Here is a 57,671-nt window from a genome sequence, read left to right on the forward strand (position 1 = left end):
GATCGCTGGCCTATTATTCTGTTCTAAACGAAAAAGGCGCATCAGGGATGATGCGCCTTTTTTGAAACTGACCGAACCACATGAGTGGAAACTTGCCTCAACAGCAATTGTGGCTGCGCCTGGCTATGGTTCGAAGTAGATACCAGGGCTCGCACCCCGACACAGACAATCAGTAACTGGACGCGCTTAGTTCACAGCGTCCTTCAGTGCCTTACCAGCTTTGAAGCCCGGAATCTTGGCGGCGCTGATTTCAATCGGCTTACCAGTTTGCGGGTTACGGCCGGTGCGGGCAGCGCGATCTTTCACAGCGAAGGTACCAAAACCAACCAGAACTACCGAATCACCGGCTTTCAGTGCGTCGGTAATGGACTCGATGACGGCGTCAAGAGCACGGCCGGCAGCAGCTTTAGGAATATCGGCGGAAGCGGCAATGGCATCAATCAATTCAGACTTGTTCACTCTAAGTCCCCTTATTAGTTTCAAATGAGTTGTTAGTCGTTATGTAAGCTTGTGGTCTTAGCAAAGCTGTGGCCAGTCAGCATACCTGCGTAGGTCGAAGCACGCTTTATATCAAGCGGTCAAAAACCGTGTCAAGGAATGCCTGTGGTACCCCCGGTCCGTTCGCGAACAGATCACCCTGTTGGATACCTGTTCGGGAGCGGACCGCTGCTACCTCAGTGGGTACTGATACGCTTCTTTGTATCGGTAGCCTGATTGTCATCCTTTGCAACCATCTCTTCAACCCCTTCTTGCAAGGGCTCCGGCACGTATTGCAGCGCAATCTGCAACACTTCGTCAATCCATTTCACCGGCTTTATCTCAATATCCTCCTTGATGTTGTCGGGGATCTCCTTGAGATCACGAATATTATCGTAGGGAATGATCACTGTCTTGATTCCGCCCCGGTGCGCGGCCAACAGTTTTTCCTTGAGCCCACCGATTTGCAGAACCTGCCCACGCAGGGTGATTTCACCAGTCATGGCAACGTCCGCCCGAACCGGAATCCGGGTCAGAGCCGATACCAGCGCCGTGCACATGCCTACGCCGGCACTCGGGCCGTCCTTGGGCGTAGCACCCTCTGGGACGTGGATGTGAATATCATGCTTTTCATGAAAATCACCTCCCAGCCCCAGACTGTTTGCGCGGCTACGAACCACGGTAAGCGCCGCACTGATGGATTCCTGCATGACATCACCCAGAGAGCCAGTCTTGATCTGGCGGCCCTTACCGGGCACCACAGCGGCTTCCAGGCTGAGAAGCTCGCCACCAACCTGGGTCCACGCCAGACCCGTCACCTGGCCGATCTGGTCGGCCTCCTCGGCTAATCCGTACTTGAACTTGCGGACCCCGAGCAGCTCTTCAAGCAAATCACCGTCGACCACAACCTTGTTCTTGGCCTTGCTACCTACCTGGGTTCTGACTACCTTGCGGCAGAGTTTAGCAATCTGACGTTCGAGGCCGCGCACCCCGGCTTCGCGGGTGTAATAACGAATAATGTCACGCAGGGATTCGCGGGTGAACGTCAGCTCATCTTTCTTCAAGCCGTTGTTCTTGATCTGCTTGGCAACCAGATAACGCTCGGCGATGTTGATCTTTTCGTCCTCGGTATACCCGGGAATACGAATGACCTCCATGCGGTCAAGCAGTGGCGCAGGAATGTTCATCGAGTTGGCAGTACAGATGAACATCACGTCCGACAGATCATAATCGACCTCAAGATAGTGGTCGTTGAAGTTGTGATTCTGTTCCGGATCGAGCACCTCAAGCAGCGCCGAGGAAGGATCACCGCGCATATCGGTGCCCATTTTATCGATCTCATCGAGCAGAAACAGGGGGTTCTTGACGCCCGCCTTGGACATTTTCTGAATAACTTTACCCGGCAGCGAGCCTATGTAGGTACGACGATGGCCACGAATTTCGGCTTCATCGCGCACACCACCCAGTGCCATGCGGACGAACTTGCGGTTGGTTGCCCTTGCCAGGGACTCACCCAAGGATGTCTTGCCCACGCCCGGAGGGCCCACCAGACAGAGCACAGGGCCTTTCAACTTGCGTACACGCTTCTGTACAGCCAGATACTCGAGAATCCGCTCCTTGACCTCCTCAAGGCCGTAGTGGTCAGCATCCAGCACTGCCTCGGCTCGCTCGGGATCATTACGGACCTTACTGGCTTTTTTCCAGGGTACATTGGCCAGCCACTCAATGTAGGAACGCACGACCGTCGCCTCGGCGGACATGGGCGACATCATCTTCAACTTGTTCAGCTCCGTTGTCGCCTTGGCGAGCGCTTCCTTGCTCATGCCAGCAGCATCCACCTTTGCCTTGAGTTCATCGAATTCGTTGTTGCCATCCTCGCCGCTGCCCATCTCCTTCTGAATAGCCTTCATCTGCTCGTTCAGATAGTACTCACGCTGGCTGCGTTCCATCTGTTTCTTGACACGACCGCGAATACGTTTTTCCACCTGGAGTAGATCGATCTCGCTATCCAGTACACCCAGTACGTGCTCTACGCGATCGCGCAGGGGCAAGATCTCGAGTATTTCCTGCTTCTGATCCAGCTTGAGGGTCAGATGCGCGGCCATGGTGTCTACCAGCCGTCCGGGTTCTTCAATACTGGACAGGGATGAGAGAACTTCAGCAGGGACCTTCTTGCCCAACTGGACAAACTGCTCGAACTGACTCATCAAACTGCGAATCAGCACTTCGGCCTCACGGGCATCCAGCTCGCTTTCATTCAGGGGAACCGCGTGGGCGACCTGATAGGTGCCCAACTCGTCCACCTGCTCGATTCGAGCACGTTGCTCGCCCTCGACCAGAACCTTGACGGTGCCGTCGGGCAGCTTGAGGAGTTGCAGGATGGTCGCAACGGTGCCAAGGCTATAGATGCCGTCCTGACCCGGATCATCCTCGCTAGGATCGCGCTGAGCTACCAGCAAAACCTGTTTGTCGCCGGCCATCGCTGCTTCAAGCGCTTCAATGGATTTGTCGCGTCCCACGAAAAGCGGGATGACCATGTGGGGGTACACCACTACATCGCGTAGGGGCAGGAGCGGAAATTCGCTAGGTGTCGTCATGGCTGAGACTCGCTTGCTGGGGGGCGCAATAATCGACCGCACCCGTAATAAAAGTGTCCATGAATTCAAAGATGGGGGCAGTGCACGAAAAAAACAAGCCGCTGAACATACTGCGATACAAGAGAGCATCACTCACAGGCTTGCAAAAAAAACGCCCGGCTCCTTTTCAGGAACCGGGCGTCATAGGCCAAGGGACATTATTCGTCCGGCATGGCCTTGGGCGGATTTTCGCTGGAATCGTAGATCAGCAGCGGCTTGGCATCGCCACCAATCACGTTTTCATCGATTACTACCTTGCTGACATGCTCCGCTGAGGGAATATCATACATGGTGTCGAGCAGCACATTTTCCAGAATCGAACGAAGACCGCGGGCACCGGTTTTACGCTCCAGAGCCTTGTTCGCGATAGCTTTGAGGGCATCAGTACGGAACTCTAGATCAACACCTTCCATCTCGAACAAACGCGCGTACTGCTTGGTCAACGCATTTTTCGGTTCGGTAAGGATCTGGATCAGAGCGGCCTCATCGAGTTCGTCGAGGGTTGCGATAACAGGCAAGCGACCGACAAACTCGGGAATCAGACCGAAGCGAACCAGATCTTCGGGCTCAACACCCTTGAGAGTCTGACCAACTTTCTTGCCGACGTCCTGGCTTCGTACCTTGGCACTGAAACCAATCCCGCTCTTCTCAGAGCGATCACGAATCACCTTTTCCAGACCCGAGAAGGCGCCGCCGCAGATAAACAGAATATTACGCGTGTCTACCTGCAGGAACTCCTGCTGGGGGTGCTTGCGCCCACCCTGGGGAGGCACGGAAGCCACAGTACCTTCGATCAGCTTGAGCAGTGCCTGCTGGACGCCTTCACCTGATACGTCGCGGGTGATGGAGGGATTGTCAGACTTGCGGGAAATCTTGTCGATTTCGTCGATGTAGACAATACCCATCTGGGCTTTTTCGACGTCGTAGTCACACTTCTGCAACAGCTTCTGGATGATGTTCTCGACATCCTCGCCCACATAGCCTGCTTCAGTCAGCGTGGTCGCATCAGCAATGGTAAAGGGTACATTCAACAACCGAGCCAGTGTTTCGGCCAGGAGTGTCTTGCCCGAGCCGGTCGGCCCGATCATCAGAATGTTACTCTTGCCGAGCTCGACGTCATCCTTGCCCTCGCGCTGATTAAGACGCTTGTAGTGGTTGTACACCGCTACGGAAAGCACCTTCTTCGCGCGCTCCTGACCGATCACGTACTGATCGAGGATGCCACAGATCTCCTTCGGCGAAGGCAGCTTGGCGCCAGCGCTTTCAGCCTGACTTTCCTGTACTTCCTCACGGATTATGTCGTTACACAGATCCACGCACTCATCACAGATGAATACGGAGGGGCCGGCAATCAGCTTGCGCACTTCATGCTGGCTTTTGCCGCAGAAGGAGCAATACAGCAGCTTGCCGTTGTCGTCACCCTTCCCAGTCATATCGGTCATCTAAAACCCCTGCTTACGTTCACTCTTGTCCACAAAGATGGGGGCATTGCCACCACTTTGCAAGTGCAACTCTGTCAAAACGGACCCGCACCGGCTATGGAATAACAGTTCAGACGACCCTCTTGTCCCTACGCTGAAGACAAATGAGCCGCCATTAACGCCCGTGTTATTCAGCCATTTCGCGACGATCCATGACCTTGTCGATCAGGCCATAGGTAGCGGCTTCTTCGCCACTCATGAAACGGTCACGGTCGGTATCACGCTCGATCACATCCAGCGGCTGGCCGGTGTGGTGCGACAATATACTGTTCAACTTGTCGCGGATTTTGAGGATCTCCTTGGCATGGATTTCAAAATCCGATGCCTGCCCCTGAAAACCGCCCAGTGGCTGGTGGATCATCATCCGCGAATTGGGTAGCGCAAAACGCTTGCCTGGTTCGCCGCCAGCCAGCAGAAAGGCGCCCATGCTGGCCGCCTGACCGATGCACAGGGTGCTCACGTTGGGCTTGATGAACTGCATGGTGTCATAGATCGCCATACCGGCTGTTACAGAGCCGCCGGGCGAATTGATGTACAGATGGATATCCTTGTCGGGATTCTCTGACTCCAGGAACAGCAACTGCGCCACGACCAGGTTGGCCATGTAATCCTCTACCTGCCCCACCAGAAAAATCACCCGCTCCTTCAGAAGACGAGAATAGATGTCGTAGGAGCGCTCGCCCCGTGCTGACTGTTCGACAACCATGGGCACCAGACCGCCCGCTGCCTGAATATCCGGTGGAAACTGATTGAAGCTGTTATGCGTCATGGATTGAAATTACTCCGGTTTGGACCTGTCGCGAAAAAACGAAAGCCAGCCCTAAGGCTGGCTCGCGCATTGCTTGAGTTGTTGACGATTTTACTCGTCGGCGCCGGCTTCGGCCTCGTCAGCTTCAAGGTCCTTGGCTGACTGGGCTGGCTTCACGGCATCTTCGTAGGGGACCTGCTTAGTGGCCACCTGAGCCTTCTGCAAAACAGTATCCACCACTTGCTCTTCGAGCACAACCGACTGAATCTCTGCTAATTGTTGCTCGTTCTGGTAGTACCAGTTCACCACTTGTTCGGGTTCCTGGTAGGCAGACGCCAGCTCTTCGACCATGGCACGTACACGATCGTTTTCTGGCTTGATGTCGTTCTGCTTGACCACTTCAGACACCACCAGACCTAACGAAACGCGACGCTTGGCCTGCTCTTCGAACAGCTCTGCGGGCAACTGCTCGGGGCTGATGTTGGCGCCGCCAAACTGCTGCACGGCCTGCTGGCGCAAACGGTCAATCTCGCTGCTGACCAGTGCCTTGGGAACATCAACACTATTGGTGGCGAGCAAGCCGTCCATAACCTGAGTCTTGACCTTGGTCTTGATGGCCTGGCGCAGCTCACGATCCATATTCTTGCGAACTTCGGAGCGGAAGGCATCGATGCCGCCCTCTTCAACGCCAAACTTGGCGAAGAACTCATCGTTCAGCTCCGGCAGAGCCGGCGCTGCAACTGCATGCACAACCACGTCGAATTCAGCAGGCTTGCCGGCCAACTCGAGGTTCTGGTACTCCTCGGGGAAAGTCACCTCGAGGGTAACGGTATCACCAGCCTTTGCACCTACAAGACCATCCTCAAAACCGGGGATCATACGGCCGGAGCCCAGTACGATTTCGGTGTTGTTGGCTGTACCACCCTGGAAGGGCTCGCCATCGACACGGCCGACAAAGTCGACCTTGAGTTGGTCGCCATTTTCAGCAGCGCGCTCGACCGTTTCAAACTGTGTATTCTGCTTGCGCAAAATCTCGAGCATGTTTTCCAGGTCTTCGTCACGCACTTCGGATTCGATGCGTTCAACCTTGATATCGCCAAAATCGCCCAGGGTGATCTCCGGGTAAACTTCAAATGTAGCGACGTACTCAAAATCCTTGCCTTCGTCCAGCTCTTTGGGCTCGACACTTGGTGCGCCTGCGGGATTGAGCTTTTCCTGCATGATTGCTTCGTAAAAAGAAGACTGGATGACTTCACCCATGACTTCCTGGCGAGCAGAGCCGCCAAAACGTTTGCGAATGACGCTCATCGGCACCTTGCCAGGACGAAACCCATCGACTTTGGCGCGGCTGGCTGTCTGCTGCAGACGCTTGTTGACCTCGGATTCGATGCGGTCAGCCGGAATGCCGACAGTCATGCGGCGCTCAAGGCCGGAGGTGGTTTCAACCGAAACTTGCATGGAGAGTCCTCGTGAACGAACAGATTAATTGGTGATTTCGTAAAAGCCGAACAGTCTAATCGCTAACGCACCGGAAGTCATCATCAGGCGCCACGGCCATCACAAATAGGGCCCCCTGACTGAGAAGTGACCATGCAGCTAGCTGTCAACAGTATTCATACCGGCTTGGTCAGTTAATAGCTGGGCAAAGTCGGCCAAGGGCATCGGACGATAAAAATAATACCCTTGGTAGACTTCGCAGCCTTTTTCGAAGAGCCAGTCCAACTCCGCCCGGGTTTCGACCCCCTCGGCAATACATTTGAGACCCAACTGCCTGGAAAGCTGCAGAATCACTTCAACGATTGCCGCATCCCGGGAAGAGCGGGTGATATCACGGACGAAGCTCTGGTCAATCTTGAGCTTGTCGATTGGCATGCTCTTCAGGTACGCGAGTGAACAGTATCCGGTGCCAAAATCGTCAATTGCCAGGCGAACGCCGAAGGTGCCAAGATCATTAAGAACCTGCCTCGCATGCTCCAGGTTGTCGATCAAGGCTCCCTCTGTAATCTCCAACTCGATACGGTCAGGTGACAGGCTGAAACGGTCAAGAGTCCCCTTGATCAGTTCCAGAAATCCTGGATTCTGGAACTGGGCGCCAGAAATATTTACCGCCAGGCGTACCGGCTCTATTCCCGCATCAAGCCACTGCCGAATCTGCCGACACGTCGCCTCAAGAACCCAGGCATCAATGTCCGCTATAAGCAACGACTCCTCAGCTATCGGAATGAAGACTCCCGGAGGGACAAAACCACGCTCAGGATGATTCCAGCGCAGAAGCACTTCTGCACTTTGAACCTGATCCGAACCGCGGTTTATCTGAGGCTGGAAGTAAAGGAGGAACTGGTTGTTTTCCAAGGCTCGACGTATGTCACTTTCAAGCCCCATCCGATGCTGGGCAACCGCTTGCATCTCGTGCGCGTAGAAGCGAAAGCTGTCTCCACCATTGCGTTTGGCCTGATACATCGCGGTATCCGCCTGCTTCATAAGCTCATCGGTCGTTTGACCATCATCGGGAAAGACCGATGCACCTATACTCAGGGTACTGCGCAGCTCATGCAACCCCACATGCACCGGCTTTGGAATAGCCTCCAGAAGACGAGTCACAACCGTCATGACCTCGATTGCAAAATCTGCATCTGCCGGAATATCAGTGATGACCACGGTGAACTCATCGCCACCCAGACGCGAAACCGCATCCTCGCTACGAATGCAGCCCCGAATACGCTCTGCAACAACCTGCAAGTAAAGATCGCCTGCAGCATGACCAATTGAATCATTGATGAGCTTGAATCGGTCCAGATCGATAAACAGTAGTGCCAGTCGAGTTCCATGCCGGCGGGAATGCTCAATGGCTTGACTCAGAGTGGCTTTGAAAGCGGAACGGTTAGGCAGGCCGGTAAGATCGTCAAAATTGGCTCGGCGATAAAGATCGGTTTGCCAGCGCACACGTGTCAGCGCAATGGACAACCGGCCGACCACCTGCAGTGCCCACCCGGCATCGGCACTAGCTGCATTGAGCGAATGTCGCGTCCCCAGCAAAACGAAACCACTCAACACACCTGACACACGCAGGGGGTAAAGTAACCACGCGGTGCACACTCCCGTCCCCGACAGGTCCGGAAGCCAGCCTGGCAACTGGCTTAAGATGACAGCTTCTTCATCGCTTCCAAGCTCCGATAGCGTTTGCGCATATTGCTTTCGAGCCGATATCTGATGGTCCTCTATACGATTTGACCCATTGCCCGCGGCTTTGAGTCTGACCCCGTGCTCGTCCTGCACGACAAAGAGCAGGTACTCACATTCCGGAAAGGCCTGCGCCTGAACCAGGACTTCATTTACAACATTACCTGAATCCTCACTGGAAAGAATGAGGCGGTCAATGTCCATAAGTGCCTCGCGCTGATCAAACTGCATCGCTAGCTTTTCGGTCATGCTGTTGAAAGACCGCGCAAGTTCCTCGAACTCGTCACCGCTAGCCAAGATCACTTGTTTGTTCAGATCACCTTCTGCCACCTGCCGGGTTGCCGTACGCAAGGCCTGAAGCGGCTGGAGCACCCTGCGCAGGTGTCCAATACTGAACATCAGTGCCATCATAATGGATGCCAGAACAATCAAAATCAGTGTGGCCTGGAATTGTCTGGTGGTAGCGAAAAGCTCCTGCTCCGGCTGGCTGAGTACTACAGTCCAGTTCCTGTCCATGCCAATCCCGTGCAAAAATATTTCCCAGTACACCGCTCGCATAGTTGCTCCACCTTCCTGCCATTCAAAGGCGCCGACGGCAGATTCTGCACGCGCCAAGGCAAAGGCTTTCACAAGCTGGACGGGGGGATCGACACTACAAAAAATCACTGTATCGGTCCCAGCGAGAACACATGAAAGTTTGTCGTGGGATAACTGTTCAGGGTCCCAGAAGAACTCCGGTTGCAACCTGGCTGCCAGATAGTTGCCTGGTGCCATCCTGAGACTGACGAATAGAGTAGAGGGCTCTGACTCGAACTGATGAATACGCATAGCACGGTCCTCCGCCTCAAAGTCCAGACCAGCTAGCTGCGTATACAGACTTGCGTAAAGCGCTGGATCAGCGTAACCCGGGTGTAACCAGACAGGATCTCCGGGGCGGATACCTCTGACCAGGCCTAGTGAGATACCAGTCTCCGTCGGGGCGGCCGAATCAATTCTGAGGGACTGCGGGGAGCGGGTTGCTGCGACACGCGGCAGCTCAGTCCCGACGCGCTGCAGTCGCTCAAACAGATTCATACCTATGTATTTGGCGTCACTCTGCAGCTCCTTGCGGTGCTGTTCAGCCATATAATCGGATAACTGAAAAAACGTGATTAAGGTCAGAACAAGTACTGGAAGAGTGACCGCAAGAAAGAAAAAGAGGAATAACCGCCGGGCTATTGGGCTACTGAAGGTGCGGAGGTCAATGGCCATGGGTTGCTATGTCAGTAGTCAGCTGCCAGACCGACAAACCCACCGTCGTTCGCGCGCACTACATCATCCCTTGAAGGTTTGGCGGTAAAGGGACCTACGGATCGCCCGTCCTTTCCCATACTGTAGAGGTCATAGTCCGTATTGACCGGCACCAGGTTCTTGTCCTTGCGCATCTGGCCCTGACCATTCAACCCTTCAAAACTCAGGTACTGATAAGGATTCTCCCAGGGGTCCAGCGCAGGTACGCCTTGCAATTGCGCCAGGCTGGCTGGCAAGTCGCCATTGTTGGCCGTGCGAAAGCGCTCGATCTTTACACCCATGTCAATTATGTCAGTGACCGCTGTGGTTATTTTCATGCGTTCGACGTACTTGCTGTAACTTGGAAAGGCAACGGCAGACAGAATACCTACGACCGCGACCGCGAGCAGCAGTTCCGCAAGGGTAAAACCCTTTTTTCGCTTGAGCAGCTTTTTGAAATGAACCATGTTGGACGCCATCACTGAACACCACAGACCTGTAGTAGCATGCTGCCACCGTCACCTGACAATAGCTAACAATTCCACTCCAACCGAACGCGGCGAGCGTCAAGCGGTCCCATTAATCGATGGGCGGTCGCAATTAAAGCGGGTTTTATAACAACCAAAGCCGAGCCCAGATAATAAAACAGCCAGGCTGGAATACAACAAGACTTGATTAAAGATGGTGCGGGCGGGGAGACTCGAACTCCCACACCTTGCGGCGCCAGAACCTAAATCTGGTGTGTCTACCAATTCCACCACGCCCGCTAAACAGGGGTATCAAACAACAACGCCAGGCTGAAGCCTGGCGCTTGGAAAATGGGGTGGACGATGGGTTTCGAACCCACGACACCAGGAGTCACAATCCTGTGCTCTACCAACTGAGCTACGCCCACCATTACTGCTTACTGCTCGCTTCACCATTCAGGCCGCATTGCGATGGTGCACCCGGCAGGACTCGAACCTGCGACCATCCGCTTAGAAGGCGGATGCTCTATCCAACTGAGCTACGGGCGCCTTGCGCACTGCCAGAATCCCTAGGGTATCCTGTAATGCCCGCCATGACAGCTCTGGACTGTAAAAGCGGTGGAGCCAGATCGCCTTCCAAACCGGTCATGCGGTGTTTGTGAAGCGGGGCGAATAATACTCAGCCACCTTTGCCACGTCAACGCTTGTGTCCCGATTTTTTTAATTATTTGAGTGAGTTAAAGAAGCTTCGACAGTTTAGCAAGCGATACCCCGCATCAGCCTTTTGCCCGTCGCCCTACCGTGCGACAATTACCGCCTTCTATTGTTCGTGCCGGGAACTCAATGAACGCCAAACTTATCGACGGCAAGCAAATTGCCGCCAATATTCGTCAGGACATCGCCACAAAGGTCACAGCACGCCGCGAACGGGGGCTGCGCGCTCCCGGCCTTGCGGTCATTCTTGTTGGGCTTGATCCGGCCTCTCAAGTATACGTAAGCCACAAGCGCAAGGACTGTGAGGAAGTGGGGTTTGTGTCCCGCTCCCATGATTTGCCGGCCGAAACCTCACAGGAGGAGCTGCTCGCTCTGGTCGATAGTCTGAACGTGGACCCCGAGGTAGACGGGATTCTGGTGCAACTACCCTTGCCCGCTCATCTGGATGCTTCGCAACTGCTGGAGCGGATTCGTCCCGACAAGGATGTAGATGGCTTTCACCCGTTCAATATCGGACGGCTCGCTCAACGCATGCCGATGCTGCGTCCCTGCACGCCCTTTGGCATCATTCGCCTTCTGCAAAGCACAGGTGTGGATCTATATGGCCTCAACGCCGTCGTTGTTGGCGCCTCCAATATAGTCGGTCGCCCCATGGCACTGGAATTATTGCTGGCGGGCTGCACAACAACGGTTACCCATCGATTTACCAAGGATCTTGCCGAACACGTAGGTCGCGCCGATCTACTGGTGGTGGCTGTTGGCAAGCCAGGAATCGTCAAGGGAGAGTGGGTGAAACCAGGAGCGATCGTAATCGACGTTGGCATCAACCGCACCGATGATGGTCGGCTGACAGGTGACGTGGAGTTTGAAATCGCGGCGCAGCGTGCCAGCTGGATTACCCCTGTGCCAGGCGGAGTTGGCCCCATGACCCGGGCCTGCCTGCTGGAAAACACCCTGCACGCGGCAGAACACCTGCACCCCTGAAACCTGACTTGTGTCCGCTGCCCGGCGCACCTCGCGCCGGGTTAACGGATCTGCGCCGGTTCTAGAGGCTGGCCGTACTGCCCCCATCAACGGGCAAGTTGACGCCGTTGATAAAAGCCGCAGCAGGAGAGGCCAGAAAGCCGACTGCATTGGCAAACTCTTCAGGGTCACCAAAGCGCCTGACCGGAATCCCCGCGCGCATTGTCTCGGACACTTGCTCTGTGGTTCGCCCACTGGACTGCGCCACATGACCGATCAGACTATCAAGGCGTGCAGTCTGAGTCAGACCAGGCAGCACATTGTTGACGGTAATACCGTCACAACCAAGCTCCCCGGCCAGGGTCTTGGCCCAATTCGCCATCGCAGCGCGGATACTGTTGGACACACCCAGATTTGGAATGGGTGTTTTCACCGACGTTGAAAGCACGTTGAGAATACGCCCGTACCCGTCGGCGCGCATACCCGGCAGAAGCAGCTGTAATAGCGTCTGGGCACTTATCAGGTGCTGACCAAAAGCCGCGGCATAGGCCGCAGGATCCGCCTGATGGGCTGGCCCGGGAGCAGGCCCCCCGGTATTGTTGACCCATATGTGCAGCGGCCCTTTATGCAGCTCCGCAGCGACAGCAGCCGACAGCGCCGCAGTATCGCCCGCATCCACTGCGATATAGCCGTGGGTCTGTCCCGGCTTTATGGCGAGGCTGCTACATACCGCTTCCAGTTTTGTCTGCGTCCTGGCCAGCACCACGACATCCGCGCCCTGCTCCGCCAACTGCCGTGCACAGGCTTCACCCAAACCCTGACTCGCACCACACACCAGAGCGCGTTTTCCCGATAGATCCAGATTCATAAAGCGCCTCCTGGTACCCGCACCCAACCTTCCATCAATATCCTCGCACTGCGACTCATGATGGCCTTCTTTACCGTCCACTCGCCATTTATCTGCGCAGCCTCGGCGCCCACGCGCAGCGTGCCTGACGGGTGACCAAAGACAACCGCAGTGCGTTCACCGCCCCCAGCAGCCAGATTAACCAGGGTTCCGGGAATCGCAGCGGCAGTACCTATGGCTACCGCTGCCGTGCCCATCATTGCATGGTGCATCTTGCCCATGGACAGCGCTCGCACCAGTAGATCTACATCACTTGCGGCAATCTGCTTGCCACTGGATGCCACGTAGTCTGCCGGCGCCGCAACAAAGGCGACCTTAGGCGTATGCTGGCGATCGGCGGCTTCGTCGACATGCTTGATCAATCCCATGCGCACCGCACCATGGGCGCGGATTTTCTCGAACATGACCAGCGCATCGGGGTTGCCGTTGATAGCGTCCTGCAATTCCGTACCGTTATAGCCAATGTCAGCGGCATTGATAAAAATAGTGGGAATACCGGCATCAATCATGGTGGCCTTGAGCTTGCCAACACCGGGTACATCAAGCTCATCCACCAGGTTACCAGTAGGGAACATCGAGCCGCCCCCGCCCTCCTCATCCGCTGCAGGATCCATGAACTCGATCTGCACCTCGGCCGCAGGAAAAGTCACACCATCCAGCTCAAAGCCCCCGGTCTCCTGCACCTCTCCATCGGTGATGGGTATGTGGGCAATAATTGTTTTACTGATATTGGCCTGCCAGATCCGCACCACAGCCGTCCCGTTGTTGGGGATGCGTGAGGCGTCAACCAGACCGGAGCTGATCGCAAAGGCTCCGACGGCAGCCGACAGATTCCCGCAGTTACCGCTCCAGTCAACGAACGCTTTATCAATTGAGACCTGGCCAAACATGTAATCGACGTCATGCTCGGGCTGGGTACTGGGTGACAGAATCACTGTCTTGCTGGTACTCGACGTTGCACCGCCCATACCATCGGTCTGTTTGCCATAGGGATCGGGGCTGCCGATCACTCGCAACAACAGGTTGTCCCGAGCCTTACCGGGGACCTGGGCCGCTTCGGGTAAATCCTGCAAACGGAAGAAAACGCCTTTACTGGTACCGCCACGCATATAGATGGCGGGGATTTTGATCTGGGGCTTGTGAGCCATTCAACTGCTCCTTCAACATGAGCGGATAAACAAAAATCTCTGAATCACTGATTGACGCACTCGATCATCAGCGGCGTTGCCAACACGGTGGGCCGGACCGTCGATGCCCAGGGACGGGCATCGTCGAGCTTACAGGGACGTATTTACAGCGTGTCCGGCCCGCCGTGTTGGCAACATAGCTCACACTAATCCATCACAATCAGTGCCTCGCAAATGCTGCCGATAACGCATAACGATTTGCGCATTCTGGGAGCGCTTAAACTCAAACTGCCCCTTCGGCCTCCAGAAAATCCTGCGCAAAACGTTGCAGCACGCCGCCGGCATCAAAGATCGACACCTCTTCCTGGGTGTCCAGACGGCAGGTCACCGGTACTTCTACCCGCTCGCCATTCTTGCGGTTGATGACCAGAGTCATGGTGCTGCGCGGCTTGATTTCGCCGGTCACATCAAAGGTCTCGGTGCCGTCGATCGCCAGGGTTGTGCGCGTAGTGCCTGCCTCAAATTCCAGAGGTAATACGCCCATACCCAGCAGGTTGGTACGGTGGATACGCTCGAAGCCTTCAGCAGCAATCGCCTCAACACCTGCAAGACGCACGCCCTTGGCCGCCCAGTCACGGGACGAGCCCTGACCGTAATCAGCGCCGGCAATGATAATCAGGGGCTGCTTGCGCTCCATGTAGGTCTCGATCGCCTCCCACATGCGCGTTACCGTGCCTTCCGGCTCCAGACGCGCCAATGAGCCCTGCTTCACCTTGCCGTTTTCCTGAACCATTTCATTCAGCAGCTTGGGGTTGGCAAAGGTCGCGCGCTGGGCGGTCAGGTGATCGCCCCTATGTGTCGCGTAGGAGTTGAAGTCAACTTCCGGCACGCCCATCTTGTGCAGGTAGGCACCGGCGGCGCTATCGAGCATGATCGCATTGGATGGCGACAGGTGATCGGTGGTGATGTTATCGCCCAGCACGGCGAGAGGACGCATGCCAGTGAGCGAACGCTCTCCGGCCAGCGCACCTTCCCAATAGGGCGGACGACGGATATAGGTGCTCATTGGGCGCCAGTCATACAGCGGATTGACGTTCTGAGCCTCGCGCGTGATATCAAACATCGGAATGTAGACATCACGATACTGCTGGGGCTTCACGCTCTGCTTGACGATAGCGTCGATTTCCTCATCGCTTGGCCAGATGTCCTTGAGCGTGACCTCGTTACCGTCCTTGTCGATCCCCAGCACATCCTTTTCAATATCGAAGCGGATGGTGCCAGCGATCGCATAAGCCACCACCAGCGGTGGAGAAGCCAGAAAAGCCTGCTTGGCAAACGGATGGATACGGCCATCGAAATTACGGTTACCCGACAAAACTGCGGTGGCATAAAGGTCGCGCTCGATCACTTCCTTCTGAATAACCGGATCGAGAGCACCACTCATGCCGTTGCAGGTGGTGCAGGCAAAAGCCACTACGCCAAAGCCCAACTGCTCCAGCTCACCTAACAGGTCAGCTTCTTCCAGATACATCTTGACCGTCTTGGAACCCGGAGCCAGGGAGGTTTTCACCCAGGGCTTGCGCAATAACCCGAGCTTGTTGGCATTACGTGCGATCAGGCCTGCTGCGATCATATTGCGCGGGTTGCTGGTATTGGTACAGCTGGTAATTGCAGCAATGATGACTGCGCCATCGGGCATCTTGCCCTCTTCGTTCTCAACCACACCGCTGATACCGCGGGAGGCCAGCTCGGAGGTAGGTAGCAGGGCATGGGGGTTGGACGGGCCCGCCATGGTACGAGCGACGCTGGACAGATCAAAGGTCAGCACGCGCTCGTATTCGGCCGCCTTCAGGCTGTCGGCCCACAGGCCTGTTTCCTTCGCGTACTGCTCGACCAGCTTAACCTGATCGTCTTCACGTCCGGTCAGCTTTAAATAGTCGATGGTCTGCTCATCTATATAGAACATCGCCGCGGTAGCGCCGTACTCGGGGGTCATGTTCGAGATGGTCGCGCGATCTCCAATGGTCAGGCGGCTTGCACCTTCACCGAAGAACTCAAGATAGGCGCCCACTACCCGCTCCTTACGCAGGAACGAGGTCAGGGCCAGCACCAGGTCCGTACTGGTAATGCCGGGCTTTAGCTTGCCGGTCAACTCCACACCGATGATATCGGGCAGACGCATCCAGGAGGCGCGGCCAAGCATCACGCTTTCAGCTTCAAGACCGCCGACACCAACAGATATAACACCCAACGCATCGACCATCGGCGTGTGACTGTCGGTACCCACGCAGGTATCGGGGAAAGCTACACCGTCAGCTACCTGAACCACCGGAGACATCTTCTCAAGATTGATCTGGTGCATGATGCCGTTGCCGGGCGGGATCACGTCCACGTTCTTGAACGCGGTCTTGGTCCAGTTGATAAAGTGAAAACGGTCATCATTGCGACGATCTTCGATGGCACGGTTCTTCTCGAAGGCGTCTTCTTCGAAGCCGGCATGCTCTACCGCCAGGGAATGGTCGACAATCAACTGCGTGGGCACCACCGGATTGACCTTGGCCGGGTCACCCCCCTTCTCGGCTATCGCATCGCGCAAGCCGGCCAGATCCACCAGCGCAGTCTGGCCGAGAATGTCGTGGCAGACCACACGGGCCGGAAACCAGGGAAAATCCAGATCACTCCGACGCTCAATAAACTGCTTCAGCGATTCGGTGAGCATGGCAGGATCACAACGGCGCACCAGGTTTTCAGCATGGATGCGCGAGGTATAGGGCAATTTGGCATATGCACCGGGCTGGATAGCATCGACCGCTTCGCGGGTATCGAAGTAATCCAGGTCGGTGCCGGGTAGAGACTTGCGGTATTCGGTATTCATGGCATCAGGACTCATCAGGAATCTTGGGTAGAGCACGTTGGCGGTATATCGCCCCGCTCCCTTGAACGTTTGAATGCTGCAGACTGCACAAGACTAATTGCGAAATTGACGACCGCCTGTTCTGGACCGTCGATGCCCAGGGATGGGCATCGTCGAGCGTACAGGGATGTATTTACAGCGTGTCCAGAACAGGCGGTCGTCAATGCAGCCGCCACACAATCTCAAACAATCGCTTTTCAGCGTTTATCTATAGCTTTCACGGTACGCGGCTCGACGCCAACATAATCGGCACTCGGCCGAATAATACGGTTATCTGCACGTTGCTCCATCACGTGGGCAGCCCAGCCGGTAAGGCGGCTCATCACGAATATCGGCGTAAACAGCTTGGTCGGGATACCCATGAAATGATAGGCCGAAGCGTGGAAGAAGTCGGCGTTGCAGAACAGCTTCTTCTCGCGCCACATAACCTCTTCACAGCGCACGGATACCGGATAAAGCACGGTATCGCCCACATCCTTGGACAACTTCTCGGACCACTGCTTGATGATTTCGTTACGCGGATCGGACGTGCTGTAAATCGCGTGACCAAAGCCCATGATCTTTTCCTTGCGCTCGAGCATGCCAAGCATTTCTTTCTCGGCGTTATCGGCACTGGTGAAGCCCTCGATCATCTCCATAGCGGCTTCGTTGGCACCGCCATGCAGTGGGCCACGCAGCGAGCCGATCGCGGCGGTCACGCAGCTGTGCATGTCCGACAGCGTCGAGGCGCAAACGCGAGCGGTAAAGGTAGATGCATTGAACTCGTGCTCTGCGTAGAGAATCAGCGACACGTTCATGGTCTGCTCGTGCAACGCATTGGGCTTTTCACCGCGCAGCATGTGCAGGAAGTGTGCGCCTACCGAGTCGTCATCGGTATTCTCGTCGATGCGCACGCCGTCATGAGTGAAGCGATACCAGTAGCAGATGATTGACGGGAATGCGGCCAGCAGACGGTCGGTCACGTCCTGTTGCTGGTTGAAGTCAGCCTCGCCTTCAAGATTACCCAACATCGAACAGCCGGTACGCATCACATCCATAGGATGCGCGTCCTTGGGGATACGCTCGAGCACTTCCTTCAGCGCCTGGGGCAAGCCGCGCATACCCTTCAACCTGGATTTATATGCATCCAGCTCTGCCTGATTGGGCAGCTCACCCTTGAGGATCAGGTGCGCCACTTCCTCGAACTCGCAGTTGGCTGCCAGATCCTTCACATCATAACCACGATAGGTCAGACCCGAGCCTGTTTGTCCGACCGTGGACAAAGCTGTCTTGCCCGCTACCTGGCCACGCAGGCCTGCACCACTGAGTTTCTTTGCTTCAGCCATATTAGTTCTCCTTCTTGTCTTTTTGCCCTGCCTGCAGTGCAGACGGTTCAGGATTTTTTCTGTGCGAAGAGCGCGTCGAGTTTCTGCTCGAAGTCGTGGTAGTTGATTCGCTCGTACAGCTCCATACGGGTCTGCATGGTGTCGATGACATTTTGCTGCGTACCGTCATTACGGATCGCGTTGTAGACATTTTCCGCGGCCTTGTTCATCGCACGGAAGGCCGACAGTGGGTAGAGCACCAGCGACACATCAGCGCCGGCCAGCTCGTCAGTAGTGAACAGCGGTGTAGCGCCAAACTCGGTGATGTTGGCCAGAATCGGTGCATTTACCTTCGAGGCAAACAGCTTGTACATATCCAGCTCGGTAATGGCCTCCGGGAATACCATATCCGCACCGGCTTCAACGCAGGCTGCAGCGCGATCCAGTGCGGACTCAAGGCCTTCAACTGCAAGGGCATCGGTACGCGCCATGATCACAAAGCTGTCGTCGGTACGCGCATCTACTGCCGCCTTGATGCGATCGACCATCTCCTGCTGAGTGACAATTTCCTTGTTCGGACGGTGGCCACAACGCTTGGCACCGACCTGATCCTCAATATGAATAGCCGCAGCGCCAAACTTGATCATCGACTTGACGGTACGAGCAACGTTGAACGCGCTTGAACCAAAACCGGTATCCACATCCACCAGTAACGGCAAATCGCATACGTCGGTGATGCGCCGCACGTCAGTGAGCACATCATCCAGGCCGGTAATGCCCAGATCCGGCAGACCCAGCGAGCCTGCGGCTACACCACCGCCAGAGAGGTAGATGGCCTTGAAGCCGGCGCGCTTGGCCAGCAATGCATGATTGGCGTTGATCGCACCAACCACCTGCAATGGATGTTCTTCAGCAACCGCATCGCGAAAACGTTGACCTGGGGTTTTGGACATCAGACTGATTCTCCTGGGGAAGTGACGACGCTGCCCTGCTCGTGCATGCGGCGCTCGATATTGCGGCGTGAGGCGCTGATATGACGGCGCATCAGCATTTCCGCGAGTTCACCATCGCGATCGGCAATGGCTTCAATGATTCGGTGGTGTTCGGCGAACGCCTGCTGTGGTCGCTTGGGCGTTGAGGAATAGCGATACCGGTACATGCGCACCAAGTGATAAAGGTCGCCCAGAAGCATGTCGCTCAAGGCCTTGTTCTTACTGCCCCGGATAATCACGTAATGAAGATCCAGATCCCCTTCCTGCTGGTAATAGGACTGGTTGGCCTGCAAGCCACTGTGCTTTTCATGGGTCGCAAGCACATCACGCAGGCTAGCTATTTCGTCGTCGCTCATATGCTCGGCGGCCAATCTGCAAGCCATGCCCTCAAGGGCTTCGCGCACATGATAAAGCTCGATGAGCTCCTCGTAGCTCAGAGACACCACACGAACGCCAGCATGGGGAATCCGGACCACCAGCCGGCGGCCCTCCAGCCGACGAATAGCCTCGCGGAGTGGCCCTCTGCCTATACCGAAAGTGGTTGATAGATACTGTTCGCTAATGCGCGTGCCCGGAGGGATCTCACCCTTCACTATCGCTGTCTGAATTCGCTGAAAGGCGCCATCGGACAGCGTTAATGTAGGCGACTCAGTCTCTATATCCGTCATAACAGCAACCTTGTAGACAATAGCCTGTTTTACAGGCCGCTTTAGGGTAAATTGTGCGCCTCGATAGATGGTATTGTCAACAATCCCCACCGTAGACCTTAGTCGTCAACTCAAAACTGATTCAAAGCCACGCCTGGTAGCAACACAATGCCCACTACGAGCTGACTGAGGGTCATGGTAAGATGCCGATCGTCGGTTGCGTCCTGCCAGGAAAAAGCGCGCCGCGCTCCAATCTTGCTGCTGAGAACACTATGCAATCGATCAATACGCACTTAAAAATTCTGATCGCCATCCTGGTCAGCCTGGGTATTGCCATTACCGGCTATCAGATCTACGTCATGGAAATCCCTCTCACCGAAGACGAGACAGACTCCATCTGGAGTCTGGACGCGAAGCTCGAATTCGAGGCTATCAAGGGTTTGCCGGTCAAGGCGCAGATGTTTATCCCTCCGCTGGCTCAGGATTACGTGAGTCTCAATGAAAGTTTCATATCCAATAATTACGGCGTCAGCATCAACCAGCAAAACGGTAACCGCCTAGTTACCTGGTCGGCACGTCGTGCTACCGGAACCCAGGCTCTCTATTACCGCCTGGTGTTGACCCAGCGCTACAGCAGCGAGCCTCCGGCCGCATCTACACCTCCTCTACGCGATCCAATAGTGCTCGAAGGCGCCGAACAGGTAGCCGTCAACGCGCTGATCAATCCGATCAGGCAGCACTCTGCCGACATCGAGACCTTCATCAGCGAAGCAATCAGCCGCGTAAACGACATCACCGACGATAACGTCAAGCTGCTATTGGGCGGCGATACGTCCCCCATCGCCAAGGCCCGCGTCATCGACATACTCCTGGCGCAGGCACGAATCCCCCTGGAGCTGGTGCATACGATACGCCTTGAAAATCTGCCAAATCAGCAGCCCGAGCTCTGGCTGAGAAGTCACAACGGCGAGCGCTGGTTGTATTTTCATCCGGAAACAGCCCAGCAAGGTATTCCCGACAATCGGCTGGTCTGGTGGACGGGTACCGAGCCCCTGTTCGATCTCGATGGTGGCCGCCGGGGACAGTTGACCGTTACCGTCACTAACAGCGAAATGAACGCATTGCGCCTGGCTGAAATGACCAGCAACAGCGGTTCATCGCAGTTGCTCGAATATTCCCTGTACGGCTTGCCCTTGCACGCCCAGCAGGTTTACCGCGTAATGATCATGATTCCGATCGGTGTTCTGGTTATTCTGCTGCTGCGCAACATCATCGGCATCCAGACACTGGGCACCTTTACCCCCGTGCTGATATCCCTCGCGTTTCGGGAAACCCAGGTCGGCTGGGGCATCGTGCTCTTCACCCTTATCACCGCACTTGGTCTGTCCCTGCGCTCCTACCTGGAGCATCTGAAGCTTCAGATGCTGCCTCGCCTGTCGATCGTGCTGACCTTCGTCGTCATCATCATTGCCATCATCAGTTTGTTCAGTCACAAGCTGGGCATAGAGCGCGCGCTCGCCGTATCGTTGTTCCCGATGGTGATTCTGACGATGACCATCGAACGTCTTTCGATCAATTGGGAAGAACGCGGTGGCGGGCATTCCTTCAAGGTCGCGCTTGGCACCCTCGTGGCCGCTACTCTTGCGCATTTGTTGATGACTATTCCAGAGCTGGCGTATTTCTTCTTCACCTTCCCGGCCACACTGTTGATTCTGGTTGCATTCATGCTTGCCATGGGACGCTACCGCGGATACAGGCTGACCGAACTGATGCGCTTCAAGGCGCTGACCAAACAGGGCTGAGGAAAAACCATGTTCTTCTGGAAAACCTGGAAAACACTGCAAGCCAATGGCGTCATGGGCATCAATCGGCGTAACGCGGATTACGTGCTCAAGTACAACAAGCGGCACCTCTACCCGGTCGTGGATGACAAGATCCTGACCAAGGAGCGGGCGATCGCCGTTGGCATCAATGTGCCTAAAATGTATGGCGTTATCGAGACCGAGAAGGATATTGACCGGTTCGATGAGATCATCAAGGACTATCGGGATTTCGTTATCAAGCCTGCCCAGGGCGCCGGTGGCGATGGCATTATCGTGATCGCAGACCGGTTTGAGGGGATGTTCAAAACGGTCTCCGGGAAAATCATCAGTCGTGATGATATTGGTCACCATATCTCCAGTATTCTTTCCGGTCTCTACTCGCTGGGCGGCCACCGCGACCGAGTGCTGATCGAATATCGCGTCAGCCCCGATCCGCTCTTCAAAAGCATCAGTTATGAAGGGGTTCCGGACATCCGTATCATTTTGCTGATGGGCTATCCGGTCATGGGTATGGTTCGCCTGCCCACTCGCCAGTCGGGCGGCAAAGCCAATCTCCATCAGGGGGCAATCGGTGTCGGTGTCGATCTCGCGTCGGGCATGACTCTGAAAGGCACCTGGCTGAATAACAAGATCAGTAAACATCCGGATACCACCAATCCCGTGGATGGCGTCCAGCTGCCTGACTGGGACGGATTCATGAATCTGGCAGCCTCCTGTTACGAGCTTTCCGGGCTGGGCTATATCGGCGTTGACCTGGTGCTGGATGAGGAAAAAGGACCACTGATTCTTGAGCTTAACGCACGGCCGGGGCTGAATATCCAGATCGCCAACGATGCGGGACTTACCCACCGCTGCCACATGGTCGAGCGGCATCTGGCTGCTCTGAAGAAAACTGGCCGCACCGAAACCGTTAGCGACCGTGTTGCCTATGCTCAGCGGCATTTCGGCCCACCCGCCTCCATTGCTGCCACCTCCGACAAGGAGACTGGCACTCCGGCATGACAGTTCAAAAGCCGAACTGCTATTTGCTGACGGAACTGCCGTATCAGGATGATCCGATACCTCGGCTGAATGCGCTGCGGGTATTGGGTCAGCCCGTACTCTTGGATTCAGCGGCCGGCATCGAGCGGTTTGCCCGCTACAGTATTCTCTCAGCCGGTCCCCAACGGATTATCTCTCCCTCCCCCGGCGAGACTGGCAAATCTACCCTCGCCCGTTTGCGCGAGGCGCTCGCTGAGCTTCCGCCGGCCAGCTGGCCGGAAGACGTCAACCTGCCTTTCGGAGCTGGAGCGCTGGGGTTTATAAGCTACGATTTCGGTCGTTTGCTGGAAGTCCTGCCCACCCGGGCATCTGCCGATATTCACCTGCCGCTTCTGGAAATGGGCATCTATTGCTGGAGCGTGATCAGCGATCACTCAACCCGACGTTGCTGGCTCGTCTGTCACCCCGACTTGCCCGACGCAGAGCGCATGCGCGCGCTGAATCTGCTTGAAACAACGCCGGCAGATCCAGGCCCGTTCCGCCTGCACGCCCCCTTCCAGCCAGAGCAGAGCAGCGAGGCATACCAGCATTCTTTCAGACGCATAAAGGATTACATTCACTCAGGCGACTGCTACCAGATAAACCTGGCTCAGCGGTTTCGCGCCGATTGCAGTGGTGACGCCCTGCAGGCCTATAGACGCCTGCGCATGGCATGCCCGGTTCCCTTCGCGGCCTACATTGAAAGCGCGGAACATACCCTGCTGTGCCTGTCACCCGAGCGTTTTCTCAGCGTCCATGATGGCGCAGTGGAAACCCGCCCGATCAAGGGCACGCGGGGTCGCGGACAGACACCAGAAGAGGACTTGGTCCTCGCCCTTGATCTTCAGGGGTGCCTGAAGGATCGGGCCGAGAACCTTATGATTGTTGACCTTTTGCGCAATGATTTGAGCCGGACCTGCGCTCTGGGCAGTGTTCGAGTCCCCGAACTATTCAAGCTGGAAAGCTACCCCAATGTGCACCACCTGGTAAGCAGCGTGACCGGTACACTGGATGCGGATCAAGACGCTATCGATTTGCTGGCCGCCTCGTTTCCCGGCGGTTCGATAACCGGCGCTCCCAAGATCCGCGCGATGCAGATCATCGAGGAACTCGAACCGGTCAGGCGCAGCCTGTACTGCGGCAGCATTGGCTACATCGGCTGTGAAGGTCAGATGGACTTGAACATCGCGATTCGCAGCCTGGTTCATCAGGATGACCGGCTGTATTGCTGGGGCGGTGGCGGAATCGTTGCGGACTCGGAGGGCGAGGCCGAGTATCAGGAAACCCTGACCAAGGTCCGGGTGCTGATGAAGGCGCTGGAATAGAAACGATCTTGTCTTGTGGGTGCGCACCAACTCGGCCCCAAACGCTAAACGTTGTAATGCCTAGCTCGAAGCATCTGAGCTCCCAGCCTGGCGGGATTACGAAAGACGCCGTGAATCCATCCCTGGAGGCTTGACGATAACATCCCTGTTATCGACACTTTCTCCACCCCGCCAGGCTATGCGCTCAGCCGGCAACACGGTGTTGCAGGGTTTGCTGTCCAAGGTCAAAAGCAAAAGATGTGCGTCCCAACCTCCTGCTATTCCGGCAGCTCAAATCTCGTCATTCCAGCGACGGCAGGAATCCATTTTGACTTTCGCATAGGCCAGAGCAAACCAGCCAATCAGAGGCTGAGAGGCCGGTTCGATGCCTTGATGAACTCTTTCTTCAGCTCTTCGAAAGTGTGAACCGCCGGGAATTGCGGGAACTCGGCGATAACGTTATCCGGTGCGTGAAACAGGATGCCGGCATGAGCCTCTGACAGCATGGTAGTGTCGTTGTAGGAATCACCTGCAGCAATCACCCGGTAGTACAGACTTTTGAATGCCAATACCGACTGACGCTTGGGATCTTTCTGACGTAGCTGATAATCCACGACGCGGTCGTTTTCGTCGGTTATCAAGCGGTGACACAGTAGCGTTGGAAAACCAAGCTGACGCATCAGTGGCTGGGAAAACTCGTAGAAGGTATCGGACAGAATCACCACCTGGAAGCGTTCGCGTAGCCAGTCGACAAACTCCGGTGCACCATCCAGCGGCTTCAGGGTTCCGATTACCTCCTGAATGTCGCCCAACTTGAGACCATGTTCATCGAGAATACGCAGACGTTGCTTCATCAACACGTCGTAATCAGGAATATCCCGGGTTGTTGCGCGCAGTTCGGCAATACCGGTTTTTTCAGCGAAAGCGATCCAGATTTCTGGAACCAGAACACCTTCGAGATCTAAGCAGGCAATTTCCACAGGTTACTCCGTGTCGGCAAGAAGAAAATGAGCAGTCGAGTTGGCGCAACAATCTACCTTTTGTCCCACCCGCGCGCAATGGCGACTGACCAGAAGGCCCATTCTTCATAGCTATAAAGCATAAAACTATAACTAAATAAAAGAGGATGGACTAAGGCGGCTTTGTTAGACTTCATCCCATAACGGCCGCCAGCAAAGACCGGCGCCCTGCCCCGGAGAGCCCGATGTCCCAAGAACACTTCAATGTTGAACAATTGGCCGCAGATTACGACGGCAAATCCCCCCAGCAAATACTGCAGCTAGCCCTCGAGCATTTTGACGACCTCTGGCTGTCATTCAGCGGCGCCGACGATATCGTCGTGCTGGATATGGCCTGGAAGATCAACCCGGATATTCGCGTCTTTACCCTGGATACCGGACGGCTGCACCCGGAGACTTACCGCTTCCTCGAACAGGTACGTAAGCACTACGGCATACAGATCGAAGTACTCTCCCCTGACAACCAGGCTCTGGAAGCCTATGTCACGAAAAAAGGCCTGTTCGATTTCTATGAAAATGGACATGGTGAGTGCTGTGGAATCCGCAAGATCGCACCGCTGCGTCGCAAGCTGTCAGGCGTCGACGCCTGGATCACCGGCCAGCGCAAGGATCAGAGCCCAACGCGAACCAATGTCCCTGTCATTGAATTGGATAGCGCATTTAGCACGCCGGAACGCTCGCTGATCAAATTCAATCCCCTGGCCAACTTCACCAGCGAGGATGTGTGGAATTACATCCGCATGCTGGAGATCCCCTACAACAGCCTGCATGAACGCGGCTTTATCAGTATTGGCTGCGAACCGTGCACCCGCCCGGTATTACCCAATCAGCACGAGCGCGAAGGCCGCTGGTGGTGGGAAGAAGCCACGCAGAAAGAATGTGGGTTGCACGGCGGGAATCTCATAGCCAAATCATAACGGCAACGATCTAGCTACAAGCCGCAGGCTTCAATGCTCCGGCAACTCCACATCGGCAAACAGATCATCAAGTTCCTGCTTGCCGTGGCACAGCAGCGCCTGATCCACCCGTTCACGGGTCAGATGAGGTGCGAAAGCTTCAACAAAGGAGTACATGAAGCCGCGTAGAAAGGTACCGCGGCGAAAGCCAATCTTGGTCACACTGGCCTCGAACAGATGGCTGGCGTCGAGGACGACCAGATCCTCGTCTACCTGGGAGTCAACCGCCATCTTGGCGACAATTCCCACGCCTAATCCCAGGCGAACGTAGGTTTTGAGAACGTCTGCATCTGCTGCAGTGAATACCACCTTGGGGCTCAGGCCGCGGTTGCTGAAGGCTTCATCAAGCTTTGAGCGGCCAGTGAACCCAAACACATAGGTCACCAGCGGAAACTCCGCCAGTGCTTCGAGCGTCAGGGGGCCCACCCTGGTCAGCGGATGCCCCTTGGGCACAATTACGCAGCGGTTCCAGCGGTAGCACGGCATCATCACCATGTCCGAAAACAGCTCCAGCGCCTCAGTCGCGATGGCAAAATCGGCCGTGCCGTTGACCGTCATCTCGCAGATCTGAATCGGCGTGCCCTGATGCATGTGCAGTGAGACGTCGGGATAACTCTTGATGAATCGACTGATAATGGGCGGCAGCGCATAACGGGCCTGGGTGTGGGTAGTGGCAATCGTCAGGTTGCCGCGTCGCTCGTTGCTGAATTCCTGGGCTATCTGCTTGATGCTGTCGACCTTGCGCAGAATCTCGCCCGCAGTCTGGATAATACGTTCGCCGGCCGGTGTTATACGCGTCAGGTGTTTACCACTCCGGGAAAAAACCTCAACACCCAGCTCGTCCTCCAGAAGCCTGATCTGCTTGCTGATACCTGGCTGTGATGTGTAGAGACTTTGCGCTGTGGCGGATACGTTGAGGTCGTGATGGGCCACTTCCCAGATATAGCGAAGTTGCTGCAGCTTCATTGGTGCCTTCCCCTGTCGAATCCGCCTGTTCTGTAAAACACCGGCTTTTTATAAATAACAACCGCTCATATAACCATAATAGCTTGTTGTTAGCTCAGGTTAGACCATTCAATGCGAAAAAGGCGGCACGGTTTGCAAAAAAATACTCGCCTTGAGTCAGGCACCGGGCTTGGGTGTACGATTGCTCACACCGTGGGGTACGTGCCCTGTAGGCACCACGCCAACCGCACTCAGGCAATGACCTTCCTGATCATCAAAAAACAGATCCGCTCCAAAGGCGCGCAGAAACTCGGATTTATCCAGACCACCGAGAAAGAGTGACTCGTCCAGCCGGACATCCCACTCCCGCAGGGTACGAATAACGCGTTCATGGGCTGGTGCACTGCGAGCGGTAAACAAAGCCGTACGAATGGGACAATCGCTGTTGGAAAACTCGCGCTGAATACGACTCAACGCAGCGAGAAATCCCTTGAAAGGACCACCTCCAAGCGCCTCTTTTGCAGCAGCCTGCTCACTGGCCTGAAAAGCCTCGAGACCATCGCGCTGGAAGATCTGCTCCGATTCATCCGAGAAGAGCACCGCATCCCCATCGAAGGCAATTCGCAGCTCATCTCTCTCCGCGCGGCGGTGCTTGGAAGGCAAGATGGTAGCCGCTGCGAATCCTGCCTCGAGCGTACTACGAACATCCTCGGCATGGGTCGATAAAAACAGCTGGCTACCGAAAGCGGGAATGTAGGCAAACGGACTGCGTCCGCCAGCAAAGGCCGCGCGGGTAATGCTCAGCCCGTAATGCTGGATCGAATTGAACACACGCAGCCCTGTATCAGCACTGTTGCGCGACAAGAGGACGACCTCCACGCGACTCTCGCCCTCAAGCAGATTATTGATGTGCAGAAGCTTCTGTACCAGTACGAAAGCCTCCCCCTGCTCGAGGGGAATGTCTTCGCGTTCGATCTGGTATTGCCGGTAGGCTTCAAGCCCCTCTTGCTCATACACCTGGTGACTGTCATCCAGGTCAAACAGAGCCCTTGAAGAAATGGCTATCACCAGCTTTTCGCCCAGTTTGACCGGCATGCCCTGCCCCTATTCGGTTTGCATGTAGCTATCCTGCACGAACTGCAGCATGTTCAACAAGGCCGAGATTCTGGGCATGCTGAATCCTGCCGCAGTGCCAAGCCTCAAGGCTTCTCCGTAGAGGCTGTCGAGCTCCATCGGACGCTTGTGCAACCAGTCGTGATACATGCTCGGATAGTAATCGGGCATATGCCGGGTAACCTTGAGGAGCTTGGCTGCATAGTCTTCGGGCATGGTGTGGCCGCATGCCTCGGCCGCGCCTACCACCTCTTCCATCAGATCACCGATCAACTGGCGGCTGGCCGGGTTTTTCAGCAGCGCATCAGTACCTGCATCCAGCAGCACCGAAACGCCATTGAACGACGCATTCCAAACCAGTTTCTGCCAGCGGGCCAGGTCGATGTTAGCCATCTCTCGGGCTTCGATACCCGAAGTGCGAAACATTTCTGCGGCCTGCGCAATAATGCCGGCGGCTTCTTCCTCGTTTGCAGATCCGGAGTGATAGCCCAGATCGATCAAGCCGTTGGCCTGATGTTTGACCAGGCCGGGGCCCTCGCGGAATAGACAGACATAGCAAAGCCCACCGATCAGATGAATATGCTCTGGCAAAAGTGGCCGAAGGTGCTCCTCATTATTCAAACCGTTCTGGAAAAGAATAACCTTGGCGCCCTTGGCCGCGGCAGCTGCAATGATCGGAGCCAGATCCGCGTTGCCGGTGGCCTTGGTACCCACCAGGAGCCAGTCGCACGGAGGCATATCGGCTACATCCTGATAGGCCTGGACCGGATTGAGCGTCAGATTGCCGTGAACCATGCTATCGACCGTTATGCCGCGTTCACTGACCGCCGCATATTCACTGCGCAGCAGAAAATGAACATCGTGCCCGGCCCTGGCCAGCATCAAACCATAAAAGCCTCCGATAGCTCCTGTACCAATAACCCCGATGCGTGGTTGTGCATCTTGCATGGCGACCTCTCTTGTTCGACTTATTGAATTCTAGCCCGTCATGGTAATAGCCCCGCAACTATAAAGACAGTCAGCTATGCGACAAACACCCATTAGCTGGCTCAATCGGGGCAATATGCATTGATGGGGTAGCCTGTTCCGCTCTTGTTGATTAAGCTGTCGGCCTACTGATAAAGGCGGCCCGACCGGCAGCCTATATGACCGCTGGAATAGATATGGCCGACTTACCAATTGATGACCTTAACGTTGCCTCCAACGAGGTATTGATCACCCCTGCCCAGCTCAAGGCGAAGATTCCGATGGCGGCCGCATCCGAAGCCACCGTGACCAGCAGCCGGCAGGTAATTCGCGATATTCTCGACGGCAAGGATCACCGGATTTTCATCGTGATCGGCCCCTGCTCGATCCACGACCTGGAAGCAGCCAAGGATTATGCAGAACGCCTCAAGCAACTGGCGGAAGAAGTTGGCGACACCCTGTATCTGGTCATGCGTGTGTATTTTGAAAAGCCCCGTACCACTGTGGGCTGGAAGGGTCTGATCAACGATCCCTACCTCGACGATTCCTTCAAGATCGAGGATGGCTTGCACATTGGGCGACAGCTGTTAAGCGATCTGACGGCCATGGGCTTGCCAACGGCAACCGAAGCACTTGATCCAATATCGCCCCAGTACCTGCAGGACCTGATTTCCTGGTCGGCAATCGGCGCGCGGACGACCGAGTCCCAGACCCACCGCGAAATGTCTTCAGGCCTGTCATCGGCTGTGGGCTTCAAGAACGGCACCGATGGCAGCCTGACGGTGGCCATCAATGCGCTGCAGTCCGTCTCCAGCCCGCACCGCTTCCTGGGCATCAATCAGGACGGTCAGGTGTCGATCGTGACCACCAAGGGCAACCAGTACGGCCACGTCGTATTGCGCGGCGGCAATGGTAAGCCCAACTATGACTCGGTCAGCGTGTCACTGTGCGAGAAGGAGCTTGAAAAAGCAGGAATCGTACCGAACATCATGGTCGACTGCAGTCACGCCAACTCCAACAAGGATCCAGGCCTGCAGCCACTGGTGATGGATAACGTTGCCAATCAGATCCTGGAGGGCAATACCTCCATTATCGGGCTGATGGTCGAGAGCCATATTGGCTGGGGTAACCAATCCATTCCAAAGGATCTCAAGGACCTGCAATACGGTGTTTCCGTCACCGACGCCTGCATTGACTGGGATACCACGGTAGAAAGCGTTCGCAGCATGCATGCCAAGCTGAAAAACATTCTGCCAGGTCGTCAGCGCGGCGCAGAGTAATTATCTGGCTGGATCAGCGAGGCTCGGATGTGCCGCATGGCACTCCGGGCTTAGTTTAAAGCTCGGCCGAGAACAGTCATTGCCAACGTGCCAGACAGGTACACGGGGGCGCGGTATGATTGCCTCTAGACCTTTCAGCCCTGGCGGCTACTAATCTTTTCCTGGCGCTGCATATAACGCTCGACATAGGAGCAGGAGGGAATCACCTGATAGCCTTCTTCCTTGGCAAATTGTAGAGCACGCTCGGTGAGCATGGCGGCAAGACCTTTACCGCGAAGTGCATTGGGTACGTAGGTGCGATAAATATCCAGCGTCTTTCTGCCCAGATCCATATAGGCGAGATAGGCTCGACTACCGTCGATAGTTATGTAGAACTGCTTGTCGCCCTGATCGTGCTGGATCGTTATTTCCTGGTCCATTGTTGTTCTCCCCGGCAGTAAAATAACTGCAAACCTTATTGACCCGCGGCAGCGTTATAAATTCACTGCCGTGGTCAATTCGTTTCACGCGGGTGGCGTTACTCCCACCCCGAGCGCCATCAGCAACGCGATGGACGCCAGACAGGCTATCACTGGTATTGCTACCGTGACCATGAACATATCCTTGTACGCCTCACGGTGCGTCAGACCCATGATCATGAAGGTTGCGATAACCGCACCACAGTGTGGCAGTGAATCCAGACCGCCCGATGCAATCGCGGCAATACGGTGAAGGATTTCCGGTTCAATACCCATTTCCAGGTACTGCGGCGCCAGAGTTTGCATGAATATCTGCAAACCACCGGAAGACGATCCAACAATGGCCGATACTACACTCGCCGAAGCAAATACCGATAACAGCGGTGGCAGGTCGGCGTTGAGGATCCATTGGGCAAATTGGCTGAAGCCGGCTGTCTGGGTAACCACACCACCAAAGCCAATCACGGCAGCAGTATTGATCAGCGGCATGATGGAGTCCTCTGCACCCTGACCAAACACCTCAACCATCTTGCGGCGCATGGAGGGAAAAAGGACCACGCAGGTGAGAGAGCCAAGAATCAGCGCCATACTTGGCCAGATGATCGGCTGAGCCTGACTGAAGACCAGCAGGGACGCCAGAGCACTGTCACTTTGCGACCAGTCGGCCAGGGAAATAATCAGACGTGGCAGCATGATTGTGCCGAGCACTACCGCCATCGGCACCAAAGACATTTTCCATGAAGGAACGTTATCCAGATCGCCAGCCAACTGCTCCATCCGGCGGTCCTGAGCATTCTCGACAAACCCTTCGCCATTGGCACGGGCCAGGCGCCAGCCGCGTTCTACATACCACATGCCCAGACCACCCATGATCAATGCAGCAAACAGACCGATCCAGCCCCCTGCGAACAGGTCAGTGCCCAACGAGCTGGCAGAGATGACGTTGTGAATGGAAGGCGTACCCGGTAACGCAGTCATGGTAAAGGTACCAGCACCAACAGACGTTGCCGCGGCCCAAAGACGTTTTGGCAAGTTGGCTTCACGCATCAAGGTGATGCCCAGCGGATACATGGTAAAGACCACGACAAAAACCACCACGCCACCATATGTCAGCAGAGCGCAGACAATCATGCCCACCAGAAGAGTGTGTTTAACACCAAGGCTTCGGGTTATGGCCAAGGAGATACTCTTGGCCGCCTGGCTGGTTGCCATGGCCTTACCGAAGATTGCTCCACAAAGAAACAGCAGGAAAAAACGCCCGGCAAAGCTGAACGCACCCAATGAGCCAGACGGATAGTATTCAAGCAAGGTACGGGGTATCAGCAAACCATTGGTAACTGCCACCACCAGTGCGCAGACCAAAGACGCGATAAAGATATTGATTCCACGCATGGCCATGTAAATCAGTAGCGCAAGGCCGGCCAGCAGTCCCAGATTTCCCAGCATAGGAAGCGTTCCTTTGTAGTTATAGATTGGCTCGCGACACAATACCGTAGCTACCGGACATTACAACTGTGCGCATGCACTCTTCCATGCGCTGAATAACAGACCTGTCAGGTGGTTTATGGCGCTGGAGTTTCGTTTTCCATGGTTGCTGCTAGACTCAAAACCGCCACAAGGCAGAATTTTTTACCGGTCTAGATTACCAAGGGGATATTTATGAAAAACATATTGAAAGTATCAGCCATTTCACTAGCTGCATTGCTGGCAGTCGGTTGCAGCACCAACGAACATCAGCACCAGCAAATGGAATCACGGGTTGCAGCCGCTGAGTCGTCGGTTGCACGCGCCCAGGCACGCGCTAACGAGGCTTATAGCATGGCAGAAGAAGCCATGGCTGCAGCACAGCGCGCTGATCGCAAGGCCGAAGAAGCCAACGAGCGCGCCCGCCGCATGCTCGAACGCGCCAGCCGCAAGTAAGCCCGTTCTGTCCAATCCAGGTATTCCGGCGCTCGGTCGCCGGAATGCTTTGATTCACGCCATCGCAACGCACGCCGACTAGTAATTCCTGCTGTTTCACTGGGTGGTAATCACCAGTAACTTTGAACCTGATCGACCTCTGGCTGATACTGCATCGCTGTTCCAATCAGAACGGGGATACCCGCCTCCGCGAATACTGCATCCCTGATCGCCTGCCAGTCCAGACGCACCCCTGCAGTAACATCGCTTCGCTGCGCGAGCAATTGCTGTATCGCTGCCTGGCGATCCAGAGTTGAGGGCAACCCGTGCTCATCCAGGGGCGTATGAGCTTCAAGATACAGATCACCCCTGCCGTCGAGTCCCAGCTTGAACGGCTGATTGACGATGCGCACGGACGTATTCAGCGGGATCTGCGGAAACAGCTGGGTAATGTCCTCATTGCGCATGCGAAAACAGCCATGGCTTACCCGCATGCCGATACCGAACTTTCTGTTGGTGCCGTGAATGACATATCCGCTCATGGCCAGATTCATCTTGAAGGGCCCCATCGGATTATCCGGACCCGGCGGCACTACCGCAGGAAGTATGTCGCCCTCGGCGGCATGCTCATCCCGGATGGACTGAGGTGGGTACCACGACGGATTGGCCTCCTTGCGCAAAACCCGAGTTTCGCCAATGGGTGAGGACCAACCCTCCCGGCCTATACCAACAGGAAAAGTCAGGACCTTACCGCCCTCGGGAGGGAAATAGTACAGCCGGTACTCCGGCAGGTTGATCACAATACCGGTGCGCGGTACGACAGGGAGTACGTGCAAGCCGGGCATCCGTATTTCTGCCCCTTCACCCGGCAGCCAGGGGTCGAGTGAAGGATTTGCCGCGATCATTTCAAGATAACCAAAGCCATGCTCGCCACCCAGACTCGCAAAGGTGTCCTCATAACTGGCTGTGACGGTGTAAACCTCGCCTACCAATTCCTGACTCTCACCTTGCAGGGGGTATTCAAAGGCCGCCAGGGGCCCTGCGCTACAGGCGAGCGACGCCAATACACCGCAGCTTACCTGCCTGATACGGGAAAACAGAGCGCTACGCATGTCAGTCTCCCTGGACAACGTTCAGATCTATTTGACGAAACTGGTCAGCAGTGTCGCCCGATCCGGGGTTTGCTGCTCGCCCGGAGCCTGCTCTAGCAATACGCTGCGAGCGAGCATGGGCAAGGCATTCGGGGCACAGTTGCGGCACAAGAGCGCGCACCAACTCGGAAAAAACCGGTCTAGCGGGCAGCAAGTCCCCGCAAAGAGTTCGTTCTATCGGAATATCCAGACGTAGATTGATATCCACCAGGTGGGTATGCCAGGGATCGCCAATGAACAGATCATGTTGTTCCTCGCGTTCGACTACGCACCATCTTCTGGCCATCCAGCTTGCTGTCAAAACCTGTCTCCTGCAGTACTAAATGGCTTCGGTGCCGCCGCTTGGCGACAGCGTAATTAACGTGCATCCAACCAGGCTTCGATCGGGGGCCATGCATTATCCAGAATACGCTCCTGCGCCTTAGCCGTTGGATGGATCCCATCAGCCTGCATCAATGTCCTGTCAGGTTCACCAGCAATCCCGACGAGCAAAAAAGGAACCAGTGGGACATCGTGCTTCTCACTCACATCGACGAAGACCTGCGCGAACGCCTGGGTAAAGCGCAAACCGTAGTTCGGCGGCAATTGCATGCCCAACAGGAGGACATCCGCACCGGAGGTCTGAGCCTGTTCGACCATCACCGAAAGATTCTGTTGCATATTGGCCGGCCGCATTCCGCGGAGCCCATCGTTGCCACCCAATTCTATCACTACCAGATCAGGCTCATGGCGCTCCAACAGGCGTGGCAGGCGGGCCAGCCCCCCTGCTGTAGTATCACCACTCACGGACGCATTTATCACCGGGAGAGACTCTCCCCTGGCCTCCATACGCTGTTCAAGCAGAGATACCCAGCCATCGCTGATTTCCAGACCGAAAGCGGCGCTGATACTATCCCCGACTATCAATATCCCCTCAGCACTCACAGGCCAAGCCAGAGAGCTCAAAAGCACGATTGCCAGGTATTTTCTAATGACCCTAATCAAAAGGCAGATCCCATGTCAGACAGCGTGATCGTTGCTAGCCACCTTAGCAAAGTCGTCAGTAGTCAGGAAGCGACATTGACCATCCTCGACAATGTAAGCCTGGCAATTGCCAAGGGCAGCAGCGTAGCCATTGTGGGTGCTTCAGGGTCCGGCAAGTCCACCTTGTTGAGTCTTCTTGCAGGGTTGGACCTACCCAGCAGTGGCGAGGTGCATCTGGCAGGCAAGAACCTGAGTGAACTCGACGAAGACCAGCGGGCAGAACTGCGCGCGGACCACGTCGGCTTTGTGTTTCAGTCGTTCCAGTTGCTCGATAGCCTGACCGCCCTTGAGAACGTCATGCTGCCCCTGGAGCTGCATGGTCGCCGCGATGCCCGCCAGCGCGCTGCCGACTTACTCGAACGCGTAGGGCTTGGCGCACGACTGACACACTATCCGCGTCAGCTCTCCGGTGGCGAACAGCAACGGGTAGCCATCGCCAGAGCCTTTGCCAGCGAACCGGACATCCTGTTTGCCGACGAACCGACCGGCAACCTGGACGCCGTGACTGGTCAACATATCACCGACCTGCTGTTCGACCTCAACCGCGAGCAGCACACCACACTGGTCATGGTTACCCATGATCAGCGTCTCGCTGAGCGCTGCCAGAGCGCATTGCAACTGGAAGCCGGACGCTTGCTGGAGCCCACGCAATGAAAAACGGCACCTGGTCCCTGGCCACGCGCCTGCTGGCCCGTGAATGGCGCGCAGGGGAGCTGCGCGTGCTGGTCATGGCGTTGATTATTGCCGTACTGGTGAGCACCGCGATCAGCTTCTTCACTGACCGATTGCAACGGGGCATGGTCAGCCGGGCCGCCGAATTTCTGGGCGCCGATATGGTGGTGTCCTCCCGTGCACCGCTACCCGAAGCCTTTTTGCAAAGGGCTCTGGATGATGGCCTGTCCCATGTGGACGTGGTCGAATTCAACAGCATGATGAGCGGTGCGGTGGAGATCCAGCTCTCCAGCGTCAAGGCTGTAGGCACAGGCTATCCATTGAAGGGCCAGGTACGGGTAGCTGATGAAATGTTCGGTGCCGAACGCGTCGTCAATACCATTCCAGCTCCCGGCGAAGTCTGGATCGAACCCCGGCTTGCCGCCCAGCTCGCCCTCAAGACCGGCGACAGGCTGGATGTGGGTATGGCCAGCATGAGCATCAGTGCGATGCTGACCTACGAGCCCGACAGGGCCGGAGATTTCTACAGCCTGACGCCGCGTGTGCTGATGAATCTGGCTGATCTTGAGGAAACCGCCGTAGTCCAGCCGGGTAGTCGCGTGCGTTACCGCCTGCTCCTGAGCGGTCCCGAGGGAGCACTGCAAGGCTACGCCGACTGGTTGCGGCCGCAGCTTGAAGACAACCAACAACTGACCACTGTGGCTGATGATAACCAGCAGATCGGCAGCGCCCTGGATCGGGCTGCGCAGTTTCTGGGTCTGGCAAGCATTGCTGCCGTTGTACTGTCCGGTGTTGCTGTAGCCCTGTCTGCCAGTCGATTCGCCACGCGCCATTTCGATACCAGTGCGTTGCTGCGTTGCCTGGGCGCGAGCCGACGCCGGGTGATGTCGATCTTTCTGATACAGCTGGCCTGCCTTGGCCTGGTTGCCACGCTCATCGGGCTCGCTCTGGGCTGGGTCATGCAATGGGGACTGGTGCAGCTATTGCGCGAACTACTACCGCCGGATCTACCGGGCGTGGGCCTGAAACCTCTACTGGTCGGCGGCGCTACCGGTCTGATCGCACTGGCTGGCTTTGCCCTGCCCCCTCTTATACGACTGGGCCAGGTAGCACCGCTGCGGGTGCTGCGTCGCGATCTGGCGCCACTTCCGAGCAGTGGCTGGCTGATCTACGGCCTGGCACTAGGCGGATTGAGCCTGCTGATGTGGCAGTTCACCGGGAATCTGCGCATAACCCTCGCGGTAGTCTTCGGCGGCGCTCTTGCCGCGCTATTGCTGGGTCTGGTGGCCTGGGCGCTGCTGCGCGTATCCGGCAACCGGCTGCGTAATGCCGGCCTTGCCTGGCGCCTGGGCAGTGGCCAGCTTCTCAAGCAGCCTATTGCTGCCGCCGGCCAGATACTTGCGTTCGGTCTTATATTGATGTCGATGGTGGTGGTTCTGATCCTGCGCACTGAATTGCTCGATACCTGGCAACAGCAACTACCCGAGGACACCCCCAACCACTTCGCGCTGAATATCATGCCAGCCGAGCAGGCCGAATTCACCGCGGCTCTGGAACGTATCGGTGCGATTAGCGCCCCGCTATACCCGGTAACTCCGGGGCGTTTGACCGAAATCAATGGTCAGCCAGTTCGTGAGCTGGTGACCAAGGAAAGCCAGGGCGAGCGTGCTATCAGCCGGGACCTGAGCCTAACCTGGTCAGCCACCATGGCCGCAGACAACAACCTTCTGGCCGGCGAATGGTGGCCGGAGCCGCTGCCCGAGGATGAGTCGTTGATCTCAATTGAATCGGGTCTGGCCGACAGCCTTGGCGTAGAAGTGGGTGATGTGCTGAGCTTCGTGATTGCGGGTCAGGTGCTGGATGCCCGCGTGCGGAATATTCGGGAAGTAAACTGGGACAACTTTACCCCCAACTTCTACGTTATCTTCTCACCCGGCAGCCTGGACTCTATGCCAGCAACCTTGCTCACCAGCTTCAGTCTGCCAACGGAAAAACGCGCAGAGCTGCGCGATCTGGCAAGGGCCTTCCCGGCCATGACCTTGCTGGAAGTCGAGGCGCTGCTCAAACAGATTCGCGATATTCTCGCCCAGGTCACGCTGGCGGTGGAGTACGTCATGGTATTTGTCCTGCTGGCAGGCTTTACGGTGTTGTTCGCCGCGCTTCAATCGACCCTGGATAGTCGTCTTTATGAGGGAGCTCTGCTACGCACGCTGGGGGCACGCAAGGGGCTGCTGCGACAGGCCAACCGCCTGGAGTTCGCCCTGCTGGGTTCCCTGGCCGGCATTATGGCGATTGTCGCTGCGGAGCTGATTACCTGGCTACTATATCGCTTCGCGCTGAATCTGGACTGGTCACCGCATTATCTGTTCTGGGTGTTGGTGCCCTTGAGCGGTGCAGTTCTTATCGGTGTCGCAGGTGCACTGGGAACCCGGGCTGTGGTGCGGGAAAGTCCGATGCGCCTGATCAACCGCGGGAGCTAGGCGGTGTAGTCGATCGCATTGATAACCCAACCCATCTCGCCCTCGGGGGTGACCACCACCACTTCATCCCCGACCGACTTGCCCAGTAAGGCGCGCGCCATGGGCGAGTCGATCGAGATGTAATCCTTGCGGCCGAAGATTTCATCGTAGCCCACTACGCGAAAGCGCCTCGCATCCCCATCATCGCTTTCAACCTCCACCCAGGCACCGAAGAAAACCCGTCCGTCCTGCTCGGCCCTGTGCTCGACAACCTTCAGGTCCTCGATACGCTTGCGTAAATAACGCACCCGTCGGTCGATTTCGCGGAGCAACTTCTTGTTGTACTGGTAATCCGCATTTTCACTGCGATCACCGAGCGAAGCTGCCCAGGTTACCTTGCGTGTGGTGTCCGGCCTCTTCTCTCGCCAAAGGTAATCCAGCTCTTCCTTCAAGCGCGCATAGCCTTCAACCGTTATCAGACGTGTTGTCAATGGGTCCGCCTCTGTTCTGCCGGTGATCCGCAACCGCGATCGCACCAAAAAAGGGAATTGCTTCGCCCTGCGCACCTTGATGGACCAGGCATCCGCTTCATCCAACCAGTCACAGCCCTGCACTCATATCCATTGTCCGGAGCGACCGCGCAGTCGCTTGATTCTCCCGGAGGCCTGCTATGCCTCGCCCTGAGAGATGTACAGGACAGAGTCGTCATTCGCGATTGCCGACAGAAAAGTCAAATGGCACACAACTTGCTCGTGATGAGATATTCCTGGCCGACTATCCGGCCAGACTCACCCGGCGGTCAATGGCGGCCTTCACCGGGATGGTGAACCTGGCAGCGTAGTCAGACCCTCACTCACTGTAAACAACCCATGAATATCAGGCAAAGGCGCCTGGAGCTGATCAGCAGCTTCAGGCGCTTTTTTTTGTTTTGGGCCTTTGCCAACGGCAACGGCTCCGACGGAGGAAAAGCTATGAGCTCCAGCAAACAGTCAGCCAGCAAGGAGACCCTGGTCATCATCGGCAACGGCATGGTCGGTCACCACTGTGTCGAGCAGTTGATCGAGCGCGGCGCTCTCGACCGCTACGAACTGCACGTGTTTGGCGAGGAACATCATCGTGCCTACGACCGGGTCCATCTGTCCGAGTATTTTGGTGGACGTGACGCCGAATCCCTGGCCCTGTGTGACTCCAAACTCTATGCAACCCATGGTGTGGAGCTGCACCTTGGCGTTCAGGTGGTGGATATCGACCGCGAGCACAAGGAAGTGATCACTGGTAATGGACGTCAGACCTATGATCGTTTGATCCTCGCAACCGGCTCCTACCCCTTCGTCCCCCCCATTACTGGCGCCGAGGGCAACTCTCGTCTGGTATATCGCACTCTGGAAGACCTCGACGGGATCCGCGCAGCCGCTGCCGGTGCGCGTCGGGGTGTTGTGGTCGGAGGCGGCTTACTGGGTCTTGAGGCGGGTAATGCGCTCAAGTCCCTTGGGCTGGAAGCCCATGTGGTCGAGTTTGCGCCACGTCTGATGCCGGTGCAGCTGGATGACCAGGGAGGCGCTGCACTCCGGGCGCAGATCGAATCCCTGGGCGTCGGTGTTCACCTGGGCTGCGCTACTGAAGAAATCGTCAATGGCGATGAGTACCGTTACCGTATGAACTTCAAGGGTGGCGAGTTTCTGGAAACCGACCTGATCGTTTTCTCCGCGGGCATTCGCCCACAGGACACGCTGGGGCGCAACGCCGGCCTTGAGCTTGGTCCGCGTGGCGGCATTGCAATCGACAACGATTACCGCACCAGTGATCATGCGATATTTGCCATCGGCGAATGCGCGGCCTGGAACGGCACCTGTTTCGGCCTGGTCGCGCCAGGCTACAGCATGGCGCGCAATCTTGCCCTGCAACTGACAGATGAGCCCCATGAATCCTTTGCCGGCGCAGACATGTCAACCAAGCTCAAGTTGCTAGGCGTTGATGTCGGCTCGATTGGCGATGCCCACGCGGCTACAGAAGGCGCAAAGAGCTACCGCTTCATCGACGAAGCCAACTCAAGCTACCGTCGACTGGTGGTTTCCGCAGATGGCAAGAAGGTGTTGGGCGCCGTGCTGGTCGGTGACAATAGCTACTACGACACCCTGCTGCAGTACTGTCAGAACGGCATAGATCTACCCAAGGACCCAGCCAGCCTGATTCTGCCGCAAGGCGATGGTGCACCCACATTGGGTGCCGACGCGCTGCCCGACACCGCAACCATCTGCTCCTGCCACAACGTCAGCAAGGGTGCAATCTGCTGCTCGATAGATGCCGGCTGCACCGATCTCGGTGAACTGAAGGCAACCACCAAGGCCGGCACCGGTTGCGGCGGTTGCAGCGCCCTGCTCAAGCAGGTGTTTGAACATGAACTCAGTGCCCGTGGTGTCGAGGTGGACAAAAGCCTGTGCGAGCATTTTGCCCATACACGACAGGAGCTTTACGGGATTGTCCGAGTCGAGGGCATTACTCGCTTCGATGATCTCCTTACCAGGTACGGTCGCGGCCACACTGGATGCGATATCTGCAAGCCGGCTGTGGCATCCATACTCGCCTCCTGCTGGAACGAACCGATCACCGACCCATTGCTGATACCCCTGCAGGATACCAACGACACTTTCATGGCCAACATGCAGAAGAACGGCACCTATTCTGTAGTCCCCCGTGTGGCTGGTGGTGAGATTACCCCCGACAAGTTGATTGCCCTCGGCGCGGTAGCGAAGAAATACGACCTCTATACCAAAATCACCGGTGGCCAACGCATCGACCTGTTCGGCGCACAATTACACGAGCTGCCGGAGATCTGGTCCGAGCTGATCGATGCCGGATTCGAAACCGGCCATGCCTACGGCAAGTCACTGCGCACGGTAAAATCCTGCGTCGGCAGCACCTGGTGCCGCTACGGTGTGCAGGACAGCGTCGGCATGGCTATTGTTCTGGAGGACCGCTACAAGGGGCTGCGTTCCCCGCACAAGATCAAGTTCGGCGTGTCCGGCTGTACCCGCGAATGCGCCGAGGCACAGAGCAAGGATATTGGCGTTATCGCCACGGAAAACGGCTGGAACCTTTATGTGTCGGGCAACGGCGGCATGCGTCCGCGCCACGCGGAGTTGTTCGCCACCGATCTGGATGACGCGACCCTGATTCGCTATATCGATCGCTACCTGATGTTCTACGCGCGTACCGCCGACCGCCTGCAACGCACCTCCGTGTGGCGCGAAAGTCTGGAGGGCGGGCTCGACTATCTCAAGGATGTGATCATTGAAGACAGCCTGGGCCTGGCCACAGAGCTCGAGACGCAGATGCAACTGGTGATCGACCGCTATGAATGCGAATGGGCCAACGCCCTGAAAGATCCAGAGAAGCTCAAGCGCTTTCGTACCTTCGTCAACGATGAGCGCGGCGATCCAGATATCCACTTCGTCAAGGAACGCGGTCAGAACAGACCAGCCATGGCCTCCGAACTGCACCTGATACCCGTCACCGAGGAGGTTATCTGATGACACAAACCAGCAGCATTAAAACAGCATCTTACGCAGGCCAATGGCTGGCCGTGTGCAGCCGAACCGATCTGGTCGCCAACTCGGGGGTCGTCGCCTGGCTGGACGGTAACCAGATCGCCCTTTTTTATCTGCCGCGCACCGATCAGGGTGAGCAGGTATTTGCGCTGGAAAATTGTGACCCCAAGTCAGGCGCCAATGTGATTGGCCGGGGTATCGTCGGCCATCTCAATGGCGCGCTGGTAATCGCCTCCCCCCTGTACAAGCAGCATTTTCGTCTGGAAGACGGCGCTTGCCTGGAGTATCCGGAACAGCAACTAAGAGTGTGGCCGGCTCGAATCAGCAGTGACACCGTCGAGATTCAGATCACGCCCTGACAGGCCCTCCCTCAGCTGGATCCCCAAGCGCTCAAGCGCTATCGAGAAGAACTCGAGCTCGCCTACGACCTGGGCCAACCTGCCCAGGCGTTCTTCGCTGCCCTGCAACCAATTTTCCGGCCCCTGCGTATCGCCAACCACCCTCCAATAATTCACCGAAGCGGAACCGTCGCACATATGTTGAAGGCGGTGGTTATCATTTGCCCAGAAAAGGATTAGCATCGCCTGACTTGCTGTCGAGACACATACGTCATCGACCATGCAAAAAAAAAACAATAAGAATGGGACACATCAATGGACATTGCCCCACCTGACAGTGGCCCCGACCACACCCCCGGCAAAGATGCCTCAGGCGCCGGCACCCGTGCTGATCAGACTCTGCGTAAACGCCGACTGGGTATGTCATTCACCACATACCTGGCTACATTCCTCGTGGTTCTGCTGTTTGCCTACCAGGGTCTGGTTCCGTTAGAGATCGCCATTCACTTTCTGCTGTTCAGTCTGGTGGTCAACGGCCTGATCTGGATCGTCATTCATCTGAATCTCAATCTGAAACTTCGTGATCCGAGCATGACCATGTTGCAGATCACCCTCAGCCAATGGCCTGCGCTCTGGCTGATGTTCTTCCTGGAAGCCGGTCAGGCCCGGGCGATTTTCCTGCTTATCACGGTAGTCCCGTTGCTCTACGGAATTCTGGCTCTCAAGGTCAGGGATTTTGTCTGGGTGAGTGTTATTTTCTTTGTCCAGTATTGCTTTCTGCATCTGGCCTTGTGGCAGTGGCGACCCCAGGTCCTGGAGCCCAGTCTGGAGCTGGTACAGATATTCGTCTTTGTTATGGTGCTAGCCGAGGTAGCTCTGATCGGCGGCTTCATCAGCGGCCTGCGCGACAAGGTAAGACAGCGTAACCATGAACTCAAAGAGGCCATGGAGCGTATTCAGCAACTGGTCAATATTGACGAGCTGACCGGTGTCTACAATCGTCGGCGTATCGTTCAGGCGCTCTCGGACGAGTCCAACCGATGTCGTCGCAGCCCTGCAGCCTTCAGCCTGGGCATCATGGACGTTGATCACTTTAAGGAGGTCAACGACACCTACGGACACCAGGCCGGTGACGAAATCCTCCGTGAGCTAGCCAAAGCAGTCGTCGGCGAGCTGCGAGCCATCGACAGTTTCGGGCGCTATGGCGGAGAGGAGTTTCTGCTGGTTCTGCCACAAACCGCCCTGACCGGAGCACGCATAAAGTCGGAGAGACTCTGCCAAGCAATTAAAGAGTTACGTTTCAAAGGGCTACCCAGCGACTTCAGCATAAGCGTATCTATCGGCGTGGCGGAGGCATTCCCCGAGGAAAGTACCGACGAAACGCTGGCGCGGGCGGACCGCGCTCTTTATGCAGCCAAGGGAAACGGCAGGAACCAGGTGGTCTGCTGCAGCGCTATCAATCCAGCAGATATGGCAAGTCCGCCTAATCTTGAGGACTGAGTACAGCTGCCCATGAACTGCGCTAGTATTGTTTCATCAATACAGCAAGGTACCCGCCATGAGCACCAGCAAGACGTCACCTGCCACTGCCCGTCTGGACAAAATACTGGCCGATGCAAAGCAGAGTCGCGAAAGTGGTTATCGTGAAAAAGCGCTGAAGATGTATCCCTGGATATGTGGTCGCTGCGCCCGTGAGTTCAGTGGTAAACGGGTCAGCGAGCTGACCGTACACCACCGTGATCACAATCACGACAACAACCCTCAGGATGGTTCCAACTGGGAACTGTTATGTCTTTATTGTCACGACAATGAGCATGCGCGCTACACCGACCAGCAGTACTTCAGCGAAGGCTCCACCGCCAGCCAGCAAGGCCCCCAGTCAAGTCACAAGGCATTTGCCGGCCTGGCAGATCTGCTCAAGAACAAATCCTGACATCTGTTCAGTTGCGACCGTGGGGGAGCGTCAGATCCAGGCCATCGCCAATCGGTACGATGCGCGTGGGGTTGATAGTGTCGTGACTGTAATAGTAATGCTGCTTGATCTGTTCGATGTCTACGGTTTCGGCTACACCCGGGACCTGATATAGCTCACGCAGGTATCCGGTAATGCTCGGATAATCCTCAATACGCCGAATATTGCACTTGAAGTGGCCGTGATACACAGGATCGAAGCGCACCAGCGTGGTAAACAACCGCCAATCAGCTTCGGTGATTCGATCTCCCGCCAGATAGCGGTGCTTACCGAGCACAGCTTCAACCCAGTCGAGCGCGCCGAACAGGGTCACACATTCGTCTTCGTAAACGGACTGACTGGTGGCAAAACCTGTCTTGTAGACCCCATTATTGATCTGGTCATAGACCCGACCGTTGACGCTGTCGATCTCTTCGCGCAGGTTCCGGGGATAAAAATCCTCGGTATTGCCGGTCAGGTCGTCGAAGGCACTGTTGAAGATCCGGATGATATCCGACGACTCGTTATTCACGATCGTTTCTTCCCGCGTGTCCCACAAAACCGGGACCGTTACTCTTCCTGTGAAGTCGGGTCGCGCCCGGGTATACAGCTGGTGGTGGCACTCGTAACCGTAAAGCGGCTCCGGCGGATCATAGGTCCAGCCCTTTTCGAGCATGTGGGGGTGCACCACGCTGACGGGTATATGTTCCTCCAGCTCCTTGAGCTTGCGCATGATCAGCGCCCGGTGTGCCCAAGGGCAAGCCATCGACACATACAGATGATAGCGACCGGACTCCGGCGCGAACCGCCCTTGCGGTTCGATCCAGTCACGAAAGCCCGCATCTTCGCGCACAAACTTGCCGCCGGTACTCTCGGTGTCATACCACTCGTCGTGCCAGATACCCTCAACCAACCTGCCCATACCAGGAACTCCCGTAATTATTGATGCGCAGAGCTTGGCAGCACTATCGACTCCTGACCAGTTACCGAAAAACCTTGCGGCAATTATTCAGGGAAGCGCGTATACTACTCGATCTATTTATTCCCCAAGGTTCACTTCAAGTATGTCCGATACCGCTCCGGCGGCACCTCAGTTCGCCGACTTAGGCCTGCCTGCACCACTCCTCGAGGCGATTACCAGCCTCGGATACGAAACACCCTCCGCCATTCAGGCCGAGGCAATCCCCACACTACTGGCTGGCGAGGACCTGCTCGGCCTGGCACAGACCGGTACTGGCAAGACCGCCGCCTTCGCGCTGCCGGTCCTGGCAGGCATCGACGTCAGCGTGCGCGCTACCCAGGCTCTGATCCTGACGCCCACGCGTGAGCTGGCCCTGCAGGTTGCAGAAGCATTCCAGCGCTATGCCCAGAACATGCGCGGCTTTTCCGTGCTTGCTCTGTACGGCGGCTCGGCCTTTGCACCCCAGTTCAAAGCGCTTGAGCGCGGCGCCCATGTTGTCGTAGCAACACCAGGCCGCCTTACCGACCATATGCGTCGTGGCAGCATCAAGTTCGAGAACATGCGATTCCTGGTGCTCGATGAAGCGGACGAAATGCTCAAGATGGGCTTCGCCGACGATCTCGACGCAGTATTTGAGAAGGTGCCAGAGAAGACCCAGAAGGCGCTCTTTTCAGCGACAATGCCAGCAGGCGTGCGTACCGTTGCCCGCAAGCACATGCGCGAGCCGAAGGAAATCCGCCTGCACAGTGGCGTTAGCAGCAGCCTGGACACTATTACCCAGATCGTCTGGGAAGTATCCAATCATCACAAACTGGATGCGATGACGCGCCTGCTCGAAGTAGAACCTGTAGAAGCAATGATCGTTTTTGTGCGCACCAAGACCGCCAGCATGGAAATTGCCGAGCGTCTTGAAGCCAGGGGTTTTGCCGCTGCCGCATTGAATGGCGACCTCAGCCAGCAACTGCGTGAGCAGGTGGTTGATCGTCTCAAGCGTGGTCTGCTGGACATCGTGGTAGCCACCGATGTGGCCGCACGAGGTCTCGACGTTGAGCGTATTTCCCACGTACTCAACTACGACGTACCCCACGACAGCGAATCCTACGTTCACCGCATCGGCCGTACCGGCCGCGCTGGACGCTCGGGTACCGCCATCCTGTTTGCCACGCCCCGTGAGCGTCGCTTGCTGCACCTGCTGGAAAAGGCCACCGGTCAGAAAATCCAGAGCCAGGCATTGCCCAGCGCCGACGCCGTACGCAGCGGTCGCCTGACCAAGCTCGCTACGCGCATCAATACCGCGCGCGAACAGACCGGCGCGCTGCATGAGAAACTGGTAGCAGACCTGCTCGAGCTGACCAACCTGGAACCGGAAGAGTTGGCAGCGACCCTGCTGGCCATCATGCCCAGTGCCAAAACACTGGTCGAACCCGTCAAGGACCTGCCAACCTCGGCACCTGCCAGCCAGAACGACGGCTACGCCGACCGCGACAGCGGACTGGTGCGCTACAAGGTAAAAGGCGGCCGCTCCAATGGCCTCATGCCCAAACCTCTGGTTGATGCTCTTTGGCGTCACGGCGGGCTGCAGCGCCAGCAGATTGGTCATATCAAGCTGTTCAACGAGCACAGTGGTGTGTATCTGCCTGAACTCAGCGAAGCCACACTGGCTAAATTGACTTCAGTCGAGATCAATGGGGTTGCCCTGCAGATCCGTGCCTGGCCCTTGCCGCCTGGCGAATCCGAGCCGCCGACGCGCCCGCGTCCACGCAAGGATTTCGCTGGCAAGCCACGCAGTGCAAAACCCCGCCCGACCAAGTAAGCGTCGTGCAGGACTGGATTGACATCGGCGTCAACCTGACCGACTCCGCCTTCGATAATGATCGTGAGGCGGTCCTCGATCGGGCCTGGCAGGCCGGTGTCAGCCAGATGGTCCTGACCGCCACATCGCTGGCGGTCAGTCACCAGGTACAAGCCCTCTGTAATAAAGACCCCCTGCGTCTATTCTGTACAGCCGGTGTGCACCCACATCAAGCCAGTCAGTGGAATGTCGAGCTGGCTGCAGAGATCCGCACGCTGGCCGCATCCGATTGCGTGCGCGCTATCGGTGAATGTGGGCTCGATTACAACCGGGATTTCTCTCCCCGCACACAGCAAATCAAAGCCCTGGAAGCCCAACTGGAGCTTGCCGCAGACCTTCAGTTGCCAGTGTTTCTGCACGAGCGCGACGCCAGCACGGTTCTAATCGATATGCTCCGGGATTATCGAGACAGAATTCCCGCAGCCGTGGTGCACTGCTTTACCGCAGATCGCGAGGCGCTTTACCCTTATCTTGATCTGGATTTGCATATCGGCATTACCGGCTGGATTTGCGATGAAAGGCGCGGTAGTCATCTTCATTCACTGGTAGGCAGCATTCCCGCGGGCAGATTGATGATCGAGACTGATGCGCCCTGGCTAGTGCCACGCACCCTGCGTCCCAAGCCGAAAAAGGGTCGCAACGAGCCAGCTTTCATTACCGAAGTAGCCATCACTCTGGCGAACTGTCGTAATGAATCCATCGAGCATCTTTCAGCGCATACCACCGCTACTGCAAGACACTTCTTCGGCTTGCCCACCCCTGGAAATAATCCACCCACCGGGATTTGATACATTCCATCGGCTGTTTGTGGATATTCAAGCATGCCCCTTGGCGGCTGCGCGCTAATGAGCCATGATGACTGAAGACATAACAAAGCCAGACGCGGCCCTCGTTCACCGAATGTGCCCGCCGACCTCGGAGTACTCAGCAGATCATGCGTTTTTTCCTTCGCCAGCTTCTTGTTTCTACCACTGCCGTGCTCACCGTAGCCACAGCCGCCTGGGCGGCCGACTCAGGCACATTGCCCTCCACAGTCAAGCAATCCCTTACCGCCGCCAACCTGCCTGCCGACGCCATGTCGATGGCAGCCATACCCCTGGAAGGTCAGGGCATGGCTCAGTTCGTCAACGCCGACAAGATCGTCAATCCAGCTTCGACCATGAAGCTGGTTACTACTTATGCTGCCCTTGAATTACTCGGCCCTACGTACAGCTGGCGCAGCGAGTTACTTGGAACGGGGCCTATCAATAATGGCGTGCTAGAGGGCGATCTGATCTTCCGCGCCAGCGGTGACCCGAAAATGACTATCGAGCGTATGTGGACCCTCTTGCGGGATCTGCGCGCGGCGGGTGTCCGTGAAATTGCTGGTGACCTGGTACTGCAACCCGCTGATATAAGGCTGCCAGCGGATGCAACACCTTTCCCGGATGATGGCAACGACCCGAGCAAGCCTTTTCTGGTTGAACCTGATCCCTTACTGACCAACCTGAAGCTTCTGGTGCTGAGCAGTTATGGCGAGAGCAATGGCGTACGCATCCATATGGAGCCCGCCCTGCCCGAGGTAACGATCAGTAACCAGCTGAGGCTACTGCCGCCTGTCAACTCATGCCCATGGCCCAACGTGACCTACGGTATTGAGGATAACGGTACGAACGCGACCATCACGCTGGTCGGCGCACTGCACGAAGGCTGCTCCGTTCAGCGCTATATGTCCGCATTGAATGCACCTACCTACACCGGCAGCATGTTGCGCAGCCTGTGGCGGGATATGGGTGGAGCTGTCCGTGGGACGACCCGGGTCGGTCAGGCTCCCAGCAATGCACGCCAGCTGTCCTTCAGCGACTCACCCGATCTGGTGACTGTGATCAGGGACATCAATAAATTCAGCAATAACACCATGGCCCGCCAGCTTTTTCTGGCCATTGGCCGTGAAATGCGCCTGCCAGGGGATCTGGATGATCAACGCTCAGCTGTGCGCAGCATCAACCAATGGCTGGGCAGCAAGGGGATTCAGCCAACAGCGCTGGTTATGGAGAACGGCTCTGGTCTGTCGAGAATCGAGCGTCTGACAGCAAGGGATATGGCCATGCTGCTGCAAGAGGCCTGGAAAAGCCCCTACTCAGCCGAATTCATTGCCTCTCTACCGCTGGCTGCAATGGATGGCACAATGCGTCGGCGTCTGCGTAATACGTCGGTAGCCGGACAGGCCCATATCAAGACTGGCTCACTGCGAAGCGTTCGTGCGATTGCCGGGATTACCCGTGACGCCAATGGTCAGAGCTGGGCCGTTGCAGCCATCGTCAACCATCCTGCAGCCGGTGCCAGCCGCGAAGCACTGGACCGGGTTCTGACGGATGTATATCGGCGCGCGCCTACCAACATTGCTACCAACCGGTAAGCCGCCTCAGGCGCGGCGCGCTATACACCAGGTACGGTGAATCCGCGTATTGCGCTGGAAATCCTTGTCCAGCGTTTGCGCGGAAATGTCACTGACCTGATATTTCTCCTCAAGCTCCCGATCGAACCGGAACCGTCGGAAATTGTTGGAAAAATACGCGGTGCCACCCGGGGCCAGCCGCGCCATGGCCAACTCGATCAGACGCACATGATCACGCTGCACATCAAAGACATCTTCCAGCCGCTTGGAGTTAGAGAAAGTCGGCGGATCGATAAAGATCAGATCGTATTCGCCCCGGTCATCTTCCAGCCACTGCATTACATCAGCGTGCACCAATTGGTGCAGATCCGACAAGCCGTTCAGAGACAGATTGCGCCGCGCCCAGTCCAGATAGGTTTTTGATAGATCCACACTGGTCGTGCTACGGGCGCCGCCCACAGCCGCATGAACCGTAGCACTGGCGGTATAGCAAAACAGGTTAAGAAAGCGCTTGCCCCGGGCTTCAGCAGCCAGTTTGAGGCGCAGGGGTCTGTGGTCGAGGAAGACCCCGGTGTCCAGGTAATCGGTCAGATTGACCAGCAGTTTGACCTGCCCCTCACGCACGGTGAGAAACTCACCCTTGCGATCCATCCGCTGATATTGCTTGCTACCACTCTGACGCAGGCGCTGCTTGAGTACCACATGGCTGGCAGGAATACCCAATACATCGGGCAAGGCGACCAGCACATCCTGCAAACGACTGCGCGCCTTGTCTTCGCTGATACTTTCTGGCGCCTGGTATTCCTGCACATGGGCCCAATCGTCGTAGAGGTCAATTGCCACGGCGAATTCAGGCATGTCGGCATCGTAGACCCGATAACAGGTAATGCCCTGCTGACGTGCCCACTTACCCAGATTCTTCAGGTTTTTCTTCAGACGGTTGGCAAACATCTGGGCCGACTCGCTTAAACGAGCGGCACTGGGCTGCTCGGTCACCGTCGGATTGCTCGTCTCATGGGACTGTACGCGGGCTGCCTGCTCAACACCTGCCTCCGGCCGCTTGGTCGCGCCAGCTCCGGTGACATAGCGCTCGGGTTGCAGCTCCATCATCAGCAACTTGCAAGGCAAGGCGCCATTGAACAGCGAGTACTGCTTGTGGCTGCGGATGCCCATCCGCTTGCCCAGATCCGGATTACCAGTGAAGATCGCCGCCTGCCAGCCGATACACTGCTCTCGCAGCACCTCTCCGAGTTTCTGGTAAAGGTAGACCAGGCTGGCCTCCTCCCCCAGACGCTCACCGTAGGGCGGATTGCACACGATCAGACCCGTCTGCCCCCTGTCGGGGTGTGGCTCGAAAGTGGCCAGCTCACCCTGGTAAACCTTGACCCAGCCGGTCAGACCCGCGCGCTGTATATTGTTTCGCACCGGCTGCAGCAGACGTGGATCCGCTTCGTAACCGCGAATCCACAGAGGCTCGCCAGCCAGGCCAACCTCAGCCCGCTGATGCGCCTGGGCAATCAGTGATTCCCAAATGTGCGGTTGATGCTGCAGCCAGCGACTGAAACCGAATTGTTCACGTTGCAGGTTGGGCGCCATATCGGTAGCCATCATCGCTGCCTCGACCAGGAAGGTCCCGGAACCACACATGGGATCGGCTAGTGCGCTGCCTGAGGCCGCCAGCTGCGGCCAACCCGCGCGAATCAATATCGCCGCTGCGAGGTTCTCCTTGAGCGGCGCAGCGCCCTGCTGCAGGCGATAGCCACGCTGGTGCAAGCTGTGACCAGACAAGTCGATGGCCAACTGGGCCTCACCACTGCGGCAGTGCACATTGATGCGCAAGTCCGGATTCTGACGATCCACACCCGGACGCGTCCCGTCCGGCTGACGCAGCCGATCAACAATTGCGTCCTTGACCTTCAGCGCACCGAAATGGGTGTTATCAACACCCGGCAAGATGCCGACAAAATCCACGCTCAGGGTTGCTTCAACCTGCATGTGCGCCGCCCAGTCCACCGCAGCGACGCCGTCATACAGGGCCTGGGCATCGCTCACACTGAATCGATTGAGTACCAGCAATACGCGGTTGGCCAGTCGTGACCACAAACAGATGCGATAGCCCAGCTCCAGGTTACCGCTGATGCTTACACCCGCAACCGTTTCCCGGGCATTTTCCGCACCCAGGGCATTCAGTTCGTCGAGCAGCAATCCTTCAAGGCCTTTCGGGCATGTGACAAAAAATTCAAGGCTATCGTGCATCTGTTTGATTTCCACTGCTTTGTGATTTTTACATTAGCGGTGTTAGTGCGCTGGCCGCTAAAGGATTACCCGTCTATTACAAATCGGTCTTTGGGTGTCCCTTACCGATAGGTTACAACAGGACAGGACTCGAGAACGGGCAAACCTCTCGGGAAGCCGGATCAAAGGATCGACTTCCCCCGTCATGACAGGAACCTCCCTGCCATGCCACCTCCGACACTGCGAATTGCAGGCCGGTTTGTTCTACCAAATGAGGGCTCTACTGTATGAGAAGACTCAAGCGTGATCAGATGGAACGAGCATTTCTACGCGGTTATCAGAACGGGGTTCATGGCAAGTCCCAGGACTCATGTCCGTTCAACAGTCCGACCACTCGCCAGAACTGGATCAATGGCTGGCGTGAAGGCCGAGCCGATCACTGGGCCGGCTACACCGGCATTTCCGGCGTGCATCGCCTCAACGAAATGCATGCTGTAGGTTGAATTCCCAGAGTACCCTTTTTCCCATGGCGCTTCCCTAAAGCGCCGGGCCTTTCGGGGCCCCACCGGCCTTCGCTACGCGAAGGCCGGATCCCCCGGGAAATTTAGCCTCCACTCATCTTGATCAACGCGGCAACGCGGCAATCGCGTCCACGCACTCTCTGACCAGCTCCGGACCACGGTAAATGAAGCCGCTGTAGAGCTGAACTAGACTGGCGCCCGCCTGCATTTTCTCTGCCGCATCAGCTCCATTCATGATGCCGCCAACACCGATAATAGGCATACGGCCCTGCAGCTGCGCAGCAAGGAGACGAATCACCTCGGTTGACACGTCGGTAAGGGGGCCTCCTGATAAGCCACCCGTCTCCTCTGCGTGCTCCAGCCCTACGACAGCAGTTCGTTCCAGAGTGGTATTGGTAGCAATAACAGCGTCCATTCCCTCATCGAGCAGCACACCGGCGATTAACGCCAGGTCTTCGGGAAGTACATCTGGCGCAATTTTGATGGCTATCGGCACATACTGACCGTGCTGCTCGGTAAGCTCCCCTTGGCACTGCTTGATACTTTCGAGCAGTCGCTTGAGTGTGTCGCCATACTGCAAGGTGCGCAGACCCGGCGTGTTCGGGGATGACAGATTCACGGTGATGTAGCTCGCCCGGCTATAGACCTTGCGCAGGCAGTACAGATAATCGTCTACCGCACGCTCGACCGGGGTGACGGCATTCTTGCCGATGTTCACACCCAGCACGCCGCTGTAGCGCACCGAGTCCAGACGCTGCAAAAGGGCATCGACGCCCAGATTGTTGAAGCCCATCCGATTGATGATCGCTTCCTGCTCCGGCAAACGGAACATTCGCGGTTTTGGATTGCCCGGCTGCGGTCTCGGGGTTACCGTGCCCACTTCCAGAAAACCGAAGCCCAGTGCAGCCAGACCGTCTACAGCCAGTGCGTTCTTGTCCAGACCTGCTGCCAGCCCTACCGGGTTATCAAAGGTCAGGCCCATGACCTGCACCGGCTGAGATACCCTCGGTCTGGCCAGTTTGTCCGCAAGACCAAGCCGCCCGGCTGCGCCAAGCAAATCCAGCGTCAGATCATGTGACGTTTCGGCGGGCAGACGGAAGAGCATTGAGCGCAGCATCGAATACATGGATCGGAGCCTCGTGGGTGACTTTTCAACCACACAGTATACCTGTTCGGCGCGACCTTGAGGTATGCAGGCTATCGATTAAAGGATGCGCTGCAGGGATACAAGTTTCCCGTCCCCCGTGAAGCGCATGACAAAGCTGCCATATACGCCTTCATGGGTAAGGAAGGGTCGCAAATGATGCGCGGGCAGGCTCACCCTACGGCCATCACGGCTATGCATCAGCACGCGACTCGCATGACCGCGATACCAGGCAAGATAGCGCTCGGCAGGGAGCGCTATATCGACAACCAACTGCTGCTCTGCGGTCAACCAGATACCCTCTGCAAATCAGCTCGCTGCAAGCTCAATTCACAGTATGTCGGGAAGCCTGAGCCAGATCCAGCAGCTCTCGCATCGCCACCGCAATCATCGGGTAATCTCCTCCACCGGCATTCTTCAGATCCGAGAGCATCGTCCTCCAGCGCTTGACCATCAAAGGGTTGCGAGCGACCCATTCCTTGACCAGCACGTCCGGGCTCAGACTCTGGTCACAATCGTGCATGACCGAAACCGTCATTGAACGCGCCTGGGCATCAAGGTCATCCCGATAACTCTCGCGCGCCAGCGCCTGCCAGTGATTGTCCACTGACAGCCCATTGATTTGCTGGCCGAACCACGGCAACCGGAGCTCGCTACCCAGTGCAAAGAACACCTGGGCTACCCGTTGTTCGGGCTGGCCAGTGGTATCAGCCGCCTCGATAATCCCCAACAGCGTAAAGAAGTTAGTGGTGCCTGCAACCAGGCGTGCAATGGGCTCCGGTACACCCGCCTTGGAATAGGCTTCGAACCGCGCTTCCCACTGAGCCCGGACTGGCCCTTCGAGCAGACTGTCGAACTGCTCGGCGAGCGCCTCGACCCTGGGAGCAAAATGCGCGATCTCGCGCTCGGGATCCAGATCACGACGTCGGTTTCGCACGAACCAGCGTGTTGCCCGGCGACCCAGGCGCATCAGATCGTCCATCAGCTCCAGCTGCACTTCAGCAGGTACCTGATAGTCGAGGGCCTCAATCGACGCAAAATGGGACTTGAGCTTGAAAACATCGCGCGCAACCACATAGCCACGAGCCAGGTCGCTGGGAGGCGAACCTGTCGACTGCTGCAGGCGGCGCAGGAAAGTGATGCCCATATGATTGACCAAGTCGTTAGCCAACTGGGTGGAGATAATCTCCCGGCGCAACCGGTGACTGCTTAGTGCAGCCGGATACTTTTTCTCCAGTACCCCAGGAAACGCCGTACCCAACTCGCGGGCCAGATAACTGTCCTCGGGCACATCCGAATCAACCAGGCTTTCCTTGAGGTCGGCCTTGGAGTAGGAAATCAGGATAGACAGCTCGGGCCTGGTCAGGCCCTGACCACGCGCCGTTCGCTCGGCCAACTGGTCATCCTCGGGGATGAATTCCAGTGATCGACTGAGTTTGCCGCTGCTTTCCATCTGGGTGATGTAGCGCCGGTACTCGGTCATGGCTTTGACTGCCTGGCGCTGGGCCAGACTGATCGCCTGGGTCTGCTTGTAATTGTTGGCCAGTACCAGTGAAGAAACATCCTTGGTCATGCTTGCGAGCAGTTTATCCCGCTGTTTGCCGGTCATGTCTCCCGCTTCAACTACCTCGTTGAGCAGAATCTTGATATTGACCTCATGGTCGGAGCAATCCACGCCCCCGGCATTATCGATAAAGTCGGTATTCACCGCCCCGCCATTTAGGCAGAACTCGACGCGTCCCAACTGGGTCATGCCCAGATTGCCACCCTCGCCTATTACCCTGCAGCGCAGGTCTCGTCCATCCACCCGCAGTATATCGTTAGCCTTGTCGCCGACGTCGATATGCGTTTCTGACGAGCTTTTCACATAGGTACCAATGCCACCGTTCCATATGAGGTCAACCGGTGCCTTGAGCAGATTGTGAATCAACTCATTGGGTGTCAACTTCTCGGCCTTGATGGCAAACAGCTCCCGCATCTGCGGTGTCAGCGTGATCTGTTTAAGGCTACGTTCGAAAATACCGCCGCCGGCAGAGATCAGTTTGGTGTCGTAGTCGCTCCAGCTCGAACGCGGCAGATCAAAAAGACGCTGACGCTCTTCAAAGCTCGTCTCGGGATCCGGATCGGGATCAATGAAGATATGTTGATGATTGAATGCCGCTACCATTTTCAGGCTGCGTGACAATAGAAGACCGTTGCCAAAGACATCCCCCGCCATGTCACCAATGCCCAGTACGCTGACCGGATCAGTCTGGATATTGATACCCAGCTCACGGAAATGCCGCTGTACCGAAACCCAGGCACCCTTGGCAGTGATACCCATCTTTTTGTGGTCGTAGCCGGCTGAGCCACCCGAGGCAAAGGCATCGCCCAGCCAGAAGCCGTAATCTGCAGCAATACCATTGGCTATGTCGGAAAAAGTCGCCGTTCCCTTGTCTGCAGCAACCACCAGATAGGGATCGTCTTCATCATGCCGCACCACCTGATCCGGCGGCACTACCACGCCTTCTACCAAATTATCGGTCAGATCCAGCAATCCTCGGATAAACAGCTTGTAGCACGCGATCGCTTCCTGCTGCACTTCGTCGCGCGTACCGCCCACGGGCAGCCGTCTGGGGACAAAGCCACCCTTCGCACCCACTGGCACAATCACTGCATTTTTGACCTGCTGGGCCTTCACTAGACCCAGTACCTCGGTTCGATAGTCTTCCTCACGGTCTGACCAACGCAAGCCGCCTCGGGCGACCTTGCCACCGCGCAGATGCACGCCTTCAAAGCGCGGCGAGTAGACGAACACCTCGTACATCGGCTTGGGCAGCGGCAGTTCGGCTATAGCCCGCGGATCAAGCTTCAGGCTGAAATAGTCCTTTGCATCGCCCTGGCTGTCGGTCTGATAGAAATTGGTGCGCAGGGTCGCCTTGATCAATTCCAGATAACGACGCAGGATCCGGTCTTCGTTGAGCACTGCTACCTGATCAAGCGCTCCGAGAATGGCCTGCTCGAGTCGCTGCTGCATATCTTCCAGATCATCCGCGGACAACTTGCGGGCGAGGTAGAATCGGGTCTTGAACAACCTTACCAGCTCCCGTGCAATGTCGGCGTGACCGACCAAGGTGCTGGCTATATAAGGCAGTTCGAAACCGAGCCGTATCTGTTTGAGATAGCGCGCATAGGCACGTAACAGAGCCACATCACGCCATGGCATGCGCGCCAGCAGGACCAGTCGGTTAAAGCCATCATTCTCGGCCAGCCCGCGCCAGGTCTGCTCAAAGGCATCACGGAACAGCTCGTTGACTTCGTGGATGTCGAGCTCGCGGTCAAGCGCAAAGGTAAATTCAAAATCGTGAATCCAGAACTCCTGTCCGTCGTGTCTTTTGAACAGGAACGGAAACTCGCCCATGACCCGTAGCCCCAGATTTTCCAGGATTGGCATGACATCCGAGAGAGGCAAGGGTTCACCAAGATGATAGATCTTGCAGTGCAGTACGCCCGGCTTCTGCGATAGCGGCTGGTAAAAGCTCATCGCCAGAGGCCGCTCGGCTGTCAGCGACAGGATATGCTGAATATCCACTACGCCGCTGGCGGCAGTGAAGCGCTCTGCATAACCAGCAGGGAAGCCTTCAGCAAAATCTTCCAGCACGGCCGTGGCCGTCGCTTCACCCAGACTTTCGTTGAGGCGATCGCTGAAATCGTCATGCCAGTCGCGGCAGACGCGAATAATGTCCTGCTCTATCTTGGCTGGATCGATGACCAGATCCTGCTTGGGATCAACGCTCAGAATGAACTGCGTACGAGCCAGCACCGACTCGGAAAAATAGGTCCAGAACTCGCAATCGCTGGCATGCAATCGCTCCATCAGGACAGCCTGGATCTTCAGGCGTATCTCGGTGGAATAGATTTCGCGCGGAACATAGACAAGGCAATAATAGAAACGCCCATAATTACCACTGCGAAGAAAGACCCGAATCTGATTGCGCTCCTGGATCTGCACAATGCTCAAGGCGGTATCGCGTAACTGCGCTTCGGACATCTGGAAAAGGTCATCGCGCGGCAGCACTTGCAGGGCCTGGTCGAGCTCTTTGCCGAGGTGACTGTGGGAGGTGAACCCCGACGCCTCACGCACTGCAGCCACTTTCTGACGTAGATGGGGAATACGTTCGACCGTACCGGCATAGACCCGGGAGGTATAGAGCCCCATGAAGCGGTGTTCGACTACCACCTGTCCCTGTTTGTCCACCTCGCGAATCGATACATAATCCGGATAGGCTGGCCGATGCACCTTGCTGGAAACTGACGCCTTGGCAAACGAAAGCAATACCGGCTCGCGCAGGTAATCGACGACCTTGTCGGGCAGTCCGACCAGGGATTCATCCCGGACATTCAGCGCCAGCACACCCAGACTGTGTTCGGGCTGAATACCCAGGCGCTGCTCCTTGAGGCCTTCGGTAATATTGAAACGCTCGTAGCCGAGGAAAGTGAAATGATCCTCGAGCAACCAGCCCAGAAACGCTTCACACTCCTTGCGCTCCTCGGCTGGAAAAAATCCGAATTGCTTACCTTTAAGTGCTTTGATTACCGTTTCAGCCTGATCTCGCATGGCGCCGAAATCGGCGACGGCGGCCCTCACATGGCTGAGAACTTCTTCTAGCGACGTACAAAGACGCTTGAGCTCGGCGGCACTGCCACAACGGTCGATTTCAATGTACATCACCGACTCATGCTGAGCTGCGGCCTGCTGGCTTTGCGGCGGCAAGACCGTGTTCAGTTCGCCCTTGGCATTACGCTTGACGGCCAGCACACTGTTTTGCAAGGTATGGATCGCGTAACCCT

The 57,671-nt window shown here is 56.6% G+C and carries 45 protein-coding genes and 3 tRNA genes (1 of these 48 only partly in view); 17 read left to right on the forward strand and 31 right to left on the reverse strand.

Annotated elements, in window-relative coordinates; translation table 11 throughout:
• Window positions 1-186: 186 nt before the first annotated feature.
• From AAC076_RS05730 to AAC076_RS05775, 10 genes are all read right to left on the reverse strand, one after another.
• Window positions 187-474 carry an HU family DNA-binding protein gene (locus AAC076_RS05730; RefSeq protein ID WP_188434484.1) on the reverse strand — a complete coding sequence of 96 codons (288 nt, stop codon included), beginning with the start codon at window positions 472-474 and terminating at the stop codon, window positions 187-189.
• 200 nt (window positions 475-674) lie between these two features.
• Window positions 675-3,074: an endopeptidase La gene (gene lon, locus AAC076_RS05735; RefSeq protein ID WP_339843516.1), complete on the reverse strand. Its 2,400-nt coding sequence runs from the start codon at window positions 3,072-3,074 to the stop codon at window positions 675-677.
• A 197-nt stretch (window positions 3,075-3,271) separates the two neighbouring features.
• Window positions 3,272-4,555 carry an ATP-dependent Clp protease ATP-binding subunit ClpX gene (clpX, locus tag AAC076_RS05740; RefSeq protein WP_339843517.1) on the reverse strand — a complete coding sequence of 428 codons (1,284 nt, stop codon included), beginning with the start codon at window positions 4,553-4,555 and terminating at the stop codon, window positions 3,272-3,274.
• A 166-nt stretch (window positions 4,556-4,721) separates the two neighbouring features.
• Window positions 4,722-5,363 (reverse strand): ATP-dependent Clp endopeptidase proteolytic subunit ClpP, encoded by a 642-nt coding sequence (clpP, locus tag AAC076_RS05745; protein WP_339843518.1) that lies wholly within the window; start codon window positions 5,361-5,363, stop codon window positions 4,722-4,724.
• Window positions 5,364-5,453: 90 nt separating this feature from the next.
• Window positions 5,454-6,800, reverse strand: coding sequence for a trigger factor (gene tig, locus AAC076_RS05750; RefSeq protein WP_339843519.1), 1,347 nt, complete (start codon window positions 6,798-6,800; stop codon window positions 5,454-5,456).
• 138 nt (window positions 6,801-6,938) lie between these two features.
• Window positions 6,939-9,647, reverse strand: a complete 2,709-nt coding sequence (locus AAC076_RS05755) for an EAL domain-containing protein (protein WP_339843521.1) — start codon at window positions 9,645-9,647, stop codon at window positions 6,939-6,941.
• Window positions 9,648-9,784: 137 nt separating this feature from the next.
• Window positions 9,785-10,258 (reverse strand): prepilin-type N-terminal cleavage/methylation domain-containing protein, encoded by a 474-nt coding sequence (locus tag AAC076_RS05760; protein WP_339843522.1) that lies wholly within the window; start codon window positions 10,256-10,258, stop codon window positions 9,785-9,787.
• Window positions 10,259-10,473: 215 nt separating this feature from the next.
• Window positions 10,474-10,558: transfer RNA gene (locus AAC076_RS05765), tRNA-Leu, on the reverse strand.
• 52 nt (window positions 10,559-10,610) lie between these two features.
• Window positions 10,611-10,686: transfer RNA gene (locus AAC076_RS05770), tRNA-His, on the reverse strand.
• 44 nt (window positions 10,687-10,730) lie between these two features.
• Window positions 10,731-10,807: transfer RNA gene (locus tag AAC076_RS05775), tRNA-Arg, on the reverse strand.
• Between the two features lie 294 nt (window positions 10,808-11,101).
• Here AAC076_RS05775 and folD point away from each other — a divergent pair.
• Window positions 11,102-11,956 carry a bifunctional methylenetetrahydrofolate dehydrogenase/methenyltetrahydrofolate cyclohydrolase FolD gene (folD, locus tag AAC076_RS05780; RefSeq protein ID WP_339843524.1) on the forward strand — a complete coding sequence of 285 codons (855 nt, stop codon included), beginning with the start codon at window positions 11,102-11,104 and terminating at the stop codon, window positions 11,954-11,956.
• Window positions 11,957-12,017: 61 nt separating this feature from the next.
• Here folD and AAC076_RS05785 read toward each other — a convergent pair whose 3' ends face one another.
• From AAC076_RS05785 to AAC076_RS05810, 6 genes are all read right to left on the reverse strand, one after another.
• Window positions 12,018-12,803: an SDR family oxidoreductase gene (locus AAC076_RS05785; RefSeq protein WP_339843526.1), complete on the reverse strand. Its 786-nt coding sequence runs from the start codon at window positions 12,801-12,803 to the stop codon at window positions 12,018-12,020.
• Window positions 12,800-13,990 carry a 2-methylaconitate cis-trans isomerase PrpF gene (gene prpF / locus AAC076_RS05790; RefSeq protein ID WP_339843527.1) on the reverse strand — a complete coding sequence of 397 codons (1,191 nt, stop codon included), beginning with the start codon at window positions 13,988-13,990 and terminating at the stop codon, window positions 12,800-12,802. The genes AAC076_RS05785 and prpF overlap by 4 nt, the downstream gene beginning before the upstream one ends.
• Window positions 13,991-14,252: 262 nt before the next feature.
• Complete coding sequence (gene acnD / locus AAC076_RS05795) at window positions 14,253-16,844, reverse strand: Fe/S-dependent 2-methylisocitrate dehydratase AcnD (protein ID WP_339843641.1); 2,592 nt, start codon at window positions 16,842-16,844, stop codon at window positions 14,253-14,255.
• A 236-nt stretch (window positions 16,845-17,080) separates the two neighbouring features.
• The gene (prpC, locus tag AAC076_RS05800; RefSeq protein WP_339843529.1) at window positions 17,081-18,208 is read right to left on the reverse strand and encodes a 2-methylcitrate synthase; all 1,128 of its coding nucleotides are present in this window, start codon (window positions 18,206-18,208) and stop codon (window positions 17,081-17,083) included.
• A 47-nt stretch (window positions 18,209-18,255) separates the two neighbouring features.
• Entirely contained in the window at window positions 18,256-19,140 is an 885-nt protein-coding gene (gene prpB, locus AAC076_RS05805; RefSeq protein ID WP_339843531.1) for a methylisocitrate lyase, read from the reverse strand.
• Entirely contained in the window at window positions 19,140-19,847 is a 708-nt protein-coding gene (locus AAC076_RS05810; RefSeq protein ID WP_339843533.1) for a GntR family transcriptional regulator, read from the reverse strand. The genes prpB and AAC076_RS05810 overlap by 1 nt, the downstream gene beginning before the upstream one ends.
• A gap of 251 nt (window positions 19,848-20,098) precedes the next feature.
• Here AAC076_RS05810 and AAC076_RS05815 point away from each other — a divergent pair, with 251 nt between their 5' ends.
• From AAC076_RS05815 to pabB, 3 genes are read left to right on the forward strand one after another with little or no spacing between them, the layout of a single operon-like run.
• Entirely contained in the window at window positions 20,099-21,628 is a 1,530-nt protein-coding gene (locus AAC076_RS05815; protein ID WP_339843535.1) for an inactive transglutaminase family protein, read from the forward strand.
• A 9-nt stretch (window positions 21,629-21,637) separates the two neighbouring features.
• Window positions 21,638-22,651: an alpha-L-glutamate ligase-like protein gene (locus AAC076_RS05820; protein ID WP_339843537.1), complete on the forward strand. Its 1,014-nt coding sequence runs from the start codon at window positions 21,638-21,640 to the stop codon at window positions 22,649-22,651.
• Window positions 22,648-23,994 (forward strand): aminodeoxychorismate synthase component I, encoded by a 1,347-nt coding sequence (gene pabB, locus AAC076_RS05825; RefSeq protein ID WP_339843539.1) that lies wholly within the window; start codon window positions 22,648-22,650, stop codon window positions 23,992-23,994. The genes AAC076_RS05820 and pabB overlap by 4 nt, the downstream gene beginning before the upstream one ends.
• A gap of 341 nt (window positions 23,995-24,335) precedes the next feature.
• Here the strand turns inward: pabB and thrH are convergent, their stop codons facing one another.
• A complete protein-coding gene (gene thrH, locus AAC076_RS05830) occupies window positions 24,336-24,953 on the reverse strand; it encodes a bifunctional phosphoserine phosphatase/homoserine phosphotransferase ThrH (RefSeq protein WP_150279057.1) in 618 nt (205 codons plus the stop codon).
• A 224-nt stretch (window positions 24,954-25,177) separates the two neighbouring features.
• Here thrH and AAC076_RS05835 point away from each other — a divergent pair, with 224 nt between their 5' ends.
• Window positions 25,178-25,909 carry a phosphoadenylyl-sulfate reductase gene (locus tag AAC076_RS05835; protein ID WP_339843543.1) on the forward strand — a complete coding sequence of 244 codons (732 nt, stop codon included), beginning with the start codon at window positions 25,178-25,180 and terminating at the stop codon, window positions 25,907-25,909.
• 30 nt (window positions 25,910-25,939) lie between these two features.
• Here AAC076_RS05835 and cysB read toward each other — a convergent pair whose 3' ends face one another.
• The 3 genes from cysB to AAC076_RS05850 all read right to left on the reverse strand — a co-directional run bounded on the left by cysB (window position 25,940) and on the right by AAC076_RS05850 (window position 28,954).
• A complete protein-coding gene (gene cysB / locus AAC076_RS05840; protein ID WP_339843544.1) occupies window positions 25,940-26,914 on the reverse strand; it encodes an HTH-type transcriptional regulator CysB in 975 nt (324 codons plus the stop codon).
• A 156-nt stretch (window positions 26,915-27,070) separates the two neighbouring features.
• Window positions 27,071-27,988 carry a 5'-nucleotidase gene (locus tag AAC076_RS05845; protein ID WP_339843546.1) on the reverse strand — a complete coding sequence of 306 codons (918 nt, stop codon included), beginning with the start codon at window positions 27,986-27,988 and terminating at the stop codon, window positions 27,071-27,073.
• A gap of 9 nt (window positions 27,989-27,997) precedes the next feature.
• A complete protein-coding gene (locus AAC076_RS05850) occupies window positions 27,998-28,954 on the reverse strand; it encodes a putative 2-dehydropantoate 2-reductase (RefSeq protein WP_339843548.1) in 957 nt (318 codons plus the stop codon).
• 215 nt (window positions 28,955-29,169) lie between these two features.
• On the opposite strand from AAC076_RS05850, the gene AAC076_RS05855 reads away from it, so the two are divergent.
• A complete protein-coding gene (locus AAC076_RS05855) occupies window positions 29,170-30,252 on the forward strand; it encodes a 3-deoxy-7-phosphoheptulonate synthase (RefSeq protein ID WP_339843550.1) in 1,083 nt (360 codons plus the stop codon).
• A gap of 134 nt (window positions 30,253-30,386) precedes the next feature.
• On the opposite strand, the gene AAC076_RS05860 is transcribed toward AAC076_RS05855, so the two are convergent.
• Together AAC076_RS05860 and AAC076_RS05865 are read right to left on the reverse strand one after the other, a co-directional pair.
• Entirely contained in the window at window positions 30,387-30,671 is a 285-nt protein-coding gene (locus AAC076_RS05860; RefSeq protein ID WP_339843551.1) for a GNAT family N-acetyltransferase, read from the reverse strand.
• Between the two features lie 84 nt (window positions 30,672-30,755).
• Window positions 30,756-32,156, reverse strand: coding sequence for a GntP family permease (locus tag AAC076_RS05865; protein ID WP_339843552.1), 1,401 nt, complete (start codon window positions 32,154-32,156; stop codon window positions 30,756-30,758).
• A gap of 213 nt (window positions 32,157-32,369) precedes the next feature.
• Here AAC076_RS05865 and AAC076_RS05870 point away from each other — a divergent pair, with 213 nt between their 5' ends.
• Window positions 32,370-32,630: an Lpp/OprI family alanine-zipper lipoprotein gene (locus tag AAC076_RS05870; RefSeq protein ID WP_339843554.1), complete on the forward strand. Its 261-nt coding sequence runs from the start codon at window positions 32,370-32,372 to the stop codon at window positions 32,628-32,630.
• 110 nt (window positions 32,631-32,740) lie between these two features.
• Here the strand turns inward: AAC076_RS05870 and AAC076_RS05875 are convergent, their stop codons facing one another.
• Genes AAC076_RS05875 through AAC076_RS05885 form a run of 3 tightly spaced genes read right to left on the reverse strand, consistent with a single transcriptional unit; the run spans window position 32,741 to window position 34,720 of the window.
• Window positions 32,741-33,721, reverse strand: coding sequence for a L,D-transpeptidase family protein (locus tag AAC076_RS05875; protein WP_339843555.1), 981 nt, complete (start codon window positions 33,719-33,721; stop codon window positions 32,741-32,743).
• Between the two features lies 1 nt (window position 33,722).
• Window positions 33,723-34,061 carry a hypothetical protein gene (locus AAC076_RS05880; RefSeq protein WP_339843556.1) on the reverse strand — a complete coding sequence of 113 codons (339 nt, stop codon included), beginning with the start codon at window positions 34,059-34,061 and terminating at the stop codon, window positions 33,723-33,725.
• A 56-nt stretch (window positions 34,062-34,117) separates the two neighbouring features.
• The gene (locus tag AAC076_RS05885) at window positions 34,118-34,720 is read right to left on the reverse strand and encodes an arylesterase (RefSeq protein WP_339843642.1); all 603 of its coding nucleotides are present in this window, start codon (window positions 34,718-34,720) and stop codon (window positions 34,118-34,120) included.
• Window positions 34,721-34,756: 36 nt separating this feature from the next.
• Here AAC076_RS05885 and AAC076_RS05890 point away from each other — a divergent pair, with 36 nt between their 5' ends.
• Window positions 34,757-35,437, forward strand: a complete 681-nt coding sequence (locus AAC076_RS05890; RefSeq protein WP_339843558.1) for an ABC transporter ATP-binding protein — start codon at window positions 34,757-34,759, stop codon at window positions 35,435-35,437.
• The gene (locus AAC076_RS05895; RefSeq protein WP_339843560.1) at window positions 35,434-37,935 is read left to right on the forward strand and encodes an FtsX-like permease family protein; all 2,502 of its coding nucleotides are present in this window, start codon (window positions 35,434-35,436) and stop codon (window positions 37,933-37,935) included. The genes AAC076_RS05890 and AAC076_RS05895 overlap by 4 nt, the downstream gene beginning before the upstream one ends.
• Here AAC076_RS05895 and greB read toward each other — a convergent pair.
• Complete coding sequence (gene greB / locus AAC076_RS05900; protein ID WP_339843562.1) at window positions 37,932-38,405, reverse strand: transcription elongation factor GreB; 474 nt, start codon at window positions 38,403-38,405, stop codon at window positions 37,932-37,934. The two genes, AAC076_RS05895 and greB, sit on opposite strands and share 4 nt — an antisense overlap.
• Window positions 38,406-38,885: 480 nt before the next feature.
• Here greB and nirB point away from each other — a divergent pair, with 480 nt between their 5' ends.
• The 4 genes from nirB to AAC076_RS05920 all read left to right on the forward strand — a co-directional run bounded on the left by nirB (window position 38,886) and on the right by AAC076_RS05920 (window position 43,733).
• Window positions 38,886-41,444: a nitrite reductase large subunit NirB gene (gene nirB / locus AAC076_RS05905; RefSeq protein ID WP_339843563.1), complete on the forward strand. Its 2,559-nt coding sequence runs from the start codon at window positions 38,886-38,888 to the stop codon at window positions 41,442-41,444.
• On the forward strand, window positions 41,444-41,821 hold the full coding sequence (nirD, locus tag AAC076_RS05910; protein ID WP_339843564.1) for a nitrite reductase small subunit NirD: 378 nt from the start codon (window positions 41,444-41,446) through the stop codon (window positions 41,819-41,821). Before nirB ends, nirD begins: the two co-directional genes overlap by 1 nt.
• A 294-nt stretch (window positions 41,822-42,115) precedes the next feature.
• Entirely contained in the window at window positions 42,116-43,300 is a 1,185-nt protein-coding gene (locus tag AAC076_RS05915) for a GGDEF domain-containing protein (protein WP_339843566.1), read from the forward strand.
• Window positions 43,301-43,358: 58 nt separating this feature from the next.
• Window positions 43,359-43,733 carry a YajD family HNH nuclease gene (locus tag AAC076_RS05920; RefSeq protein ID WP_339843568.1) on the forward strand — a complete coding sequence of 125 codons (375 nt, stop codon included), beginning with the start codon at window positions 43,359-43,361 and terminating at the stop codon, window positions 43,731-43,733.
• A 7-nt stretch (window positions 43,734-43,740) separates the two neighbouring features.
• On the opposite strand, the gene AAC076_RS05925 is transcribed toward AAC076_RS05920, so the two are convergent.
• Window positions 43,741-44,673, reverse strand: a complete 933-nt coding sequence (locus AAC076_RS05925) for a glutathione S-transferase family protein (protein WP_339843570.1) — start codon at window positions 44,671-44,673, stop codon at window positions 43,741-43,743.
• Window positions 44,674-44,815: 142 nt separating this feature from the next.
• Here AAC076_RS05925 and AAC076_RS05930 point away from each other — a divergent pair, with 142 nt between their 5' ends.
• From AAC076_RS05930 to dacB, 3 genes are all read left to right on the forward strand, one after another.
• The gene (locus AAC076_RS05930; protein WP_339843572.1) at window positions 44,816-46,525 is read left to right on the forward strand and encodes a DEAD/DEAH box helicase; all 1,710 of its coding nucleotides are present in this window, start codon (window positions 44,816-44,818) and stop codon (window positions 46,523-46,525) included.
• Window positions 46,526-46,530: 5 nt separating this feature from the next.
• A complete protein-coding gene (locus AAC076_RS05935; RefSeq protein WP_339843574.1) occupies window positions 46,531-47,352 on the forward strand; it encodes a TatD family hydrolase in 822 nt (273 codons plus the stop codon).
• Window positions 47,353-47,498: 146 nt separating this feature from the next.
• Window positions 47,499-48,962: a D-alanyl-D-alanine carboxypeptidase/D-alanyl-D-alanine-endopeptidase gene (gene dacB, locus AAC076_RS05940; RefSeq protein WP_339843577.1), complete on the forward strand. Its 1,464-nt coding sequence runs from the start codon at window positions 47,499-47,501 to the stop codon at window positions 48,960-48,962.
• A gap of 6 nt (window positions 48,963-48,968) precedes the next feature.
• Here the strand turns inward: dacB and rlmKL are convergent, their stop codons facing one another.
• Complete coding sequence (rlmKL, locus tag AAC076_RS05945) at window positions 48,969-51,197, reverse strand: bifunctional 23S rRNA (guanine(2069)-N(7))-methyltransferase RlmK/23S rRNA (guanine(2445)-N(2))-methyltransferase RlmL (protein ID WP_339843578.1); 2,229 nt, start codon at window positions 51,195-51,197, stop codon at window positions 48,969-48,971.
• Window positions 51,198-51,463: 266 nt separating this feature from the next.
• On the opposite strand from rlmKL, the gene rmf reads away from it, so the two are divergent.
• Window positions 51,464-51,679, forward strand: a complete 216-nt coding sequence (rmf, locus tag AAC076_RS05950; RefSeq protein ID WP_339843579.1) for a ribosome modulation factor — start codon at window positions 51,464-51,466, stop codon at window positions 51,677-51,679.
• A 121-nt stretch (window positions 51,680-51,800) separates the two neighbouring features.
• Here rmf and AAC076_RS05955 read toward each other — a convergent pair whose 3' ends face one another.
• From AAC076_RS05955 to AAC076_RS05965, 3 genes are all read right to left on the reverse strand, one after another.
• Window positions 51,801-52,823: a quinone-dependent dihydroorotate dehydrogenase gene (locus tag AAC076_RS05955; protein WP_339843580.1), complete on the reverse strand. Its 1,023-nt coding sequence runs from the start codon at window positions 52,821-52,823 to the stop codon at window positions 51,801-51,803.
• 78 nt (window positions 52,824-52,901) lie between these two features.
• On the reverse strand, window positions 52,902-53,132 hold the full coding sequence (locus AAC076_RS05960; protein ID WP_339843582.1) for a DUF2835 domain-containing protein: 231 nt from the start codon (window positions 53,130-53,132) through the stop codon (window positions 52,902-52,904).
• A gap of 34 nt (window positions 53,133-53,166) precedes the next feature.
• Window positions 53,167-57,671 carry the 3' portion of an NAD-glutamate dehydrogenase gene (locus tag AAC076_RS05965; RefSeq protein WP_339843584.1) on the reverse strand. It continues 349 nt past the right edge of the window, so 4,505 of the gene's 4,854 nt are visible here — the last part of the coding sequence; its start codon lies beyond the right edge, outside the window — the gene reads right to left on this strand; the stop codon is at window positions 53,167-53,169.

The sequence above is a fragment of the uncultured Halopseudomonas sp. genome, from assembly GCF_963977355.1.
Taxonomy (GTDB): domain Bacteria; phylum Pseudomonadota; class Gammaproteobacteria; order Pseudomonadales; family Pseudomonadaceae; genus Halopseudomonas.

What these genes read in the sequence shown, in the direction of transcription:
- AAC076_RS05815 (WP_339843535.1), top strand. Translation starts at nt 20,099, where the DNA reads ATGCAATCGATCAATACGCACTTAAAAATTCTGATCGCCATCCTGGTC.
- AAC076_RS05850 (WP_339843548.1), bottom strand. Translation starts at nt 28,954, where the DNA reads ATGCAAGATGCACAACCACGCATCGGGGTTATTGGTACAGGAGCTATC.
- AAC076_RS05810 (WP_339843533.1), bottom strand. Translation starts at nt 19,847, where the DNA reads ATGACGGATATAGAGACTGAGTCGCCTACATTAACGCTGTCCGATGGC.
- clpX (WP_339843517.1), bottom strand. Translation starts at nt 4,555, where the DNA reads ATGACCGATATGACTGGGAAGGGTGACGACAACGGCAAGCTGCTGTAT.
- AAC076_RS05835 (WP_339843543.1), top strand. Translation starts at nt 25,178, where the DNA reads ATGTCCCAAGAACACTTCAATGTTGAACAATTGGCCGCAGATTACGAC.
- AAC076_RS05930 (WP_339843572.1), top strand. Translation starts at nt 44,816, where the DNA reads ATGTCCGATACCGCTCCGGCGGCACCTCAGTTCGCCGACTTAGGCCTG.
- AAC076_RS05870 (WP_339843554.1), top strand. Translation starts at nt 32,370, where the DNA reads ATGAAAAACATATTGAAAGTATCAGCCATTTCACTAGCTGCATTGCTG.
- AAC076_RS05855 (WP_339843550.1), top strand. Translation starts at nt 29,170, where the DNA reads ATGGCCGACTTACCAATTGATGACCTTAACGTTGCCTCCAACGAGGTA.
- nirB (WP_339843563.1), top strand. Translation starts at nt 38,886, where the DNA reads ATGAGCTCCAGCAAACAGTCAGCCAGCAAGGAGACCCTGGTCATCATC.
- dacB (WP_339843577.1), top strand. Translation starts at nt 47,499, where the DNA reads ATGCGTTTTTTCCTTCGCCAGCTTCTTGTTTCTACCACTGCCGTGCTC.
- AAC076_RS05865 (WP_339843552.1), bottom strand. Translation starts at nt 32,156, where the DNA reads ATGCTGGGAAATCTGGGACTGCTGGCCGGCCTTGCGCTACTGATTTAC.
- rmf (WP_339843579.1), top strand. Translation starts at nt 51,464, where the DNA reads ATGAGAAGACTCAAGCGTGATCAGATGGAACGAGCATTTCTACGCGGT.
- prpC (WP_339843529.1), bottom strand. Translation starts at nt 18,208, where the DNA reads ATGGCTGAAGCAAAGAAACTCAGTGGTGCAGGCCTGCGTGGCCAGGTA.
- pabB (WP_339843539.1), top strand. Translation starts at nt 22,648, where the DNA reads ATGACAGTTCAAAAGCCGAACTGCTATTTGCTGACGGAACTGCCGTAT.
- AAC076_RS05895 (WP_339843560.1), top strand. Translation starts at nt 35,434, where the DNA reads ATGAAAAACGGCACCTGGTCCCTGGCCACGCGCCTGCTGGCCCGTGAA.
- nirD (WP_339843564.1), top strand. Translation starts at nt 41,444, where the DNA reads ATGACACAAACCAGCAGCATTAAAACAGCATCTTACGCAGGCCAATGG.
- clpP (WP_339843518.1), bottom strand. Translation starts at nt 5,363, where the DNA reads ATGACGCATAACAGCTTCAATCAGTTTCCACCGGATATTCAGGCAGCG.
- AAC076_RS05845 (WP_339843546.1), bottom strand. Translation starts at nt 27,988, where the DNA reads ATGCCGGTCAAACTGGGCGAAAAGCTGGTGATAGCCATTTCTTCAAGG.
- folD (WP_339843524.1), top strand. Translation starts at nt 11,102, where the DNA reads ATGAACGCCAAACTTATCGACGGCAAGCAAATTGCCGCCAATATTCGT.
- AAC076_RS05785 (WP_339843526.1), bottom strand. Translation starts at nt 12,803, where the DNA reads ATGAATCTGGATCTATCGGGAAAACGCGCTCTGGTGTGTGGTGCGAGT.
- AAC076_RS05955 (WP_339843580.1), bottom strand. Translation starts at nt 52,823, where the DNA reads ATGTATTCGATGCTGCGCTCAATGCTCTTCCGTCTGCCCGCCGAAACG.
- AAC076_RS05760 (WP_339843522.1), bottom strand. Translation starts at nt 10,258, where the DNA reads ATGGTTCATTTCAAAAAGCTGCTCAAGCGAAAAAAGGGTTTTACCCTT.
- acnD (WP_339843641.1), bottom strand. Translation starts at nt 16,844, where the DNA reads ATGAATACCGAATACCGCAAGTCTCTACCCGGCACCGACCTGGATTAC.
- AAC076_RS05925 (WP_339843570.1), bottom strand. Translation starts at nt 44,673, where the DNA reads ATGGGCAGGTTGGTTGAGGGTATCTGGCACGACGAGTGGTATGACACC.
- AAC076_RS05875 (WP_339843555.1), bottom strand. Translation starts at nt 33,721, where the DNA reads ATGCGTAGCGCTCTGTTTTCCCGTATCAGGCAGGTAAGCTGCGGTGTA.
- AAC076_RS05860 (WP_339843551.1), bottom strand. Translation starts at nt 30,671, where the DNA reads ATGGACCAGGAAATAACGATCCAGCACGATCAGGGCGACAAGCAGTTC.
- AAC076_RS05890 (WP_339843558.1), top strand. Translation starts at nt 34,757, where the DNA reads ATGTCAGACAGCGTGATCGTTGCTAGCCACCTTAGCAAAGTCGTCAGT.
- AAC076_RS05820 (WP_339843537.1), top strand. Translation starts at nt 21,638, where the DNA reads ATGTTCTTCTGGAAAACCTGGAAAACACTGCAAGCCAATGGCGTCATG.
- prpB (WP_339843531.1), bottom strand. Translation starts at nt 19,140, where the DNA reads ATGTCCAAAACCCCAGGTCAACGTTTTCGCGATGCGGTTGCTGAAGAA.
- tig (WP_339843519.1), bottom strand. Translation starts at nt 6,800, where the DNA reads ATGCAAGTTTCGGTTGAAACCACCTCCGGCCTTGAGCGCCGCATGACT.
- AAC076_RS05920 (WP_339843568.1), top strand. Translation starts at nt 43,359, where the DNA reads ATGAGCACCAGCAAGACGTCACCTGCCACTGCCCGTCTGGACAAAATA.
- rlmKL (WP_339843578.1), bottom strand. Translation starts at nt 51,197, where the DNA reads ATGCACGATAGCCTTGAATTTTTTGTCACATGCCCGAAAGGCCTTGAA.
- cysB (WP_339843544.1), bottom strand. Translation starts at nt 26,914, where the DNA reads ATGAAGCTGCAGCAACTTCGCTATATCTGGGAAGTGGCCCATCACGAC.
- AAC076_RS05915 (WP_339843566.1), top strand. Translation starts at nt 42,116, where the DNA reads ATGGACATTGCCCCACCTGACAGTGGCCCCGACCACACCCCCGGCAAA.
- AAC076_RS05755 (WP_339843521.1), bottom strand. Translation starts at nt 9,647, where the DNA reads ATGGCTGAACAGCACCGCAAGGAGCTGCAGAGTGACGCCAAATACATA.
- prpF (WP_339843527.1), bottom strand. Translation starts at nt 13,990, where the DNA reads ATGGCTCACAAGCCCCAGATCAAAATCCCCGCCATCTATATGCGTGGC.
- lon (WP_339843516.1), bottom strand. Translation starts at nt 3,074, where the DNA reads ATGACGACACCTAGCGAATTTCCGCTCCTGCCCCTACGCGATGTAGTG.